We start from the raw sequence: 57,671 nt of genomic DNA on the forward strand, positions 1-57,671 counted from the left end.
CATGAAAAAAGTGGAAGAATATATCAAAGAAGTGCAAGACAATGTTTCGGTATTCGCAGTTTCTGCCTATTTTGGGACCCGTAATCCGGAACATGAACTTAAAGTAAAGGATAAAATCCTTGAACTTACCGGCAAACCTGTTGTATGCGGCCATGAGCTTTCCCAGGAACTTGGAGCCTATGAACGAGCTGTCACTGCCCTTCTCAATGCCCAGCTTATTCCTGTTACTACAAAATTCATCCGGTCAGTCATCCATGAAACCGAAAAACTCGGAATACAGGAAAAAATGCTGATGTTGCGTTGTGATGGATCTGTGGTCAACATAGAAGATGCACTGAATCGACCCATCGAAACTATTTTTTCAGGACCTGCAGCAAGTCTGGTGGGTGCTTCTTACCTGGCAGACCTGAACACCTGTGCCGTCATGGACGTTGGAGGCACAAGCACCGATGTTTCTGCTATCTACAAAGGATTACCGGAATTAAAAGCAGAGGGAGCAACAGTTGGGGGCTGGAAGACAAGGGTCAAAGCAATCGATATGGAAACTTCTGCTATGGGGGGAGACAGTCATATATGGGTTACTAAAAAGAGAATAAATATCGGACCCAGAAGAGTAATACCCCTCTGTGTAGCTGCTACACATTACCCACCCCTTATGGAGATTCTTAACGAACAGGCACCCACATTCCGTGTAATGGAAAATGAAAATTTCCAGCCAACCCGCTTTTTTATGAAAAGTAAACCGGACCACCAGTATATTAGCCCACAAGAGAAGGAAATCCTGGACTTACTGAATGAACAGCCAGTTTCCATACAAACTATTTCTCATCAACTAAATGGGATGCCTTCTGCAAATGTACTGGATTCCCTGATACAGAAAAGACTTGTTCAGGCAATAGGATTCACTCCGACAGATGCCCTGCATGTACTGGGAGATTATACGGAGTGGAATGTGGAAGCTTCTGAAAAAGGGGCTGAGATGCTTTCAAAGCTTCTCAGGGTGAATAAGGTAGAGTTTTGTCAAAATATCAAGGAAATGTTTGCAACAAATATGTCAAGAGAACTGGTTCACTTCCTGCTACCAGATGTTGATGAAAAAGTAATCAGGGACATACTTAACGGCAAATATCCGGCACGATTGAACCTGGATATTCCCGTAGTCCTGGTTGGGGGACCGGTTAAGGCTTACGTGGATGAAATACAAAAAATATTGATTGCAGACATAAAGGTACCTGAAAGTTTCGAAGTTGGTAATGCGGTAGGAGCACTTATGGGAAAAGGTATCAAACGTGTGGAAATTATGATCAGGCCACATTCCCTGCAAAGACCTGAAGAGGATTTTCTTGTATTTGCACCCGGGCAAAGAAAGCAGTTCAAGAAATATGTGGACGCCCTGGATTTTGCAAGAAAGACCGCAGAGGATATTGTTAAGGGATACATGAACAAATGCCGTATAGATTCTAACAGGGTGAAAATCACATTTGAAAAGAAAACCGTGATCCCCGACGGTTGGCATCACCCCCCAATGGAAACACGCCTGATAGTAATGGGAGTGGGGACCCCAAACATCGGATAAACATAAGAATAAACAACCTCTATACCACCCCAACCAGCTTGCTGTCAGGATATACATATTTATTCAGGGCAGGGAAGAGGACCAAATAATGGGTATCGAGAAAATACTTTCCAAAATAACATCATCCAGAGGCTACGAAGATCAAATCGTACACAGTGAATTCATAAAGAGTAGACAGGGAAAGTATGATAATGTTGATATAAAGCCATTGCTCAGGTTTGCCCTGCATGAAAGAGGAATTAAAAGACTATATTCCCATCAGACAGAAGCCATTGAAAATATCAGAAGTGGTAAAGACATCGTACTGGCAACCAGTACGGCCAGCGGGAAATCCCTGGCATATACAATACCTGTTTTTGAAGAAATAATGGACCATCCTGACTCCACTGTCCTTTATATATCGCCCTTAAATGCCCTTGCCAATGATCAGCATTCAAATTTTGTGAAATTGAGAGATGTGCTTGGAGAAAGTATTGACATTGCCCGTTTTGTGGGTTCATCCTCAAAAGAAGAGAGATGGCAAGCAAAAGCCGATGCAAATATAATTTTTACCAATCCCGAAATGCTGCATATGAGTGTACTGGGCTGGAAACAGCAGTGGTACAGAGTGTTATCCAACCTGAAATACATAATCCTCGATGAAAGTCATTATTACACCGGAGTCACCGGAAGCAACATGGCAAATCTTTTGCGCCGGCTGCAGAGAATATGCGACCACTACGGGTCCAATCCCCAATACATATGCTGCAGCGCCACCATTGGGAACCCCGGCAAACATGCGTCCAGCCTGACTGGAAAAAACGTGGAGGTCATTGACAGGGATGGTTCGGGCAGCGGGGCACAGAATTTTGTATTCTGGAACCCACCGGCATACTATAACAAAAAGGGTTATTTCCTGCGCAAAAGCAGCTTTGCAGATTCAAACCGGTTGTTTACCACATTAATACAGGAAGGTTTGCAAACTATTCTTTTTACCCGTTCCCGCCAGAAAATGGAGAGAATGTACCTCCAATCAAAAAAGGAACTGCAAAACAGGGGTTTGAAAGAAAGGATCGCCCCTTATCGCGGTGGATATAGTCCAGAAGACAGGGTTCTCATAGAAAAACAATTGCAGAATGGTACCCTTAAAGGCGTCCTTTCAACAAACGCCCTGGAACTCGGGATTGATATCGGAGGGCTTGATGGTTGCATCCTCGATGGATTTCCCGGCACTATAATGAGTACACGACAGCAGGCCGGAAGAGCAGGCAGAGGAGACAACGAAAGCATGGTGGTACTTGTGGCCGGCCAGGATGCCCTGGACCAGTATTACATGCGCAATCCCGAGAAGTTTTTTGCAAAATCCTGCGAGGATGCTGTCATCAATCCTGAAAATACCTACATCCAAACAGGACATATCCTGTGTGCAGCAAAAGAATTACCCCTTCAACAAGAGGACGAGAAGTATTTCGGCAGCGGAATATGGGATGTCGTTGACGTCCTGAGGGAAGAAAAGTTGCTTGCAGAAAAGGAAAAGGGTACAATATGCCTTGATAATCATCCTCATGGACAGGTGAACATAAGGGGAGCCGGAAGAAACGGCTATTCCCTTATAGATATCACAGGTGGCAAGAGGAAAATTATCGAAAAAGACCTGGAACGTTCAATGGCTTTCAGGGAAGCATTTGAAGGAGCCATCTACATCCATATGGGAAATCCCTATGTTGTGCAAAAAATGAACCACAGCAAAAAAGAGATCCTTGTTGAGAAGGGTAAAGCTGATTATTATACCAAACCAATGGTTGCCTCCGAGATATTCCTGAGGGAAAAATACGAGGAAAAGAAACCCGGAAAACTGGACGATATTACCGTCGGTTTGGGAAGGGTCGAAGTTGTTGAACAGGTGACAGGTTTCCGCAGAATACAGCACGGATCGGATGAAGAGATGGGCAGGAAAGAGATAGAAATGCCCCCTTCATCCCTTGAAACCGAAAGTTTGTGGATAGACCTGTCTGCAGGCTATGAAGATCTGGTGAATAAACAAAAGCGGGATTTTGCCGGTGGGCTGCATGCAATTGAACATGCAATGATAGCAATGTATCCGATACACCTGCTTGCAGATCGCAACGATGTCGGAGGAGTATCCACGCCATCACATGGAGACCTGGGAGGAAGAAGCGGGATATTCATCTATGATGGTCATGAAGGAGGTGTTGGTTTTGCAGAGAACGGTTTTGACAAAATTGAAGAAATGCTTGATGTTACCCTAAAAGCGATCAAGGGATGTCCCTGTGATGAGGGATGTCCTGCATGTATCCAGTCCCCAAAGTGTGGCAATAATAATGAACCACTGGATAAACATGCGGCTATAATGATAATGCATGAAATACTTGGATTGGAGAAATACATCCCGCCTGCAAAGAAGGAAAGAAAAACCGTCCCGACATCACAGGGCAAACCTTCGGCAAATGATACAAGCAACACAGATGCATTAAACCGTGCCCGAAGTAAATTGCGGAATAAGAAAAAAGCAAGTGTGGAAGAACTGATAATACAGGGACAGGAATGCAGGACAGACCACAAAAAGGCCTATGAATTGTTCAGTAAGGCACTGGAAATGGAACCATCCAATAAAAATGCCCTTTTCAATAAGGGAGTGGCATGCATACAGCTGGGCAAGTATTCCCAGGCAAACAGGTGTTTTGATAGCCTTGTGCAACAAGGCATGAACAAACCTATAATCTGGGAAATGAAGGGGCGAGCTTTTCATGGAATGCGCAATTACGGGATGGCCATACAGATGTACAAACAGGCGCTTGGATTGCATCCGGAAAATAAAGATGATGTAAACCGGATTCAAGGATTGCTGGGAAAAGCGCGCAAGAGCATAAATGGCTGATAGTGATGGAGATAGCAAACATTATCTTACTGTGACTTTAAGTGTCATTTCAGGCATATCTGCCACACCGAACGTGTAGGTACCTTTTTCATTAAAAGTGTAGAGATAAACGTCTTTGGAACTCATTTCCTGTTTTTCAAAGAGGTTATCGTCGCTTATAAGTACATAGGTGCCCTGGGGTTTGTAGTTTCTCCATGCTATAGTACCCCCCTTTTCTAATTCGATTTCAGAAGGAGTCATTACACCATAGTATTCCATTCTTACACCATGATGTTTGCCATTATCGACTATTTCACTATCCTCCGATGAAGCATTCCGTGTGGACGTTTCTTCGTCTGATCCTTCCGGCCCGGAGGCATCATCCGAATTGCCAGCACAACCGCTAACAACTACCAAAGAGATTATCATTAATGCAAACAGAATCAACCAATTATATTTCATATCGACACCTTTTTACTATCTGGCCTTTTACGCATATAAAATCTATATTTAACCTTTATATTTTTTATGAGAAGGGTATCATCTGGACATAAATTTTTGTCCTTGTATAAGTGACTTAATAGCAAAATCCTGCTGTACAACTTCAAAGAAACTAAAAGTATACTAAAATGCATTACAGTAGAAAACAAAGTCACATAAAGAATCTTAAAAACAAGATAACAGATAAAAGTAAGAGAAAAAGTAGTTATACATCAGCCGGGATTCGAACCCGGGTTCGAGCGTTGGCAACGCCCGGTGATAACCACTACACTACTGATGTTCATACTGAATTGGTGCCCAGACCCGGACTCGAACCGGGGACAACTGCCTCTTCAGGGCAGCGCTCTCCCAAACTGAGCTACCTGGGCATTGGGAGCACCACATAAATGCGGTTTTTTTATTTAAACATATCGCAATTTCGGAAGTGGGCCCGCTGAGAGTCGAACTCAGGATCCCCGCCATGTCAAGGCGATGTCATAACCTACTAGACCACGGGCCCATTTTGTTTATCAGACATCTACAAAAACGCAGACGCCCTGTACCCCAGGGCCACCCTGAAGCACTCTCCCTATACAGATTTAACCTATATATATTTTGTTGCTCCCCTGAGAGGTACATATAAAGCAGACAACGCCGCCAGGCCATAAAATCTAACAAAGCAAAATGAATAATGATTAAGAACCACAGTCTGACTTAAACAAAAAACAAGCGAAGAAGAACAATATATAAATATGATCAAACAAACTTCACAAAAATGTTTATTGATCATGAACAACAGTTATATATTGGAATTTAATTAAGGAGAGGCATGGACTCCTTTACGGCAATCGTACTGGCTATATTTTTACCCTTTGCCGCGGCGATATTCATACCGCTGCTGGAAAAGTTCCTGAAGCACAGGATCGGTTGGTTTGCAGCAGGAATTGCCTTCCTGAGTTTTGCATTAATAGGTATAGTAGCTCCCGAAATAATTCATGGACATATAATACAACACTCAATTGAGTGGATGCCAAGCATCGGTGCAGAATTCAGCATTTATGCCGATGGACTGGCTATGATGATCGGATTCATAGCATCCGGTATCGGTGTAATTATAATGTCCTATTCCAATGGGTACATGTCCCACAAGGAAGACCTCCCCCGTTATTACCAGTACTTGCTCTTATTCATGGGGTCCATGATCGGTATGGTCTTTGCAGGGAACACACTCCAGCTATTCATATTCTGGGAACTTACCAGTATCACATCATTCATGCTCATTGGTTACTGGAGAGGTAAACCCGCTTCCATCTACGGAGCCACAAAATCCCTGCTGCTCACAGCAGGTGGCGGCCTTTTCATGCTGGCAGGATTTATCCTGCTACATACTATTACAGGTTCCTATGATATAGCTACTATTCTCCAGAACCCTGCCATAATTGAAAACATCAAAGCTCATCCTTTCTTCTTAATAACACTGGTACTTATCCTGATAGGTGCAGCTGCCAAATCAGCACAGGGACCTTTTTACATATGGCTTCCAAATGCAATGGAAGCTCCCACACCCGTCAGTGCTTTTTTGCATTCTGCCACAATGGTTAAGGCAGGAATATACCTGGTAGCCAGGGTACACCCCATATTTTCAGGCACAGAAGCCTGGTTTATCCTGGTAAGTGGGGTCGGTATATTCACAATGCTGCTTGCGGGCTTCCTGGCTTTCCGTCAGACAGACATCAAAGCAATCCTGGCCTATTCAACTATCAGCCAGCTGGCATACATGATGACAATGTATGGTTATACATCCTACCACGAACCCGGTTTAGGAGTGGCAGCAGCAACTTTCCATCTTCTCAATCACGCAACTTTCAAAGCATGTCTTTTCCTGATCGCAGGTATTGTTGCACATGAGGCAGCTACCCGAGACATACGCAAACTCGGTGGTTTGCGAAAGGATATGCCGATTACATTTATCATTGCATCCATAGCAGCCCTTGCAATGGCAGGAATTCCCCCTCTTAATGGATTCCTTAGTAAGGAAATGTTCTATGAAACCTCGGTTGAGATGGGCCACATCATAGGAGGACCTTTCACATTCCTGATACCGGCAGCAGCAGTACTGGGAGGAATATTCACCTTTGCTTATTCCATCAAACTTATCGACGGGATATTCCTGGGAGAAAAACATCACGACCACCTACCTGAACATATACATGAACCACCTTACACAATGCTTGTTCCTGCAGCATTCCTTGCAGGTCTTGTCATCCTGTTTGGCCTTGTCCCTTCGATTCCGGTCCACAACATAATTGAACCCACAACCGCGGGAATCGTGCTCGAGGAAGTCCATCTGCATGTGCAACTCTGGCATGGTTTTACACCGGCCCTTTTCATGACAATAATCACTTTCATCTGCGGGCTGGCAATCTACACACGCTACGATAGTATAGCGGCCTGGCAGGATAGATTCAATGCAAGATATCCCCGGATAAGTGTGAACTATTACTATGACAGGATTGTTGATGGAGCAAAGGGAAGTGCAAAAGGATTTGCCAACTTTACCCAGACTGGTAGCATAAAGCTCTACATTAATGCTATATTATTTTTAATGGTCATACTGTTTGCCATACCAGCATTCATGATGGCAACACAAGTATTCCCTGCCAACCTCAATTTTGACATTCCCCCTTACGAGGCATTGATAATGGCCCTTATGGTCATCGCAGCAATTGCAGCTGCAACCCTGCATAGATATCTTCCTGCCGTAATAGCACTTTCTGCAGTTGGTTATATGGTCAGCTTAGTATTCATATATCTCAAAGCACCCGACCTTGCTCTTACACAGGTACTTGTGGAAACTCTGGCAACAATAATATTTTTGCTTGTAATAGCTAGGGTACCCCAGACATTCAAAGAAAAGATACCAAAAACCACTTTGATAAGAGATATAGGAATTTCATTTACTGTTGCTGCAACTGTATTGATCCTATTACTCAATGCAACACAGGGCATAGCACCACCATTTGAATCCCTGTCCCACTATTTCCTAGAGAACAGTGTAAAGCTTGCAGGAGGGCATAATATTGTAAATGTAATCCTGGTAGATTTCCGTGGCTATGATACCCTGGGAGAAATATCAGTATTATGTCTGGCAGCACTTGGAGTTTATAATCTTATAAAGAGCAGAGGTGAAGGAGAATGACTACATTAATCACAAAGACAATTACAAAAATCTGTATCCCTCTTGTAAGTTTATTTTCTATATCCCTTTTATTGGCAGGGCACAATAATCCCGGAGGAGGATTTATCGGTGGTGTAATGTTTGCCTCTGTAATTTCCCTTACCTATGTAGTATTTGGTTTAAAGTACACCAAATCATTCTTTAATCCTTCCTGGGACAAATTATTCGGGGCAGGATTACTCATTGCTTCATTGACTGCTTTTGGAGCAATCATATACGGAAACAATTTTTTCAGGAGTTCAATCAAATTTGTAGAGATTCCCCTCTACGGTGAAATAGAGTTGGCATCAGCCACCCTCTTTGATATTGGAGTATATTTTGTCGTAATTGGCACTCTGCTACATATATTCAAAAACGTGGGTGAAGACAAATGAACAATACAATATTATCGATTACTATAGCCCTGATCTTTGGTATTGGGACATTTCTTATCCTACGCAGGGACATCATAAAAATCATCATTGGTTTATCCCTAATCTCCCATGCAGTAAACATGCTAATCGTTTCAACTGGAGTATTTGATGGTGAAAAAGCTCCTATAATAACAGATAGCCATCATGGTTCTGGCAGCGAGATTATTTTTACAGATAAATTATCAGAAGGTATACTTGCACCAATAGTACCTTCTGGCATGGAAACCCCTTTCGTAGACCCCCTTGTACAGGCTCTTGTGTTGACAGCTATTGTAATCAGCCTTGCGACTACTGCATTTATACTTATACTGGCCTACCGCATCCATGAAGAATACGGCACCACAGATATCAGGAAACTCAGGAGGCTGCGGGGATGAATATTCAGGAACATTTGCCAATACTCGTAATTGCAATACCCATACTTATGTCGGCATTAATGATAATGCTGCGTTCCAGACCAACTTTCCAGAAAACCCTCAACATAATTGTATCAGCATTAATATTGATTATGAGTGTTATTCTCCTCTTGCAAGTATGGAACAGTGGAATACAGGTTTATGAGGTTGGAGAATGGGGCAAATATGGCATCATGCTCGTTGCCGACCTGCTGGGCTCCGGGATGGTTGTACTGAGTTCAGGAATATCCCTGCTTGCCCTGATATATTCTCTGGATTACATCGAAGGCAAGTCCCTGAACACAACATATCATTCCCTTTTCAACCTGCTTGTTGCAGGCTTAAACGGAACATTCCTCACAGGGGACATCTTCAATATGTTCGTGTTTTTCGAAATACTGCTGCTTTCCTCATGCGGATTGGTAGTAGCTTCGGAAAATGGAGGTGTCACAAAAGTTTCCGATAAGATGGAAGCGACCTTCAAGTATCTCATACTGAACATAATCGGTTCAATGCTAATGCTGGTTGCAGTGGCTTCCCTCTATGCAACGGTGGGCACACTGAACATGGCAGATCTTTCGGTAAAAATATCTGCATTAAGCCAGGCAGGAACTATGCCCTGGCACATCTATTTCATTGCTTTGCTATTTATCATCGTTTTTGGTAACAAGGCAGCCATATTCCCTCTTCATTACTGGCTGCCGGATGTCCACCCGACAGCCCCATCACCCATAAGTGCCATGCTTAGCGGTGTTATGATCAAGGTGGGAGCATACGGAATTCTCCGGATATATTTCCTGGTCTTTAAAGATGCACTGTTTTTACTACAACCAATTATCATCCTGCTTGCATTGATTACCATAGCAATAGGGGCCATTGCTGCTGTCGGCCAGAAAGATGTCAAACGTCTACTTGCCTATTCCAGTGTCAGCCAGATAGGTTATGTTTTCCTGGGGATTGGTATGGGAACAGCTTATGCCCTTGCAGCTTCTTTGGTCTATCTTGTTAATCATGCAATTGCCAAATCCATGCTTTTCCTGACATCCGGAGGGATTATTCACCATGCAGGAACAAGGGATATGCATCAGATGGGAGGAATGGTCAAAAGTGCACCTCTAATGAGTAGCATGTTCCTTATAGGAGCAATGTCCATTGCAGGATTGCCGCCGCTGGGAGGTTTTATAGCAAAATTTGTCCTTTTTGACGCGGCCATTTTGGGGGAATATTATTTGCCAGTGCTTATAGGATTTGCATTCGCAGTTTTTACAATATTCTACATGTTCAGGGCATGGTTACTCATGTTCTGGGGTGAAGTAAGGGATTCTGAAAAGTACGGCCCGTATTCATCACATGGACTTTCACCAATGATAACAGTACCGATAATTATACTTGCAGCCGCTGTACTCGTCCTTGGTGTGTATTCAGAACCATTGATAGCCCTTTCAAGTGAGATTGCAAATCAGCTCCTTGATCCACAACCATATATCAACGCAGTACTCGGAGGGAGCGTAAGATGAAGAGATATGTAATGTATTCAATTGCGCTTGGTTTTGTCTGGTGTTTTGTCCACGGTGCCGTAAACCTGAGCAATTTCCTCATAGGTGCCATGATCGGACCATTCCTGATCAGGCCATTTAAAGAACTCTATAGTTTCGGAGAGGAAATTTCTTACAGGGATAAATTAAACCGCGTACCAAAACAGATACATTATTTCTCTATACTCATAGTTGAGATTGTAAAAGCAAGTATCGTTGTAGCAAAAATCGTACTGCAACCAAAAATCGATATAAAACCTGGCATTATAGCAGTTCCCATCAGGGCAAAAACAGATGTTGGTATTACAGCTATCGCAAACACCATCACCCTGACGCCTGGAACCCTTACAATTGATGTATCTGATGATAAATCTGCATTGTATGTACACTGTATTGACATCGACAATGCTAAAGAAATACGTGATTCCATAAAGGATGATCTGGAAGAATATGTACTGGAGGCATTCGAATGAACACAATCCATTTGCTTGACATCGCGCTTGTATTCATGGTATTATCAATTATTCCCTGTATCCACAGGATTATCAAAGGTCCTACCATCCCCGACAGGGTTATTGCAGTCGATGCCCTGGCAACTGTAATTGTGGTCATGCTGGGTGTTTATTCTTTTGTCCAGGAATCGGTGTTCTTCATGGATGTAGCTCTTGTGATTTCTATTATAGCCTTTGTTGGAACAGTCACAATCGCAAAATATCTGGATGAGGGAGTGGTATTCTGAATAACATAACATTTATACAGGATATTCTTAGTAATTTTTTCTTCTTCGCCGGGATGTTCTTTGTATTCCTGGGAATGCTGGGACTTTATCGGCTGCCTGATGTGTATAACAGGCTGCATGCCACAACAAAAATCGGAACACTGGGAGCCTTTGGCGTTATGATGGGAATCGTCATAAAAATTGGATTTGGACCCATGGGAATAAAAGCTATTACAGTTGGGCTTTTTCTCCTGTTAACAGCTCCCGTAGCAGCTCATATGATAAGCAGGGCTGCTCACAGGCACGGAGTTGGACTTTGCGAAGAATCAACTGTAGATGATTACGGTAAAACCTATTGTTTAATAAATTCCAGCTGCCCGGTAAAACATGAAGAAACTATTGAAAATGACCATGAGAAGATATAAAAGTTAAAGATATAAGATAAGCCTGCCTTGATATAGGGAAGAAATGGAACAAGTATCCCATATGCAAAAAAAAACAGAGATTATGAGGATTGCTGAAAAGACAGCAGACGATATATTCAAAAAGGCAGGAAAACTCTTGCGAGAAGGCAAAACAGTAGCTTTTCCTACAGAAACTGTTTATGGACTGGGAGCCGATGCCCTTAACCCACAAGCTGTAGAGCAAATATTTAAAGCAAAGGGCAGACCTGCTGACAATCCCCTTATAGTCCATGTATCAAATCAGGATCAATGCAACCAACTTGTGAGCACTTTCACCCCCATTGCTAAAAAACTTGCAGAATGCTTCTGGCCAGGACCCCTGGCAATAATTCTCGACAAAACAGATATGGTTCCTTATATAACTACGGGAAGACTTGAAACCGTAGCAATCCGGATGCCTGCAAACCAGATTGCCCAAAATATTATAGAGGCATCCTGCAAACCTATTGCTGCTCCCAGCGCAAACCTTTCCGGTCGGCCCAGCCCTACAAATGCATCCCATGTCGAGGAAGACCTTCAAGGCCGAATCGATGCAATTGTGGATGGAGGGGAAGTAGAAATTGGTGTGGAATCCACAGTCGTTGATGCACGCGGAGAAGTCCCGGTGATATTGCGCCCGGGAAAGATATCTGCCGAAGATATACAGCAATGCACAAACACAGAAGTATGTATTGGATATGCAAAAAAGGACCATATGGAAAAACCTCTTTCACCCGGCATGAAATATACCCATTACTCCCCTTCTGCAAAGGTTATACTGGTGCAGGGAAAAACAAAAGATGTATCTGCAAAAATTGCAGACCTTGTTGGAAACACCAATGAGGAACATGAAAGGGCAGGATTGTTACTTACAGAAGAGATCCAAAACGACTTCCCTTTCAAAGAGAAATTATCTATAGGCCAGGCAACTAAACCCGAGGGAGCAGCAAAGCGTATTTTTGCAGGATTAAGAGAGATGGACTCAAAAGGCATGGATTTGATAATTGTAGACGGATCTTTTACTGAAAAAGGGATTGGAGCTGCAGTCCATGAGAGGCTGCAAAAGGCAGCTGATATAATTATAACTATACCACGGATGTGAACACCTATGAAGGATGAGAAAAAAGAATATCTTGCACATAAGCAGATGTATCAAAGCACCGTTAAAAGAAACAAGAAGATCGGCCTGGCAAACATGTTTGTCCTGGCTACAGGCCTTGCATTAAAATATTTAGGCAGACCGGATGTCGGCGAGCATTTTATCTGGCTGGGTATTATAATCCTTCTGTATACATTCGGCTCCAACATGTTGGCAAAAAAAGAAATGCAAAAGCACCAGCCAAAGTGAGTCAGTCTTCTCTTACTGGACAGGCACACATTTCAAGTAGAGCTTCTTCGCCGGTGCGGGAACCACGTCCTATAAGGATGTCCCCACCCTCTACACGGGTGCGGGCACTTGGACTGTAAAGCCACCTCCCGGCTCTTTTTACAGCCATTATGTGAACTCCTGTCTCCGTGGCAAGCTGTAGATCTCCGAGAGTATCACCGACAATCGGGGAACAGTCTTCCACTACAACCCTCGTGATAACTTCATCCGAACCCCGTACAGCAAGAGTAATTATGGGGTGCAGTTCTATATCCCTGAGCACCGTATCAGCAATACCATAAGCAGCATCGGAGATGGCTTCAGACGCATTGGCAAGATGTAATAGACCCTTGAGCTCGTCAACATCAGAGACGTGTTTTGCGGTTTCAAGTACCCAGTGCTGGAGATCATATTTCATGACATCCATCTCAGACTCAATGGCACGCACCTCTTCTGCTATGTCATTATTGTCGTAGAGTATTGCAAAATAAGCAAGTCCTACAGACATTTCCGCCATGTTTTTCATGTCTACGATAATATCCACGGCTTTTTCCAGGTCTCTTAATAGCCGCTCGTGTGAATTATTTCGTAAAACATACTCTTTGTTGGTGGCTAATTTGATCAGAAGAGGGACCCCTTCATCATGTCCCCTTGCAAAAAGGACATCCCCTGAACGTATGCGTGTTGAATGGTCCGGATCATATATCCAATCATTCTGGCGCCTGATAGCAATAAGCCACATCCCTGTTTCAGTATCCAGTTCAAGATCACCCAGTGTATAGCCACTCATGATGGAATCATCGCTTACTGTTACCCTTAGAATGGTTTCTTCAGCTTCTCTGAGTGCCATTTTTAGTTCTAGCGGAATACCCATTTGCATCAGTACAATTTGGGCGATATCAGCGGCTGCGTTTGCAATTTTTTCAGAGGATGAAGCTACCTGAAGCACACCTGTCATTTCTTCGGCTTCCTCAACACGGCGGGTGCTTAACATTGCAGCCATGTTCATGTGATAGTAGTAAGTATCCATCCTCTCTTCTAAGCGGAGGACTTCCTCTGCAATATCCTCATCGTCATAAACCATAGCAGAGTAAGCAAGATCTACCATCAGTTCTGAGGTGTCTTTCATTTGAATAAGAAGGTCTTTGAGATTAGTAGGGCTGTATTTGATCTCTTTGGGACACATGATTCATTCTACCTTTGTTAACTTAAACTAATTCGCGAATATAAAAACATAATCATTATTAATGTCAGACAAACTCCAACAATGCTATGACTCCAAAGATTGCAGAAATCCCTACAACATCACCGATAGTTGCAATAATAGGAATAACGGTATCATCCGGATCAAGCCCGAATTTGTGAGATGCAACTGCTACAACCAGTGTTACTGCATACACTATTATCAGTTCTACCAGGCAGGCCAGCACACAGATGCTGAAAAGACTTGTAAATGCTATACCATTGTGAATAAGCATACCTACAATCCATACAACTACACTCAGGAAACAGGAAGCGACAATCCCTACAATAAAAGCGGCTATCAGGCTATTGCGTACAACAGGATTCTTATGGATGCGTGTGGTACCAAGACCCATATGAAAAGCCGAGGCCAGCCTTGCTCCAAGCATGCTGCCAGTATCCCCTCCGATTTTGATCAATGCGGGAATCAGGAGTAAAAGGATAGGATATGAGATCAAACTATCCAGATTTGAGTTCATGATCTGACCTGCAAAAAGGCCGACGAATGAAGTCAGGAAAAGGATAGGTGCGCTGCTTTTCACTATACTTCCAATGGTGTAATAGCTCATATTGCTAACACCACCTTTGCAGAAAGGAACAGCATGAACATAGACACGATGTCACCTATAGTTGCTATAGAGGGTGTGACAACATTATCAGGATCAAAGCCAAACTTGAACATACCTATGGCAAAAAAAGTTGCTATTACAGAGAGAATTAAACCTGAAGACAACCCTGCCATCACGGCTATTAATGTAAGGGTTAAGGCACCTGCACTTTCCAGACCCAGAGCAATTGTCATAAAATGACCCAACAGGCCCAGTACAAAAGAGAGCAACAAACTGAGCAAAAGAGAACCCCCAATATTATTGAGCAATTCAGGGTTGCGCTCGATTTTTGTAATCAGACCCATATGTATTGCACTGCCCAGACGGGAACCGAGGGTAGATGAGATGTTACCCCTCATTCCAAGCACTGCCGGAGTTATCACTAACAGGCCGGGAATTACCTGAAGCTCTTCTGTCATACCGGAAAGAATGAGGCCTGCAACAACCCCTCCTACAGTAGCAAGAAGCTCAAAGGGAAGAACTTCCCTGACAATCGAACCGATACTTGCATAATCCCCGAGATAATAGGCTTCTATATCTTCTTCATATTCATAATCTTCAGGGTCTGAATCCATCAAAACCTAATCAAATGTTACTATTATAAAAAGAATGGCATTCCATACATCAAAAATCATATATACAACTTGTAACATCTAGGGGATGCAAACGCAGGCAGGGGCCCGTGGTCTAGCCGGTTATGACATCGCCTTTACACGGCGAGGATCCTGAGTTCGAATCTCAGCGGGCCCACCAGAATTTTTATCTTCTGATTCTAAGTTCTTAGAGATTACCGTTTCATTAAATTCAGACTCGTCTAGATGAGGCGGTGTATTATTGGTAATTATCTCTTTTGATGCTGATTTTTGCAATATGGATAGCTCATTTTCTATTCTTTCAAGCCTTGATTCAAGGTCAAATTCTCTCTTCGGTCGTACAACTATGGAGTCTTCATCTGTGGATACTACAAACAACGTTTTTCCATTAATATCAGTCTCAAAAACATGTGCTTGCTCACCAATTAAATGCGCATGTGACGTGGGCAACTGCACCATAGGGTACGCTATATTCGGCTTTGGAGTGTTCTTTATTATCTTGAATGAGCCAATTAATTTCATTATGCAGCATGCGTTGACCCCAATAACCTAATAGATTGCAGCGATATGGAAATAGAAGGACGCCTGAAGCAGCTAACTATTCCATTATCGTTAACGCTGCAACTACTGCCCGATGGAGAAGAACGGTCCAAGGATTACATAGCCCGCCGGCAAAATGAGGTCAAGGGAGTGCGTTCTCAATCATGGGAAGGAGCGATTTTTAATTACGTATTTGCCCTTGCGAAAGGTGAAGATGAACCGCATCCTGACTTTGCTCAATATTCTACGGATGATGGGATTGCGGCTGTCACGCCTTCAATGGTTGCGAAACATTTTGGGGCGAGCACTAAAGCGATATCACAGGCCTTAGGGAGCATAGGAATGACGACTGAACAAACAACCGTGAGACTGCAAACAGGATCAAAGAAAATCCGCCAGTATGTTGTCCCCGATGAAAACATCTGGCGAGGAATTGTCCAACGGTACTATTACACGGATGAAGAGTTGGAGGATAAAAATCCAGAGTGCCCTGAAGTGTTGAAATCAAGGAGGTACGGAATAGGGATGTGAAATGGAACAGGTGGCACGGAAGGAACACTTCCTAGGAGGATAGAGGTAGAAGGCATAGGACACTTCTACCTTTATATTAATATCATGATTTGATAATAATACATTGTACTACTTACGTCATGCATCACACTGTATAGATATGAAGTGTTCTAACCGTTCTATGTGTTCCTTTTAAACTGAATTTTGCTGATCGAAACCATTTTCAGCTAAACTCTCTTTCATAAATTTATTTTGAAAATGTTTTGATACTTTTTTTCGACGCCGATTAATAATGCTTAATGACTTTGAAGACAAACCACTTCTATCATATTTACGAATTAAATTTAATTCATTTTCTAACCAGATTGGTATGCAATATTCTGCTCTTTTTTCTTTGAACTTATCCCATCCAAAATCATTACACATCAAATTAATATTATGAACTTTTGGAGCTTTTAGCATATTAGGAATAATTGGATCCATACAGTAAAGTAACCAAGACTCAGGCTCATCAGTATGTTTTAAAGATTCAACAGACCTTACATAAGAAAAATAATCAAATAATATAGAAGGCGTTGTAGTTACTTCAAGTAAAAAGATAAAATCTATGATTGATCCAATCCAGATATTTTCGCCGTGCCACGTCTCTTCTTTATTTTCTAATTTTAAATAATTTAGATGCTCAATTGAAGCTCGAATCAATGGACTATAAATTTGATCTGTTATGATAAATCCATAATAATATTTTTTGGGCTTGACTTTGTATTCTATATCGTCGTGTAGAATGATTCCGCCTTTTGACAATAAAACTAAAGGTTGCTTTATTTGTTCAAATGCTTTAGAAATATTTTTCTTAGCAGCACGGTTTAAACTTCGTTCGGATCCACCGTAAGTCGATTTTTTAATCTGAAGCGATTTGCATTCAACACAGAAGCCCATTTCTTTGGATTCAATTAATAAGTCTTTTTCACCATCATTATTTTTGATATAGTAGCTGTGATATAAATCTGAATGAGGTGTGAATTGTTTTAATTTCTGTTCAATAAGCAATTCAATAGAATGACCTTTTATATGACCAAAATCACGAACATTGTCTTTTAACTTTTTGCATAGATATGTATATGCACTTTCTGGAAATTTGCGAAATAGAGGAATAACAAAATCATCTTCCACTTGAACAAACATTTTATCCCATACATCTTCTAAATATTCAATGTCAGAAAGTTTTATTGTTAAATCACTAATTAAAAAACGTAGATTCGCAGGAATAGCTATTTCAGCATAATTCTCATTAACTGTTTCATATTGCAAAGATAAGTATTCAACAAAATGAAATACTTCTTCAATTGTGACTTCAAAAAGTGACTCAAATTCCTCATTAAATGGTTCCAGTATTTCAGCGTATAATGGAATTGAATACCAATAAGGCCTAATACCTTGCACTATACCAAAACGATTGAAGGGGAATGTATTATTAGGTCTTGAATTTAAAATATCAGAACATTCTTTCATTATACTTTGGAACTGTTCAGATGAAATTTCAGAATTATTTCCTGTTTCGCAGATTGAAAACGAGCAAAATAAAACATCATAATCTACTGTTGAATAGGTACCATCAAATGAGCGACTTTTAGCTAGAATTGCTCTTATTGTATAGTTAGAGAGGAATGTTGGCAATTCTGAAGATAATACTGCTTTTTTGAACCAATTTTTCTTCTTTGAACTCATTTCACTTCATCCATATATTACTACATAATACCAACATACATTGAAGAATAAACAAAAGTACACATAAGAAGTTTTCTAGATGTCCCTATTTTAGTTTAAGTGAACTGAAAAAGTATCAGACTTTTGCCTGAATCATACCCTCTAGTTTCAACTGAAGAATCACAAATATAGATTCTACCATGATTTTTTAATTCAAAAATCAAATAATGTCTTCTGCTGAGTATCAAACATCTTTTCAGAAAATTTTGTGCCTGTACTTTTGCTTTCTTTAGAACATATGTGGCAGATTTTTTTATCGCTTTTATCCCAATCCCTAAATAAATCAGCACCACAATTAGGACATTTTCGGTATTTTGAATTTAGGAATTCTTCTATAGATAACTCTGGAAAAATGCATTTTGCAATTGTAATATCGCTTATACAATATTTATTTACAGGCTTTTTTCTCCCTTTTTCTTTACCTATATTCTCAATAATTCCAAGATCAGACCATCTTTTTATTTTAGATCTTACAGTATCTTGTTTACATTTATATACATCATTTGCTAGGTAATTTATAGTGAATTCAACTTGACCAATTTTCCTTAATTCTCTGAGTGTACTAATGTCAACAATTTCACTTGCTTTGGTTTGTGTAAAAATATCAATTCCTTTCATAATTGCAGAAGAAGAAATTTTTCGAGCATATGGATTGATTTCTCTTTGTTCTGCTATGATATCTTGAATTATTCTAATCACATCACGCGGTGATTTCTGGGCGAATAAAATGATAATAGAATTAATATCAATATTAAAATCATAATTTACGATATCTGAAAAGTCATTAATTCTATTGTTACTATATGCTTCAAGTCTTTTAGAAACCATCTTTTTTAAAGAGAAATTATCCCAACTAAGACTATGATGTTTTATGCGATCTTTTCGACCATACTTATCATAATATCGCATTAATTTATCCCATAGGAAAAATTTAAAACTGTAGCCATTCATTTCAAGTAAATCTAAATCTTTTAACAATGGCTCGACTAGTTTTGATGATAAATTAGCATCATTTCCAGTTATATCAGCTTCATCAACTTTGTCAATTAATATATATATGCCGGAAAAATCTATTTTGGAAATTATATTTTGCATTTTTTCTAACTGGTACTTATACGATCCATCAAGTGCTTCAGAAATTGGATCTTGATTTGTGTTTTCAGTGTTTACTCCTAACTTTAAAACTGCTAGATTAATCCCAACACTAATTTTTCCGAGATATTTATTCCAGTATTCTTTTGCTTTATCAGAATAATTAGATAAAGAATCAATTGCATCCTTAAAATCATACTCAGATATCTGACCTAAATGAACATCTATTGAATTTTTCAGGAACTGCCTGTCATTTGAATCTAAATGTCCAATGAGTTGCGGTTCTTCGTTTAATCTTGTCAATATACCAATAATGATGATTTGAATAAGTTTTCTCAGGTGGTCAGAAACAGTGATTGACTGAATATCTTTCGAAAATTCAAACCTAGAGTAATTAACACAAAGAACATTCTTACTTCTTTGACTTTCAAATTCAATCATCTTTCTTTGAGCTGTTTTCCCCCCGCCTCTTGGAGCAAAAACAATTACACTTTTAGGTCTTTCTGGATTTCCCCATACAGAGTCAAAATATTTAGGCCGGATGAAATATTGATTTAATCTATCTTCATCATCTGCATTTGTAGATGCAAAAGGATTTGAGTCAAAACCTAAACCATTAAAAAAATCTATTTCGTCCATTTAACTACCTGATATTATTTCGAAGTGCTAATGTAAATGCCAGTCAATTATATTTAAATCTTCCAATACAGGCCTCAGTAGAAAATTCTAAATCAAAGATTTGCTATTTTCAAAAATAGCCCATAAATACTTTGTCTGCTCTACTTTAGCTATATAGTTTGCGTATTCGAATGAAATCAGCTAATCTTTAAACAATAGATAATCAAATACAATGGAACAGATGATACACATGGAACAGTTGCTAAGAATACAGAGGTAGAATGCATGGTACACTTTTACCTTTATATTAATATCATGATTAGATTATAATACATCACTGCTCACATCATGCATCACACTGTACAGATATGATCTGCTCCAACCGTTCTATGTGTTCCAATTCTCTCCTAGCTTAAAGTTGAATTATCCACTTTGAATTCTAATACAAAACTATCCATAATCCTCCGATACTCTTTTTTTGATTGCTGTACTTTATTCAGATAATGAGCACTTCCAACAGTTGCAGATGCTCTTCCCTGTATAAAATCAGCCAAACTTTTAGTAACTCCTTCTCTTATCATTACATTGAGGTGCCACTTACGAATTGTTTTTGCTGTGACACGGTCATGTTTTATTTTCTTTAACAACGATTCATATGGTTTCAGATTGCTAATACTTTTGAGTTCAAGTATGAAAGATGCAGGGAAGAATATCTGAAATGTTCGCTTAGTACCACTTGAAAACGAAGATGTAGGATAATGTGCGATATCGTTATCAATTACTATATTTTTCTCATCGAAATTCCCTAACATAGCATGTATGTGGCTGAGTCGATTACCTGAATATATGAGCAATTTCAAGATGGATTTAAGGTCATCTGTGCAAGCATTATATGCTTCCTGTATTTCCTCATCTGTGACATAAATTTCAACTACACCAGATTTCTTTATTTTGATGTAGCGGCTCCATTTTTCAATGCTATATCCTGCGATATCATCTACATCCTCATCTTCAAAGTAGTTCAATAAATTGCGCAATCCACGCCCTTCATTATCTTTTAACTTGAGGCCTCTGAAATCTTGAGGTCTTTGAATATTTGTATCATTAGGAACCTTGACAATGAATTATAATAATCTCTTTTCGTTGCCTTCGAAATGTCTTTGGCCTGCAACCAAACATAAAATGGTTCACTATATTTAGTCCACACATCATTTAGTGATTCCGATGTAGTCTTATGACACTGATTATCTGTGAGAATCGCCATCTGACGAGCCTTTACACGGCGAGGATCCTGAGTTCGAATCTCAGCGGGCCCACCAGACTTTTTATCGTCTTCTGATATTGATTTTTCAAGATTGTTAAGCTTATTTTCCAGATATTCCACTCTTGTTTCAAGATCAGATTTGGTAGTTGGTTGTATAACTTCTATTTCACTACCAAAATCTTCGTCCAGCGAGATTATGAATAATGGAGTGCCTTTATCTTTTTGGAGAATAAACATGTACAAAATTATTGTCACACTTTCAATGTTGCTGATTCTTTTTACTAATATGGGGTCTGCAAATTTTGATGATATTGAATATGTAGATTATTATACAGATGAAAGGGCATTATCAGTTTATCTTGAATTAAAAAATGAGAAGATCTCAAGTTTCACAAATCCTGCTAGTAACATCTATGATCCAAATTTCATCAAAGTATACGGTGAACTCCCAGAGATTGAAAATACTGGCCAGTTAGTTTCATATATCTATACTTTGAGAGATATAAGAGCTAATTCATATGATAAAATTGGTCCCGATTTCTATCCTGAAGGAGATGTTGTGCTTTATGGATACAATACAGCAACCGGTTATTTTGCAATTGATCTTTACAGGAATGATAATAATACAACGTATTCTGATGAAGAAATAGAGAAGATATACAATATTGTAAAAGAAGAAGCAGACAAGAATGGGATAGAAAACATACCAGTTGTTTTTAGGCTTACAAACAATATTGATGTGGTTGGTTACTATGATGTGAATTTTGGACCCCTGGATGAGACTTTAGAAGATAATAAAGAAGCTAACATCAGCGATTCTAAGGACACTGGAGAAGATCGATCCACTCCTGGATTTGGAGCATTTTTATGTCTAATGATGTTAGCGTTTGTATTCTATAAAGATCGTTTATTGTAATACTATAAATGAAATAACGAATCGCTGTTGATGCTGGGAGGTGAAACCCCACTTTGGGAAGTGGAAATTCACATACTTCTAGGAGGAAGCAGCATATACTTGATCAAATAAAAACGGGCAGGTTCAAGCTTGTTGGAATCAGCCCGGTTTAAACTAAATAGTAAATTTGGGCTCTGTAGAAATCTTCGACCAGACAAAACATACAATCTTGACACATCTGTCAAGATTGTGCAATACCACTTTTAATTTCACTTCTTTTACTTGGTTTCTATATTTCCTGGCTGTGCAGGATTTGTTGTATCGCTTTTTGTGTAATTTTGAGACGGATTATTTTTACGGCGACTTAGTGTACACTCTTCGACTGCAGTGAGGATGTAGGATAACTTTCCCTTCTGGAGAAATATTAAAACCGGAATTCTTTGAATGATAGAAAGATAATATTGTACACTTAAAGAATATCAGGTAATCAATTATCAGATGCTGAAGATAAAAGATAACAAGCGCTTAAATTATTATCTCAAAAAGAGGAAAAATTGAAATTATAGTTGGAGCTTTTTATCCAGCAGTATTTGATTTGAATAGGCACCTATAATCTGCAAACGCCATTGACCCGAAGGATCGAAATATTCTACACCTCCTTCTGTCACTCTTACCTTATCATTTGTTATCCAAAAATTCCCGTCATAATGATTAAAATAGAAGATATAAAATTTTTCGGCTGTTTCGACTTCTTTCCCTGTCATGTATATCGAATTTATAACTTCATGCCTTTCACCAGCGGGGTCGAACAGATATATTTCAGTGCCTTTTATCCCACTATGCGTTCCCTCCTCATATTCCTGGGATAACTGGTCTCCTGCGGTTTTTTGTAAAATGACAATAGGAATCTCTGGTTCTTCATTATTGATTCCCGTTTCAGTTGTTGCTTCAAATGCAGCGAAAGATGGTTTTTGGAGGTCTGTTACATCGGAACTCAAAAATTGAGATCCAACGATTGCTGCCAGTATTATTGTAATTATCAACATGAGAATAATACCAACGGCAGGTGCAATTCCATCATCCTATTGTGAAGGAAACAAACTGGTAGGCTTTATCATATGAAAAGAAATACAATTATAATTTATATATTTATTGATATTAGTAAACTGCAGTATACTGTTATTTCTTGTTTTTTACTTTAAAGATATATTGATTATTTTTATATCTTAGAATCCAGAAAAAAATCCTTATCCTGTATTCCTTCCTATGCAAAACCACACCATACTTTTGCACAACATGTAAACAGCGTTATATGTTACAATGTACATTTATTATGTAAGGGAGATGCATGACATCAGAAGAAGAAATTCTCGGGCAATTATACAAATCCTTTATAGAAAACAATGAAAAAGGAGTATACAGGGCCATTGATAAGTGGTTTGAAAGGGACTATGGGGAAAAACAACTCCTATTCAAACTTATTGAAGCTCAGGAGGAGATTGCCAGAAGATTTGAAGAAAATGAATGTTTCCTTGCCGATTTAATGAAGTCAACAACCATTCTTCAAAAATCCAACAAGCTCATTACTGAAAAAATGGCCAACGAAGGTATTGTTTCTAAAAACAAGCCAACTGTAGTCATAGGAACTGTAAAAAATGACACGCATGATCTGGGAAAAAATATTGCTGCATGCAGGCTTCAAATTGCAGGGTTCAAGGTAATTGATCTGGGCAGGGATCTGCATACATCAGAAATTGTTGATGCTACAATTAAGAATAAAGCCGCCATACTTGCAGTGTCATCAATGACAAGCATCACAATGGGCCACCTCAGGGAAATAGTTGAGCTGCTAAAAGAAAAAGGATACAGAGAAAATGTAAAAATAATGGTCAGCGGTGCTCCGGTAACACAGGAATACGCTGATAGGATAGGGGCAGATGCGTATGTAAGGACTGCATCAGAAGCCGTGGAAACTGCTGAAAATTTTATAAATCAGAAAAACTGAAAAGGAGACGAAATCATGCCATCACTATACATTGTTTCCTGTCGCATGTTTGAGGATGAACTGGTACACATATTTGAGGAAGAAAAAAATATTGACCTTCTAATTGTTGAAAATGAAAATACAGAAGGTATCGAAAATAAACTAAATGAACATTCCATAAAATACAAAAAAATATCACCGGAAAATATTGATAGAAATCCAGGCAAAAAGGAAGATTTCATTGTTGTATTGCATCTTCTGGAATTTGCACTGGATGCCGAACCTTCACTTCTCAAAGATAAAGTCTACAGGACTATTGAGGAAAACGGAAAATACTTTGATGGCATCCTTGTTTTTTACGGCCTGTGTGGCAATGTTCTTGGTTCACTCGAAGAAGATTTTGCCTACCTCAATATTCCAGTACGAATTCTCAAGGATGCTTACGGAAATGTAGTAGACGACTGTATATGTGCTGCATTCGGCAACAGGGAATCCTACATGGAAGCAATGCAGGGAGATGAAAGAGGAGAAGGGACATACTTCCTTACACCAATGCAGGCAGCTAACTGGAGAGAAATGCTTGTCCTCGCAAAACTTACACCTGATCCCAACGATATTGAAATGACTAAAACTGTTTTTGATTATTCCGGCTATAAAAATGTAGGGAAAGTCGACACAGGTTTGCACTATGAGAAGGATTTCGAAAACACAGTTGAAGAATTTGCTACACTCTTTGGTTTCAAAAAACGTATATTTACCGGTTCCACGAAAATTACTGATCAGAATTATCATTCAATAAAGAATGATATACTTAAAAAAAGTGGACAGTTCGAAATCTAAATACCAAATATATCTCTGAATTTCAAATTGGACTGGTTCGTTGCCGGAGAAATAATCTATCAGCTGAAAAATTCGTTATCTTTGCCAGTCATTTCACCTCTTATAGGATGATTGCTTAATTAAAAGGAATCGTGAATGTAAAGGTACTTCCTTTTCCGACTTCACTCTCCACCCATATATTCCCTTCATGCATCTCCACGTATTTATTCACAAGTGCAAGACCCAGGCCAGTACCACCAAAGTTTCTGTTAGCAGATGAATCGACTTGTTTGAAGGGATCAAATATACTTTTTTGTTTATCCTCGGGGATGCCAATTCCAGTATCTGAAACTGATATTTGGGCAGTGTTATCAACAGTGTTCAAATAAACCTTTACTTCTCCTTTTTCATGTGTGAATTTGATTGCATTACTGAGTAAATTATGCAGGATTTGTTTGAATTTTCCCCTATCAGCACACATTTCAGAAATTTTAGAATTATTGATAAATCGGATGTCAATAGATTTTTTCATTGCCAGAGGTTTGATCAATCCTATAACATTCTCTATATTTTCTGGTAAATTAACCCTTTCAGGTTCATAATCCATCTTACCGGCTTCAACTTTTGAAATATCAAGAATGTCATTTATTAGTTCTAGTAAATGCTCCCCACTGTTGAGAATGTTATGCGAATATATTAACTCCTTTTCATCCAGATTACCAGAAGGATTTTGATCCAGGATTTGTGAAAAACCAATTATGGAATTAAGAGGTGTTCTTAATTCGTGACTCATATTTGCAAGGAATTCTGATTTGGTACGATTTGTTTCTTCTGCAAGTATTTTTGACTTTATAAGTGCATTTTCAGCCATTTTGCGATCCGTAATGTCAATATGAGTGCCTGTCATCCTTATGGGTTTTTGGCCGTCTTTACTCCATTCAACAACACGCCCACGGTCTTCTACCCACATCCAATAGTCATTCTTATGTTTCATACGCAATTGGCACTCATAGAATTCGGTTTCACCTGCAAAATGTTTATTTAACAATTCTTCAGCCCGCTTGTAATCGCTGGGATGAGTCAGATCAATCCATGTCTGGATATTGACAGGTGCAAGTTCGTCAAGTGCGTATCCAACGATTTCAGCCCATCTTTCATCAAAATATGCCTCGCCTGTCTGCACATACCAATCCCAAATCCCTGCCTGGGTACCCTTTAATGCAAGATCCAGTCTATCTTCACTTTGCTTAACTTTTGCTTGCGCTAATTTACGGTTGGTTATATCCTGAACGTGGACGAGATAACCATCTATACAATCCATACATAATGCAGATATTTTCACATTTACATGGATGATACCTGAACGACTTGTATTATACAAACCTAGATTTTTGACCAGTTCAAAATCAAAGATGGTCTCATACTCAACCGTTTCACCTGCAAGCAACTGTTCTCTTGTGTAAGCAGGTAAATTTGGGTCATCAAAAAGATTGAATCCTTGTACCTCTGCAATATCAGATATACCAAAAAGTTTCAAACAGGAAGTATTCACATCGACTAAATGTCCTTCAGAATTGTAAATTTCAATGGGAATCGGAGATTCTGAATAAATTTCCCTGAATCTTTTTTCACTTTTGGTTAATGCTATTTCCATAGATTTACGTTCAGTAATATCCAAAATACTGATTAGTACACGGGGTTCCTCTTCATCTATATGCAGAAGGGAGGTCGAAATAAGAAATGTCAATTCTTTTTCTTTCCCCCCTACAGAAAATGGAAGCGTGGCTTCCACCATATCATGGGGATTACCTGTTTCAAAAGTGTCCAACACTGTATTTTTAACAGTACATTCGTCACAGAAAGGACCATATCCACAACCCTTTGGGTCATCAAGATGATGGACACATCTTAAGGTTTCACCAGCCCTTACACCTATCAGATTGCTTGCAGAGGAGTTGGCGAATTTTGATCCATAGTCGTTTATTTTTCTAATTCTCCCCTCTTTATCCACTAACAACATAATTAGAGGAGCATTTTTGTATATCGCTGCAAGTTCATCTTCACTTTTTATTAGTTTTTCTTCCGCAAGTTTACGCTCAGTTATATCATATGATATGCCAATTATACCCGTCATATCTCCATTATCATCTATAATTGGAGTATTGGTCACGTGAGCAAGAAATTCCGTTCCGTCGGTTCTATATACTTCAAACTCTCCCTTCCAGCTTTTACCTTGCGACAGGTTAGTCATTATTTCTCTGGCTTGTTCCCTTGTGGCTGTTGCAGGAGTGACGTTTACAATATTTGATCCTTTAACTTCTTCAAGGCTGCACCCATACAAATACTCAGCTGCTTTATTCATATACTCGATATAACCTGCAGAATCGGTGGCAATAACAGCTTCCCCCACAGAATTCAACATATGAGTCTGTTTTTTTACCTCTTCTTCGGCAAGTTTGCGCTCGGTTATATCTATGTGTTGCAATAGGACACTTGTGGGAATAGCTTTTGAAAGAGGCGTGGCTTTCATCAAAAACCAGCGCTTTTTTTCAGGGCTGTGGCACGGGTATTCGAGATTGAAAGTTCTTTTTCTCCCATAGATAACGTCCTTTATGCCTTCTAATGCAATTTTAGCTTCATCCGAGTGTTCACCGGTTGCTTTTTCGCATACATTCAGATAATTGATACCTTCACTGCACTTTTCCGGGCTTAAACCATTATCTTTTGCAAATTGCTTCCAGCTCTTATTGGCATAGGATATTATTCCATCTGGAGAAATTATTGCTATATTATCTTCCCATAAATCAAATAATTCCTTATTCAAAGAATCCCCATTGGTTGTTTTAGTAAGAATAAAATGTACTTTTATGTTAAAGAAGCAAATATTCAGTGAAATGAGTTGTCAAATTATATAGTATTTCTGCATATATTATAAAAAATTACATATCCAAATACTTTGATAATTTATTTTATGTACATTGTAAATATAATAATGCTTATTCAAAAGTATCTGTGAATACATCAGTATTTTCATTACCCTTCGGTTCAAAGTATATTTCTGGAAATTGCATCTGATAGAACTGGCTCTGTCTTTTCCTTGTGAAAATTTGTAAAAATGCATGATTGCAATATCAGAGTGAAGTGAAATAGAAAAAGGAAGTACTTTACATTTACAATGCCTTTTGATAAATCCATGAACTAACCCTTACTAAACCCCCAAATAAACCGTCTGCTTTCCTACATTTGCAAGTGATATTGCAGGTTTGATAGTTCTGGATTCCAGTAACCTGAAATCCAGCCACTTTTCCCTGTCAATATCAAGAGGAGAAATTATCCACATATGATTTTGTTTGTTTTATATAAGGGGTTATGTACCGTAACAAAAATGGAATTAAAACAATTGCTACTACAATATTACCCAAAAACCAGCCTTCAAAAGCTGTAAAGAATTCAGCCCATGTGATCATCCCATCCAGAAACAGCGTATAGGAACCCCATAGAGCACCGACAAAATTGTTGATAAAGACACCAAAAACAAGGAATACAAGGAAATCTCTTTTCGTTTTTAAGCCGATGTCAGCCTTGAAGTAAGCAAAAGCAGCCAGTGGGATCAATACCTGCCATAAATCAGCAAAAGACCATATTATGTTAAGCTTCAGAGGCATACTCGCCAGGATTCCGGCACCAACCATACAGCCCAGATATGCAGAAAGAGCTCCCCATATTCCATACCACAGGGCAAAAACAATCATAAAAGAAACTGCAAAGTAAAGTCCAGAAACCCCCGGTGCAAGTTCCACAGGAGATTTTACCACTGCAAATCTTGACAAAAGGGCATTGACCAGAGTAAGGAAGAGAAAAATATTAACATAGGTTGATAGCGAATCAATGCTGTATTGTACAGCTTTTCTTTCTTCACCAAAAACAACAGGTATAACTTCACATCCTGACAACTAACTATTTATGATGCAAATGTATAAAAGATGCTTAATATATTACATAATAACTTCACACATATAAAAACCCTGCCTTGATTTTAGGTAAATACACAATCCCTAGCTTCCCGGAAAGAAAAAGATGGATGATAAAAATTACATTGATAATCCAGATCCCCTTCGATTAAAAGAATGGTTCAAAAAGCCATATTCTGTAACTGTTACTACTATCTTAATATTTATTCTCGTTCTCTACCCCACTTGGGTTTATGTTGCAAACTGGTTTGAAAACGTCTCTGCAAACGGGCTTGCATCAGGTGATGTGTCTTTTATCAAAGCCCTTTCTTTCATAATGATGCTCCTGGCCACAAATATAACTCATATGGTACTCAGCAAGCATTTGAGTCTTTCGAAGACTGTAAAAGAACAGGAACACAAAATCGATCTTAGTGAAAGGAAATTCCAGACATTTATCGAAAATGTACCTAATGTAGCGGTCCAGGGATTTAATCCCCATTACAAAGTGCACTACTGGAACTCTGCAAGTGAAAAGATGTATGGGTACCAAAAAGAAGAGGCAATTGGTAAAGATATGACCGAACTTGTAATTCCTGCTGAAAACAGGAATGTTTTCATTAATATTATTAATACCACACAAGAAGGCGGAAACCGTGCAAAATCATGGGAAACTACATTCCTGAACAAAAAACGAGACGAGATTCCAGTATTTTCAAGTTATTCAACTGTGCAGGTGCCTGAAAACAATCTTGAGATATTTTCCATGGAAATTGATCTGACCGAAAGGAAAAGAATGGAAAGGGAACTCATAAACGCAAAAAAGAAGGCAGAGGCTTCAAATGATGCAAAAAGTAACTTTCTGGCCAATATGAGCCATGAGCTGCGGACCCCTTTGAATTCAATAATAGGTTTTTCTGATTTGTTATCCAGTAATCATGCTGGTTCTTTAAATGAAAAACAAATCAAATATGCTCAGAATATATCTGTAAGTGGCAATCATCTTCTCGGAATCATCAATGACATATTGGATATATCAAAAGCAGAAGCCGGTAAATTGGACCTGCAATATGAGAATATTCAGGTACTCCGGATGCTTCAGGAAATTGTAGAGATAATGAAACCTACAGCAGCTGAGCGAAGAATTACAATCCACACCGAAATAGACCCAAATGTTGAGACTATTGAAGCAGATAGTGGAAAATTGAAACAGATAATCTATAATCTTGCAGGCAATGCAATAAAGTTCTGTTATGACAACGGAAACGTCACAATAAAAGTCAAGCGAAGGGAAAATTCAATCACATTTGAAATTGAAGATGATGGTATCGGTATAAAAGAAGAAGATTTAGATAAATTGTTCAAGCCTTTCAGCCAGCTCGATGAAACCACTAAAAAAGAATATGAAGGCACAGGATTAGGTTTATCCCTTGTAAAAAAACTGGTTGAGTTACATGGTGGAAAGGTGTGGGTAAAAAGTCAATACGGCAAATACTGTATATTCGGATTCAACCTTCCCCTAATCCCCGATGATAAAAATCTACAATAAGGAGTGAAATCCCAAGGGCTGGAACCTAAAAATATCAAAAGGATTTCTTAAGGGAATAATTTCTAAAACCCTACACTACGTTAATACTACAAATCGCAACAAAGAGTATACTTTTACCCGATTATACTAAATACAATCATAGCCATATTTTCTATAGAGATTAACGTGGGGGTATTAGTTGATCAAAATTATAGTTGTAACACTAACTTTGTTATTATCAGTAGGTATGGCAGGTGCCTGGCAACCGGAAACTTGTAAAGGTTGCCACATTGAGCAATATGAGATATGGAACTCTTCTGCCCATGCAGAATCCTTAAAATCTGCAGGTGGATCGGTTGTTGATATTGAAAGTTGCACGGAATGCCACGTTGAGTCTTCAATAAAAAAAGCTTGGGGAAGGGAAGATGTGGAAGCCACAATTGAACCAATCACCTGTGAAGTTTGCCATCTTCCCCCGGATGAAGGTTATGATGCCCATCTGGACACTCCATCTGCTCATATCCCGGAAGTTACCCTTTCTGCTGAAATGTGTGGGAATTGCCATAAAGATTCCCACCATCCGATCATCGAGGAATGGGATGAATATAACACTGAAAGCTTTGACATGGAGTCCATGGCAAGTCATTCCGAACCCACTGATGTGGCGGAACCCTTCATCCTGAACAGGGATAACTCTTGTGTCTCATGTAAGAGCACCGATGGGGCCATTCCCTCCTTAGAAGATGAAAGTATCTATGGATTGAACCTGAACGATGTTCCACAGCCTGAATATGTAGAAGAGTGGCGCATAACCTGTGTTGCCTGTCATGAACCGCATTCCGCTGAGTACCGTATAGAAGGGTCTTTACTCTGTGGTAACTGCCATAACGGTATGGGTGCCACGGCAGATGGAATGACTACGGAAATCCGGCATCCCAACTGGGAAATGTATAACGATTCCATCTATAACACAGGCAACCATCCTGAGACCGGGTGTGTGGATTGCCATATGGCTTCAAAGGAATACAATGACACCACACATGAAACAGCCGTGACCGGGCATACCTTCGATTACGAACCCGAGCTGCTATTCAGTTCCGAATCATCCAGTGAATGTTATGATTGCCATGATGAAGAGTTTGCAAAAGTTATTGAAACAAAACAGGACTTGATTGCCGAAAGGATTGAAGAACTTAAAACTGTACAGAACAACTCCAGTGTTGCTCTGGAAAATCTCAATGGTACGGCTTCCTATGAATCAAACCTTGAGGACTACAACAATGCAGTCTTTTACATGCATTTTGTTGAAGAGGACGGAAGTCTTGGCATTCACAACATGGAAAAGGCCAATGAATACCTGGACAAATCAGACAAATTATTCAATTCTGTAATCGAAACTGAAGAGCCGGTTGAGCAACCCGGTTTTGAAGCAATCGTTGCAGTCTTTGGTCTGATGTTTATGTTCTGGATAGCAAGGAAAAGGGATTGAATTATCCCTTCACTTTTAATTTTCTTTATTCTTTTCGATTTCCTCTCTGAGCGCCTTAATTCCCAGTGTAGGTGGAACTTTTTTCGGGCAGACTGCCACACATTTATAGACAAGGTCACAACCCCAAACACCGGATTCTGAATCAACAAAATTCAGTCTCTCCTGTCGGCTGGCATTATCCTCCCGTGGATCGAGATGCATACGCCAGGCTTTGGCAAGAGTTGCCGGGCTGAGGTATGTATCATCTCTCGCAGCCACCGGACATGCACCGTGACAACAGGCACACAGGATACAGTTGGTATACTTCTCAATCTGTTCCCGCAGATCCGGATCCATCAGGTTACCACCTTCGGGATGTTCTTCAGGAGAACTTATCCAGGGCTTGATAGAATCCACCAGATTATAGAAGGAATCCATGTCCACAATAAGGTCACGAATTACATCCAGGTTGGCCAGGGGTTCAATTAAGATAACTTCATTTTCTTCTTCTGATTTCTGACCTGCTACAAATATGTCGCCTGAACCTTCTCTGGTATTTTCTTTTTTAGCAATACCCACCTGTGTCCTGCAGGCAAGCCGGGGAACCCTGTTGATAAGCATTCCACAACTTCCACATACTGCACCCCGGCAGGCATATCTGAAGCACAGACTGCCATCCATATGTTCCTGCACATAGAAGAGGGCCTCCAGTACCGTCATCCCGGGAGTTTCTTTCGTCTCGAAAGTATCATACCACTCCCTGCTTTCATCCTGGCGCTTGATTTTCAGGTAAACCATCAGTATTCCCTCCTCATTGGCTTAAACTGTGTTATCGTCACATCTTTGTATTCCAGTTTCGGACCGCCGTCCTTCATATAAGCAAGAGTGTGTTTGAGCCAGTTCTCATCATCCCTTTCTAGGAAATCAGTCCTGTAATGGGCACCCCTGCTTTCCTCTCGAACCAGTGCACCTTCAGTGATAACCCGGGCAATATCCAGCATTCCTTTTACTTCAAGTACATTCATCAATTCCATATTGAATGTCTTGACCCTGCTTTTCACATGGATATTTTCACCCCGTTTTTCCAGGGCCTTCACATTTGCAAGCCCGGTTTCAAGATCTTCACGATTACGATAAACACCCACATACTTCTGCATGGTCTGTCTTAATTCATCCTTTACATCGGCAAAACTTTCCCCGCCGTCACCCATCATAGAATCAATATTGGATCTTTCTTCCGCAAGACTTTCATTGAGGCTATCTTCAGAAGGCATAGCAATGTTTTTCACAGCATTGGCCGCATGTTCCCCTGCCCTTTTTCCAAATACAATTGTATCAAGTAATGAATTACCTCCCAATCGGTTTGCCCCATGCACACTGATACAGGCACATTCCCCAATTGCGTACAATCCATTTAGCGGCGTCAATCCATCTTTGCCAGAAGAGATGCCTCCCATGGAATAATGATGGCCCGGCTGTACGGGTATAGGTTCCGTGATCGGATCAACTCCGGCAAAATCAATACATATCTGACGAATACCACCCAGTCGCTCATTGATCAGTTCCTTACCCAGATGGGTAATATCAAGCTGTACATATCCTCCGGTAAAGCCCCGCCCTTCATCGATCTCGGTCTGGATGGAACGTGCAACGATATCCCTGGGAGCCAGTTCCATGGATTCAGGTGCATATTTATCCATGAATCTTTCATGATCTTTGTTGTAGAGGTAGCCTCCTTCCCCCCTTACACCCTCGGTTATCAGTATATTGGTACCCCACAGAGTAGTTGGATGGAATTGTACAAATTCCATGTCCTGAATGGGAACTCCGGCGCGATAGCCCAGACTTATTCCAAAACCTGTATTGATTATGGAGTTCGTGGAACGCTGGTATATACGCCCGTAACCGCCTGTTGCAAGTATAACTGCTTTGGCCCTGAAAGTTTCCAGTTCAGAATCAAGCAAATTGAGTGCCACAAAGCCGGTGCACCTATTGCTATCTGTGGCCAGGCGGGTTACCATCCACTCATTGTAGACCCTAACCCCGGCCCTTAATACCTGTTCATACAGGGTATGCAGCAGGTTATGGCCCGTCCTGTCCCCTGCATAACATGTCCTGGGAAAGCCGGCACCTCCGAAAGGGCGCTGGGCTATTTTCCCATCTCCAGTGCGTGAAAACAGTGTCCCCCAATTTTCCATTTCATAAACTCTTTCGGGGGCTTCCTTGCAAAGGATTTCTACTGTATCCTGGTCTGCAAGGTAATCACTCCCTTTTACTGTATCATAGGCATGACTGTCCCAGCTGTCATCGGTACCTATGGATGCATTTATCCCACCCTGTGCAGCTACGGAATGACTGCGAATAGGTGGAACCTTGGAGATAACTGCCACGTCAGCCCCTTGTCTTTTGGCCTCAAGGCCAGCCCGGAGACCGGATAAACCTCCTCCTATCACTATAATGTCATGTTCTCTCATTTCCTTGCCCCGTCATATTAAGTGGATTCAACAATTTATCAATTTCATCTTTTGAAAGGTTCAAATCCTTTCTTTCTACTACTTCACGTATGGTACTGTTTGTCCTGTATGCTTCATATGTGATTTCCGCAGCCCTTTCATAACCGATCATAGGTGCCAGTGAAGTTCCCAGTGCAAGGCTGGATTCTGCCATTCTTGAACAATGCTCCACATTGACAGTTAATCCTTTGAGACAACGGTTGTTAAAAGAGTCAACCCCTCCTGCCAGAATTGTTATCGAATTAAGAATATTATGGGCAAGCACAGGTGTAAATACGTTCAATTCACATTGTCCCCCCTGTGCTGCCATCATTATGGAGGTATCATTTCCAACTATCTGGAAACACACCATGTTAAGCATCTCTGCCATCACAGGGTTTACCTTACCTGGCATGATCGATGAGCCTGGCTGTACTGCCGGCAGCATGATTTCCCCGAAACCGGTGCGTGGACCGCTGGATAATAACCTGAGATCATTTGCAAGTTTGATGAGATCCACTGCAATACCCTTTAGAGCCGCCGATGTGCCCAGAATAGCCCCTGCACCCTGTGTGGCTTCAAAGGGATTTTGCGATAACATGAAATCAATCCCTGTGATGTGGTTCATTTCCTGAATCGCTATGTCACCAAACCCTTCAGGAGTATTGAGGCCTGTGCCTGTAGCCGTACCCCCCATATTGAGCTCCTTCAAATCCTTCAATGTATTTTCCAGTCGTAGTATTCCCAGCTCCAGCATTTTTGAATAGCCGCTGAATTCCTGTCCCAGAGTCACTGGGACTGCATCCTGCAGATGGGTTCTGCCGGGTTTTACCACCCTGATATGCTCTTTGGCCTTTGCATCAAGTTCATACTGCAGGGTTTCCAGCACAGGCAGAAGTTCATTTATTATCATTTCAGTGGCAGCGATATGGATTGCCGTATGAGTTGTATCATTGGAGGACTGGGACATATTAACATGATCATTGGGATGGATCACATCATAGCGACCCTTATGGTAACCCAGGATCTCAAGAGCCCGGTTGGCAATGACTTCGTTGGCATTCATATTCTGGGACGTACCAGCACCTGATTGGAAAGCATCCAGCACGAAATGGTCATCAAATCTTCCACTTCGCACCTCCTGAGCGGCTTTGTAGATTGCATCACCCAGATTACGGTCAAGTTTGCCGGCTTTCATATTGGCTTTTGCAGCCGCCATTTTGATCGCAGCCTGTGCCCTGATAAAAGCAGGAGGCAGTCTCTGTTCACTTACCCTGAAATTTATCACAGCACGGGCGGTTTGGGGACCATAATAAACATCATCTGGAACCTCCACCTCCCCCATTGTGTCTTTTTCAACCCTAACCATTGTATCACCTGTAAAGGACATTTTATACACCGGCTTTACGTCATTTCAAACCGGCAATTCCAAAACCCCCTAATAAAAATAAAATATCTTCAGTAATAAGTGTATTTAACTATCTGGAAATGCCCAGAGGGATAAAGATTAATAATTATATTCCAGAGGGTGGAAGATCACATGTCTTATGTGAGATTTTGCCAGACCAAGAATCTGTTCTTCCAGATAAGATTTTGAGGGAAATTCGGGGTTGGATGTAGAAAAAAACGCTTCCTTTATTTTTTCTCCTACTATATCGTCACAACCGCTTTCAACCTGTATTATCGTAGAACCTTCGCAATATTCATTTTCAGCAAGCACATTATCCCTGTCACCATCAGTAATTCCTATCAAGGGTATTTCCAGACGTTTCAGGATGCTTCCTGCAATCACCGTGGTATCATCCCCAACTGAGATTATCAGATCCGCTTTCCTTGCCAGTTCGAATGTCCTTTCCGCTTCATGATTAATCAGTACAGCCCGACAGGACTGGGGCTTATGAACATCAATTCTTTCCCGGTTCATTGATTCCAGAACAGGTGTGCGGCGTAGATTTCCACTTTTTATCCACGCAGTTTCAGGGTCAATCCTACCGATGTATGAAGTAAGTTTTTCCACACCATGTTTTTTCAATTGCCCGCCTTTGATTGCAGTAATAATTCCCTCCTCAAATATTAATTCCACATCCTCATTATTGGCGTAACCGATTACAAGACCGTTGACCATAATTGATTCTCCGGGCAGGACCCCGGAAATATTGCGTATCGTTCTATGGCCGTTTTTTTTGATAGATGGCTGTCTTGCAGTTTCTGGGTACACCAGTGGCATACCCAATTTCCTGCATAGCCAGTATACATCGGGAGTTACATCTTTTCCCCTGTGAATAACTTTCCCGTCCGAATTACCGGGTCTTTCAACCTGTACAAGTGGGACTTCAATATCCACCCTATCCGCTACCAGATTTCCAAAAACAGTCCCGCTTTCAATTGTTTTTCCATGGTTTAGTAGGAATACGCAGTCACACTCTTTTCCAAGTTCAGTAATCGCCTCACTGGGTTTGCTCAAACTCCAGATGTCGATCACCTCTTCAAGAAAGGAATCCAGCACGGCCAGTTTACACATCGTCCCGGCGGCTACAGCATACACATCTGCTCTTGCTGAAAGAAGTTGTATTATGTTTCCGGCCCAGCCACTGTCTATTATTTCCGGGCCGTGTATTATTATTCCATATTTCATCCTGTCATCCTTGTACTTAATGTCTCATAGTTGAAGATAAATTTATATCTTATCGATTCAAACCCTCATTCTGACAAAAGTCGGTCTATTCTGAGTAATATCCATCACCTCCATTTTACCGTCATATGCGACTTTTGTCTTCATTGCAAATAGATGAGGACCGACAAAATGCCCGTGATCACTGTGCCCTATGGTAACGAAAGTATTGATATCAACATTCCGGATTCCAATATGGGTGATATCCTTATGCCCTGTGAAATGGAAGTAGAATCCACTCCGGAGGTACTTGTAAAAAATGCCCTTGCAAATCCGGTAAACAGCAAGAAACTTTCCGAAATAGCGACTGCAGAATCCAGTGTAGTTATCATTGTCAGTGATATAACCCGCCCATCCCCTTCTTCAACAATGCTCCCACTCCTTTTTGAAGAATTAAAATCCGGAGGATGCACCGAAGAAAATGTAACGGTGGTCTGTGCCCTGGGACTTCATCGCCAACAGACTGAAGAAGAGATTAAAAAAATACTTGGACCACTTTATGGAAAAGTCAGGTTTGTTGAACATGATAAAGAGAATTGTGTAAAGGTGGGAACAACTTCCAGAGGGACTCCGGTAGAAATATTCAAAGAAGTTTATGAGTCCGATATAATAGTGTGTACCGGTAATATTGAATTCCACTATTATGCAGGTTACAGTGGAGGGGCAAAAGCGATCCTTCCCGGAGTGAGTTCAAATAATTCTGTTATTACAAACCATAAGATGATGACTCTTGAAGAGGCAACCACCGGCAATATCGACAGTCCTGTAAGACAGGATATGGAGGAAGCGGCCCAAATATTCGGCCCGGATTTTTTACTCAATGTGGTCCTCAACAGCAAAAAGGAAATAGTCCAGGCAGTAGCCGGTGATATTATAGATGCCCACCGAAAAGGAGTTGACTGTGTGGATAAAATGTACAAGGTGGAAGTGGAACCTGCAGATGTTGTCATTACAGCAACCGATGTCTCAAAAGGGATGAACCTCTATCAGGCTTACAAACCGCTGGATAATGCAAAAAACGCTGTTATTGATGGAGGCACCATCCTGCTTGCAGCCCCCTGCAGGGAAGGGTTTGGTCATGAAATATTTGAGCGCTGGAGTCGACAATGCAGTTGTCCTCTGGAAACAATTGAAAAATTCGACTCAGATTTTGAGTTTGGGGCTCATAAAGCGGCATTTATCGCACAGCTTGCAATGAAACATGATCTGCTCATGTATTCAGAAATGCCTGAAAAAGATGTACAGGATGTATTTTTCAGACCTGTAACAGATATCCAGCAGGCAATTGATTCAATCATTACAAAAAATCCGGCCGTGAGAATCCATTTCATGCCTCATGGCCAGAGTACCTTACCTATTGAAAAATAAAAAAATTAAATCCGGCTGACTCAAGCGTGATCATGTACCCAGAAATCACCTTCCATGGTGACTTCTTTTTTCCATATGGGCACCTCTGACTTTATTCTTTCAATCGCATCACTCAAGGCTTTAAACAACTCCTGCCTGTGGGCCGATGCTACAACAATGTACACAATATCCTCTCCCCTCATGAGCCGGCCACTTTTGTGATGGATTAGTACTTCAATAATTCCTTCTTTTTGTTTGAGGTCGTTACATATCTTTTCTATACGCTCATCAGCAACTGTCTCATATTTCTCAAATTCAAGCATTTTTGTGCTGATATCATCTGTCTCCCCTCTTACCACACCTGTAAAAGTACCGATACTTCCAGTCAGAGGAAATTCAGGTATATTACGTATTTTGTTAATCATACTGTCCAGGGTTACGATTTCGGATGTTTGTTGTACAATTCCTGCAACTTCGTCCATATCCCAGTCCGAACAAGGAGCAAGCCTGAGTACAACGTTCCCTGCTTTCTCTTTCATTTCTCCCAGCATTATTTTGGGCAAATCACTATTTGTAGCGCCTTCCACGATTGCGTACTCCATCCCCCTGCCAGCAAGGACTTCAAGAGCTTCATCCAGGCCTCCCCCGCGTTGAATAGAAATCAAACCCTCCTCGGAGACCGCAGTCACGTTTTCAGCGCCAGAATCGAAATGTTTACCCGTATCTTTTTCGGGGGAATCAAAGCGATGGTCATGCATGATCTTTACAGTACCAACTTTGCCCTTCAAAGCAAGTTTTTCAACCAGCCTGCAAACAAACGTTGTCTTGCCGGTATTTTTGTAACCAATAACAGCTACGGCTTTCATAATTATGGCATGGAATTATAAGTATAAGTAGGCATTGGATTGGCTGACATAATTTGATAATTAAGAAATATTACGAATTATTTATATATAAGATGATTATTTATCTAATGTATGGATGAGCAGAAATTAAGGGTACAGGATATGCCCCAGGAGGACAGGCCAAGGGAGAGAATTGCAAAATATGGGCCCTCAAGCCTTTCCAATACGGAATTGCTTGCAATAATCCTGCGAACCGGAACGGCAAAGGAAAATGTGATCAATCTGTGCAGCCGTATTTTTGCAAATTATTCTATCAAAAATTTGAGTCAGGCCAATATCACAAAACTGACCGAAATCCATGGAGTCGGGATTGCAAAGGCTTCCCAGATCTCTGCTATATTCGAACTGGCTCGCAGACTTGAAAAACATTCAGATGAGCCGCTGCCACGCATCCGTTCCCCGGATGATGTGTACAAACTCCTGTATCCCCAGTTGAGGTGCCAGAAAAAGGAACATCTTACAACCCTTCACCTTGATACCAAAAACCAGGTCCTGCGTGAAGAAGTGGTATCAATAGGCAGTCTCAATGCCAATATTGTTCATCCAAGGGAAGTATTCAAATCAGCCCTTCTGGAATCAGCAGCCTCTGTAATTCTTACACACAATCATCCATCGGGAGATCCCACACCAAGCAGGGAAGATATAAACGTTACCCGTAAACTCGTTGATGGCGGGAAAATACTCGGAATTGATGTACTGGATCATGTGATAATCGGGGAAGGAAAATTTGTGAGTTTGAAGGATGAAGGATATATTTCCTGACAAAAGATTTAAAGCATTTTCCGACAATTATCCAGCCGAATGAAAGAGATAGAACTTGATGAACCGTACTCGATTCCCTACAGGGCAATCTATGCCATATGTGATGAAACGGATGAATGTGCGGAAATAATTGAACATAGTAACTGTTATGGCGGTGCTGCATGGGCCAGGCACCATTATTCCCACTCACCTATTGTCCGGCAGGTAAGGACACTGGGAAATATGACTCGCTATCTTGTAAAAACCGGTAATGTACCCCTTGAACTAAAGCCATCGTCTGCAGCTGCAGGTATTGAAGCAGTGGAAGTCAAAGATAATGAGGTTGCAATTACCTATGCCGGACTGGGTGGCGGTGGTGTAGGTGCCACGCGTTGTCGCGCACAGGCAGCCGGGGTTGTGCGTTCTGAAACCACTCCCTCAGGAGGAGGAAAAGCGGCAAAAGGTACCATCGTTGTCCCCAGACGCAAGCGTGTACTGGTAGGAATTGATGATACTGACACCAAAGAAACAGGTGCTACCTGGTGTCTGACCCACAACATCGCAAAAGAACTGGATTGTGCGGAATGTGTGTACCTCTCCCACTCCCTTGTGCAACTTTTCCCTGTATCCGCAAGAACCCAGAACTGTGTTTCAACAGTACTGGAATTTGGATGTGTGGATGAAAAGGCACAGAATGCACTACTTGAAAATATTCGCAGTGCACTGGAAAAGTACAGTGTATCCCGGGATACGGGAATGGTTTTCCTTGACTCTTTTAATGCTTCCAGTATTAAAGAATACAGCAAATTGTGCAGGTCTGCTGAGCTGACCTATGAGTTTGCAATGGAGTATGCTGAAAATCATGGTGTGGATGTCTGGATGGATGGTAAAGGTGTAATAGGTGCCCTTGCTGCCCTACCCTGGTTTGCAAGACCTGATGATTCGGTAATAATGGATGCTGAACTTCCATGAATGAACGTCAAATAAGCGGCAAAGATGTGATATTAAAGGCTGCCAGCCTGCTGGAAGTTAAACTGGTCAGTGCGGTTGCCGGCTATCCTGTTACTTCCATTGTAGACCTTTTCAGGAATGACGATTTTTGGGCAGACAATACTTTCTGGATGATTAATGAAAAGGTGGCTCTTGAAACTGCCCTGGGAGCCTCGATTGACGGACGCAGGTCTTTTGTCCTGACAAAACATGTGGGCATGAATGTACTATGTGACCCTCTGGTTACATCCGCCACCCATACAATCGGTGCAGGTTTAGTGATAATCGCAGGGGACGACCCCGGTGCCAAAGCTTCCCAGAATGAACAGGACTCACGCTATTTCGGACCTCTTGCCGAAGTACCTGTCTTTGATCCTGCAACTCCTGAAAAGCTGTTTGCTACATTGGCAGAAGCGATCGAACTTTCGGAAAAGGCAAGTGTTCCCATAATAGTCAGAGTGACTGCCCGTCTTCTGGATTCATTTTGTGGAAATGCTGCTGCATTCCAGCCAAAAAAGACTGTAATGCCACCTGAATTTGACAGGTCTGTATGGGAATATACTATGAAAGGCAAGCATCAGCGTTTCCACTCAATGACATACCCTTTAATGGAAGATTATTCCCAATCACAGGATTGCCTGTGTCATACCAATACAAAAAAAACAGGCATTATTTCCTCAGGTTATTCTACCTCCCTTGTGGAAAATATCATTGAAGAAAGTAGCTCCAATATTTCACATCTGGCTCTGGACATGGTTTATCCACTGCCGATTAAAAAATTGAAAGAATTCATTGATCACCATGAATATGTGCTTGTGGCTGAGGAAACAGAAGATTATATAGAATCTCATATTTCAGTCGAAGACACCATAAAGGGCAAATCCACAGGACATATACCCCATGGTAAAATAGAAAAAGAACATATACTGCATGCTCTTGAAAATATCGAAAAAACACATATGGATAAAGTGACCAAACCCGAGACTATTAAAGAGAGAGGGGCGCGATCTATCTGTGATACATGCCCTTACCTACCTCTCTACAGGGTGCTTGGTACAATAGATAAACCAATTGCAGGGGACATGGGTTGTTCCATATTAAGCACTTCTGCACCCCTACAGGCCGTGGATGCAGGTTTTGCACTTGGTTCTGCCATATCGGTTGCCTGTGGTTTCAAAGGAAAAGGTATTGCAGTCATCGGGGATTTCGGCCTGGCACATACAGGAATACAGGGATTGATCAATGCAAAATCCAACAGTTTTGACCTTCTGGTTATTATACTGCAAAATGATGTTGCAGCTATGACGGGAGGACAGGATGTACCGGACCTTACAAATATTCTTGAAGCACTTCATGATGACATTGAAGTGGTGGATTTTGCAGAAAAAATCAAAGAAAACGAATTACAGGCCCTTCTGATGGAAAAAATGGAAAAAAAGGGAATATCCATAATACTTGCAAAGGGTACCTGTCCCAAATACTGAGGAGATACTTTATGGTAAAAGTTGCCTGTATCCAGATGGACGTTGAGCATTGTAATAAGAAAACAAACATTGAAAGAGCCATTGCTATGGGAAATCGGGCCCTTGCTATGGGCGCAGAAATAATTGTGTTCCCGGAAGTGTTTTCCACAGGTTTCTGTTATGAACAGATGGATAAACTAGCCGAAAAGCCACCCTACCCCACAATAGGACAACTTGCGGATTTTTCAAAAAAAAATAAATGCATCCTTATCGGTTCAATCGTGGAAGAGCTGGATACTGAAACCAAACCCTATGCCAATCTTGGGTTCTGTATTGAAAACGGTATAATTCGGAGAACTTATCACAAAATTCACCCCTTCGGGGAAGAAAAAGGCCACTTCACGCCGGGTGATTCCATTCATCCTATAAAGCTTGAAAATATATGTATCGGATTGGAAATATGTTATGAGATAAGGTTTCCTGAAGTTGCACGCAAACTTGTGCTTGAAGGAGCCGACTTACTGGTGACTATTGCACAATTTCCCGACCCCCGGGGTAATCACTGGAGAATCCTGGGTCCTGCCAGGGCAGTGGAAAACCAGATTCCTCATGTGATGTGTAACCGCACAGGAGAAGACCCGACCAAATCGTTCCCGGGAAGTTCCATGATAATTGATGCCCTGGGAAATACCCTTGCAGATTCCGGCCGCGATGAATGCATAATCATGGCAGACATCGACCTCTCACTTGCCAAAGAACTATCCAATAAAATACCTGTACTGGATGACCGTAGGGAAGACCTGTATTCCAATTGAGATTCAGATCCTGACTTCGATACCCAGGATTTGCTTTTTACCTTTTGCAATATCCCTGGCCATACGGGCACATCCAGTAGCTGCACTCCATTTACCCAGAATCCAGGGTTTCATATCCAGATGGTGGTATATTTTTTCCACAAGAGAATCCACTTCTGCCATAGAGCCTGCAAGAAAAAGACAATCACATGTTGAATAATCCTTTAGCAGGACTTTCATGGCTTCAATTTCCATGGATGCAAAAAGAGCAAGAGTATCAATTGCAAATTTTGCCTGATCTTCGTTATCTTTTAATCCATCAAGCAAATATGCAGTGTTTTTATAAGATGTATTTTTCAGCACACCGCTGTTCATGAACGCCTCATTTGCACCACATATTCCGGCATCAACCTGCCTTATTGCTTCAAGATCAAGAGGCCCGTGTACGGTCCCAGGTGCAAAAATACAGGCATCAAGGGCACCTACGACCTCCCCGTTTGCAACAGCCAGAGTTACAGTGTTTGAACTGATATCTGATACAATGAAATTATTAATGCCCCTGGATAATGCATCATAGGCAATTCCAAGTTTTTCAGGGCTTGTGGAATGAGAAAATACGTTCATTCGAGGATCCGTATGACTGTGTGAATGTATCCCCGGTATTACAACTGCGGGGATTTTAGCATTCTTGATAGTATCAAATACCAAAGTCCCTGCACCTGTTTTTTTACCGACTCCTTCAATACTTCTTACCCCACGATTCTGGACATCCTGTATATCCATAATATTGACAATTCCATCTCCCATAGAATAAGTCAGGGCAATCATCTCAATCTGTTCGGTCTTTATATTGAATTCCTTTTCAATCAAATCAAGAATTTCACTGCCGTTCATTTCCTTCATGTCTGTTCGGGGAACTTCAAAATAGAAGAAATTTCCATGTTTATCAAGAGCTGCGAAACGCATTGCATTTGTGCCGTGATCAATACCCAGATACATACACGGGATCACTCCATAAACATTGCATTTAATTCCTGCATTATTCTTTCCCCCTCTTCTTCTTTCCCAACGCTTGTAACGATTCTTACTTCCTGGGAAGAAGTACCATGTGTCAGGAGAGCCCTCAAATTGCCTCTACTATCCGGACGAAGAATTTTCACATCTATCTTCCCCCCGGGTGCACTCTTACCTTTAACAGTAATTACTGAAGGGATTATTCTTTTGACATCTGGATGATCACTGATTATTTTGAGCAGTTTCTTGCCATGTCTGCCACCTATGATAGTGGAATGCGAACCTCCCAGCTTGCTCTGTAAGGTCGAATTAGGAGTCATATATAGGAGCCGTGTTTTTACTTTCAAAAAAAGAAAGATCAAATGCTTTGCACATCACTCATATCCAGCAATGGAATTCCTTCTTCATAAAGCGTTTCAACAGCGGTTTTCAAATCATTAACCCGTATTATGAGGAACGCTTTTTCTGTTTTTGTTACAAAAGCGTAAGCATAATCAATGTTGACACCTTTTTTGCCAAGTACCTCTGCTATTGTTGCAAGCTGGCCGGGTACATCTTCCATTTGTATACCCAGGACATCTGTTTCGGAGACTGTAAAACCTGCATCATGCAAGACACGATGTGCTTTTTCCGGCTTGTCTACTACCATCCTTATAATTCCGAAATCGCCTGCTTCAGCGATAGTAAATGCTCTTATATTGACGGATGCCTCTTTGAAACTGGATGCAATATTTGCAAGGCGGCCTGGCTTATTCTCTGCAAAGAGTGATATCTGTTTGATAAATTTCTCATCCATGGAATCATCAACCTGTGGTGTTATAATCTATAAATTACCCTGAAATTCTTTATAGCTTTCTATTATCGATTACCTTTTTGGATTTACCAATAGACCGCGGAATTGTCCCATGTTCTACCAGTTCGACACCAACAGAAAGATTGAGCACACTCTTTAGAGCAGAGGCAACTTTTTTCTCCAGGGAGATTATGTCGTTGACCTTATCACTAAAGGCTTCATCATTCATTTCAATCTGTATTTTCATTGTATCCATTTCATTGATACGATCTACATGTATCATGAAATGCTCTCCAACTTCGGGTATCTTCATAAGCACGGATTCTACCTGTCCTGGGAATACATTGATTCCACGGATAATCAGCATATCATCCACACGTCCGGTAACCCTCATTATTCTGGGATGTGTACGTCCGCATTCACAGGGTTGCTTGTTCAGGATTGTATAATCTCCTATCCTGTATCGTATAAGAGGCAGGGCTTCTTTTGTAAGAGTGGTTATTACAAGTTCTCCCCTTTGGCCTTCAGGCAGGGCATCTCCAGTTTCAGGATCAATTATTTCCACAATAAACTGGTCGCCCCAGATATGAATTCCGTCCTGGCAAGTACATTCAGTAAAAAGTGGCCCACTGAGTTCAGAGGTGCCAAACACATCATAAGCCTTGATACCTGTAGCGTCTTCCATACGCTTGCGCATTTCCTCAGTCCAGGGTTCGGCTCCGAATATACCGGTTTTCAGACCGGTATCCTCCTGGAAGTCAATACCCTTATCCTTTGCTTCTTCTGCCATGTAAAGGAAATAAGAAGGAGTACATGCAAGCGTTGTGGTACCGAGATCCTGCATCAATTCAAGCTGTTTATCGGTGTTACCAACACTAATAGGCAGGACGGTGGAACCCACTTCTTCAGCACCATAATGCAGTCCGAGCCCGCCTGTAAAAAGGCCGTATCCGTAACTTACCTGAAGGACATCCCCCCGGCCTACACCAATTGAGGTTAATGCTCTTCCCAGGGATTTAGCCCACTCATGAATGTCATTTTTGGTATAACCCACAACCGTAGGTTTTCCAGTAGTACCTGAAGAAACATGATAGCGTACAAGCTGAGTATCAGGTACACAAAACATTCCTTTAGGATAATTGTCCCTGAGGTCCTGTTTATAGGTAAACGGAAGTTTTTGCAGATCATCCAGGGTCTTGATATCTTCCGGTTTCACTCCGGCTTCATCAAAACGTTTTTTGTAAAAAGGAGAGTGAGTATAGACATAGTCTACAAGATGGCGCAGCCGCTCCTCCTGAATCTGTTCCAGCTCATCAAGGGGCATTCTTTCAATCTGTGGGTTCCAGTATTCGATCATGTTATCACATAACAGCCATTTTGTCATGTACAAAGTACATCATTATCTATGGTATTTGAAATTAAGATTTATAAACTAGACGGATTCTTCTTGTTCCGGAGAACTTCAATAACCTTTTGTTTGCAGGCCCAAAGTATCTCTTCCATATCGGCAACTACATCGATACCCGCAGCACCTGCATGCCCTCCACCTGTGCCATTGTAATCAGCACTCACATCTTCCATAATCTGACCCAGGTTTACTCCGGCATTTACAGCATCTCGCTTTGCCCTTCCGCTAACCCGAATAGAGTTTTCTTTCACCGTACCTACAAATGCAACATCAGCACCTATATTGATCAGCATTGAAGAGGCAGAACCTCCAAAGGAGCTTACATGTGAAGTAGCCACAAGCCAGCTTTCCACTCTTTCAATTTCCGCACGATTGGCCGTCTTCAGCATGGCAATACGCATAGAAACATCCTGTGGAGTGGAAGCCATCAGCTCCAGTACTTCCGCATATTCAACACCACTACTTTCAATGATATTAGAAAATGTACGGAACGTATCACTAGTTGCATGTTTGAAATGTCCGGTATCGGTCACAATCCCTGTCATGAGCCCCACAGCGGTACGGTTCATAATAGGGGCACCCATGCATTTCAGTACATCATAAACTATTTCTGCAACAGATGTTTTATTGCGGTGCAGATAAAATGCTGCATTTTCTGTAAGAGCGGTTGTTGCGTGGTGATCAATCACGCCATAGTGACATAATTCAATATCATTTAACTGTGCAATTGTTGAAGTATCTACTACAACCGTAAGATCGTAGGCTTCGGGGTTTGGGTCTTCCACAACATCAATCTCAAGTTTGTCAACCAGCAAAGAAGCAACACGATTACAACCATCAACCAGCCCTACTTTGCCCCCAATAGCTTCAGATAGAGCAAAGGCACTGCTTATGGCATCGGGATCAGCATTGCGATGACATAGATACAGGATATTATGGTAGTCAAGAAGTTTGTTGTAGAATCCCTCTTCATCTACTTTCATTTCAACCTCTACCTATCACTACCCGCAATTGTGCCGGCAAATGATAGTTGGCAGGCAGGTCAGGCTCACTGTGCCTGATAACCGCCCTGGGTACCCATAGCCTGTTTGACCTGTTCCTGAAGCTGGTTGAAACGTTTGGAGATGCGTTCTTCCTGACGAGAAATAGACTGCAATCTCAGGGAAAGAGTTTCATTTCTCTCTTTGAGTTTTTCAATAGCATCATCCTTGGTAGTACGTATCTGCATATCCCCAACAGTCCTGTAGACAACTGCATCGCCGGATAACTGTTCAAGTTCTTCAAGAGCGTTTTCCGTTTCTTTCAGTGTACTTTCGATCTGGTTTTTTTGCATAGCAAGTGTCTGGGCCTGTTGTTGAACCTGCTGCAACTGTGCCAGCTGGTTCTGGACCTGTGGGGGTAGTTCTGAACTCATTTTAGTTTCACCTGAGCATCCAATAAACCTAAAATGATTTTAATGTTTCTATGGTTCATCTATCTTGAAAAGATGTCTGCAGTTGTTTGTTAGAAGAGATTCAAGCAACCTGAGATTCAATAGTACATCACAAGATAGATGTGTACCCCCAGCAGATAAGAAAGGAACCATAATGCAGCTATGAGTTTCATTGCAATGAACCTATTGAGAATATCCTTGACCCTGCCCATAACAAGTAATTCTACGTAAAGGCCCAAAAGAAGGACAAAAAGGCCCAATCCATGATGGAAAAGCAGTTCAATATTGAAAAACGTGTTAAAATAATAAGTAGACCTTACACCAGACATAGCAGGATACATAAAAAATATTGTCAACAAAAGCTGTGCAAACAAAGCAAACCCCATTATGCGACAATGGAGTTTAGTTTTATTATTACGAACAAGATATATTGAAACAAGTATAATAATGATCAGAATTGTTTGAATAATAAGGTTCAACATAAAGTACCCCCACTTCCAAAGTGCCTTACTGAATATTGGGACAGAATGGTATAAAAAACTGCCTTACAATAGAAATACAAAAAAGAGGTATATAACACATGGCGATGCTATCAAGGAACGAATTAAGCAAACTCCTGGAGGGAGAGCAGCCTCTTGTTGAAGGGTTTGTGGATAAAGAACTTCAGGTGCAACCCAATGGTATCGAACTTACACTTGAGAGTGTGCACAGAATAAATGGAAAAGGTACAATAGATTTTGATAATTCAAAAAGGCAAATTCCTGAAAGCATACCTCTTGATTTCGAGGAAGAATGGATTGATCTTGAAAAGGGTATATATAAAATTGTCTTTAATGAAATCGTTAATATCCCCAAAACGCTTGCAGCACTTGCAACACCAAGGTCAAGCCTGATACGTGCCGGAGCGACTCTGGAAACCGCTGTATGGGATGCCGGGTACCGGGGAAGAAGCGAATGTTTACTTGTTGTGTATAGCCCCAATGGCCTGAAACTGCAGAAAAATGCGCGTCTGATACAACTTGTATTTTATACTCTGCACACAGAAGTTAATGAAGGATACAATGGCAAATACCAAAATGAGAATACCTGCTTACAATAATTTTTTATAAAACACACGTACATATATGTACAGGAGAGTACACATGAGTGAAATCGGCAAATCCGTAAGGATCGAACGCATATTCGATCGTAATACACAAAACGCAATAATAATACCAATGGACCACGGAGTCGGGGCCGGGCCTCTAAGAGGACTGACAGATATGCCTGATACTGTAAATAAAGTCGCTGAAGGTGGTGCAAACGCAGTATTGGGCCATATGGGTCTTCCCAAATACGGCCACAGGGGATATGGAAAGGATGTGGGATTGATAATTCATCTTTCCGGCTCAACATCCCTTGGCCCGGACCCAAATCACAAGGTACTGGTTACAACCATTGAAGAAGCCATAAAAGTGGGCGCTGATGCAGTATCAGTCCACATAAATATAGGTGCAGATGATGAAGCAAAGATGTTGCAGGATCTTGGAAGAATCGCAAAAGGTTGTGATGAATGGGGAATTCCACTTCTGGCAATGATGTACCCCCGGGGACCTCGCGTAGCATCAGAACATGATGCAGATTATGTGAAACATGCTGCAAGAGTTGGTGCCGAGCTGGGAGCAGATATCGTAAAAACAAATTACACAGGAGATATTGATTCATTCAAAGAAGTCGTGGAAGGCTGCCCGGTACCAGTTGTTATAGCAGGCGGCCCCCAGATGGAAACCGAAGAAGATCTTCTTCAAATGATACATGATTCACTGGAGGCTGGAGGCAGAGGTGTTGCAATCGGCAGAAATGTATTCCAGTCGGAAAACCCGGTTGTTACTGTATCTAAAATATCCCGCATTGTACATGGGGGAGAAACTGTAGAAGAAGTCCTTAATCGATAAAATTTGAAAAGAAGAGAGCAAGACCATGTAAGTGGTATGGCCAAATGAAGATATGTTAGGTGGTGGTGGTACGATATGAAAATGGTCTTGCCTAATAAAGTGTATATACAGTCCCCTATAAATACTTTTTTGATAATATCATCATAATGATGAGAAATTATAAACTATATATATAAATGGCTCTGATCTAAAAATATTGACAGATCACACACATTCCCCATAATGAGCAAATGTTATTGGATTTTAATTGTTCATAATTATCGTGCAATTTTGAAATAGTTCGATAGAATTAAATGTCATGGAAATATGGAGAATGAGATCACTTTCATTGATATTATACCATTTATCGAGGATTAAATTATGGACAAATATGAGCAGGTTATCGAACTGGCAAAAAGACGTGGATTCCTGTGGAACTCTTTTGAATTATATGGAGGTACTGCCGGATTCTATGACTACGGACCTCTGGGAAGTACCCTGAAACGCAGAATAGAGAACATATGGAGGCAATTCTATGTTGTCCGGGAAGGCTTCATGGAAATCGAAACTCCTACCATAGGTATTGAGGACATATTCGTAGCTTCGGGTCATGTAGGAGGGTTCTCCGACCCTCTGTGTGAATGTGAACAATGCAAAGAGGCATTCCGGGCAGATCACCTGATTGAAGACTATGTAGCAGTTGCGGATGCGTTGACCAATGAAGAAGTAGATGAAATGATCAGCAAATATGATATTTGCTGCCCGGAATGTGAGGGAAAACTCGGAAAGGCCAGGGAGTTTAACCTAATGTTTGAGACGAGCATAGGACCCGGTAATGGCAGACCCGGATACCTGCGTCCGGAAACAGCCCAGGGAATCTTTATTGATTTCCAGAGGCTGGCACGTTATTACAGGGAAAAACTGCCCTTCGGTGTAACCCAGATCGGTAAATCATACCGTAATGAGATATCCCCGCGACAGGGTGTCATAAGACTCAGGGAATTTACCCAGGCTGAGGCTGAAATATTCACCCATCCGGAAGAAAAAACCCATCCTGAAATTGCTGCAGTTGAAAATGACCTGATAATACTTTACTCCGATGAAGCCCAAAAAAGAGGGGAACTGGAAGAAATGACAATTCGGGAAGCAATTGACAACAATATCATTGCCCACGAATTCCTTGCCTATCATATTGCTCTTACCAACCGTTTCCTCAAACGTATTGGTATATCTCCCGACAAACTGAGATTCCGCCAGCATAAGAAAGATGAGATGGCACATTATGCAATCGATTGCTGGGATGGCGAAATCAAAACAGCTCGTTTTGGATGGATAGAAACAGTAGGTATTGCCGATCGGACTGACTATGACCTGAATGCCCATACAAAAATGAGCAAAAACGAGCTGGCGGTCTATATAGAATATGATGAACCTAAAATGGTGAAAAAATTTGCTGTAAAACCGGACATGGGAAAACTAGGGCCTTTATTCCGGAAAAAAGCAAAGGATGTTGCAGAAGCCCTCAAACAACTCGGGCCTGAAGAACTTGAAAAAGATGGCGATATAAATGTAGTAGTCAACGGTGAGGAAGTTTCAGTACCAAAAGACGTTGTTTCAGCTGAAGAAGTGGAAGAAAAAATAAGCGGTGAAACTGTAGTACCCCACGTGATCGAACCTTCCTACGGAATCGACAGGATATTCTACACATTACTGGAACATGCTTATGAAACCGAAATGGCCCCTACAGCTGAAGAAGAAAAGGAAGAAGAGCGTATTCTTCTCAAATTTAAGAGCGAAATAGCTCCAATTCAGGTAGCAGTCCTGCCACTGATGAAAAACAGTGATGAACTGGTCAGTAAAGGCAGGCAGATCGTAAGTAACCTCAAGGACATGGGATTGATGGTGGCTTATGATGATTCGGGAACCATCGGAAGAAGATACCGCAGGAATGACGAAATAGGTACTCCATATTCGGTAACTATTGACTACGACACCCTTGAAGATAATACCGTTACAATTCGTCAGAGAGATACCATGAACCAGGTTCGCACCCCTGTGAGCAATCTTGAAGAAAACCTGAAGAAATTAATCAATGGACAGATGGCGTTTGAGGAGGCCGGAAGGCCCCTCTAATACTTTCAATCCGCAGTGCTAAGCTATTAATAAAAATTATTTGTTATTTCCCTTTAAAGATAAGTAAAGGGTAATATGGTAAAATACATACAACATCCCCTGATTAAACCCGATTCTGTCGAACAACGTCTCTACCAGCTTGACCTGGCAGGCAAAGCACTATCTTCCTCTACACTGGTAGTCCTTCCCACAGGACTGGGCAAAACAATAGTAGCTCTGCTTGTCATGGCGTCAAGACTGGAGGCTACGGGAAAAAAGGTGGTGATGTTATCACCCACAAAACCACTGGTCGAACAACACGCAGCTTTTTTTAGCCAGATGTTAAACCTGGAACCTGAAGAAGTGATGACATTTACGGGAAATCTTCCTCCTGCAAAGAGAGAAAATATGTGGGAAAGAGGTAGGGTAATAGTATCCACGCCCCAGGTTATCGAGAACGACCTGCTCACAAAAAGGATCAGTCTTCGGGACGTGGCCCACATAACATTCGATGAAGCACACCGTGCTGTTGGAAACTATTCATATACCTACATTGCAGAGGAATACTTCAACCAGGCAAAAGAACCCCTGTGTCTGGCAATTACCGCAAGCCCGGGAAGCTCAGATGAAAAGATAGCAGAGGTCTGCGAAAGTCTGCATATCGAAAAAGTGGCAGTCAAAACAGAAGATGATTCTGATGTTGCCCCTTATATCCACCATAAGCAAGTTGAATGGGTTCACTTAAAATTGCCCGATGAAATGCAAAGTCTCAAGAATTTGCTCGATAAAGTCCTGGAAGACAGGATACAAAAAATGGATGAAGTTGGATACAGACTTCCCTACGGTAAAAAAACCTCAAAAAAGGAACTACTGGGACTTCAGAAAAAAATGCAGGGCCAACTCAGAAGTGGAAACCCTGACCCTTCCGTATACAGTTCCATATCCCTCATGGCAGAAATCCTCAAAGCCGGCCATGCAATCGAAGTCATCGAAACCCAGGGAGTAGGAGCTCTTGCCAAATATGTGGACCGCCTGGAGAGGGAAGCCTGTACAAAGGGAGCAAGTAAAGCTTCTAAAAGACTCATGGAAGACCTGTTCATGAGGCAATTATCCCATCGTCTTAAAGAGTGCGGTGCAGAGCATCCCAAATTTGAGACAGTGTGTAACATTGTAAAAGAAGAATTAATCTCCAATCCAGATTCAAGAGTTATCGTTTTTACCAATTTCAGGGATACAGCAGAAATGGTAACAGATGCACTATCGGAGATTGAAGATATAAATCCAGTGAAATTTGTAGGCCAGAGTTCAAAATACAAAGACAAAGGCCTAACCCAGAAACAACAGGTCGAAATTATCGATCATTTCAAACAGGGAAACTTCAATGTACTTGTTGCAACTTCCGTTGCTGAAGAGGGACTGGATATACCTGCAACAGACCTGGTTGTTTTTTATGAACCAATCCCCTCGGAAATACGCAGTATCCAGAGAAAGGGGAGAACCGGGCGCAAACATGCAGGCAGGGTTGTGGTTCTGGTAACAAAGGGAACCCGGGATGAAGGCTACTACTGGAGCAGTGCAAACCGGGAAAAGAAGATGCAGGGGAATATCAAACAACTCCAAGAAACACTATCCACAGATGAACAAGAAAATCCTTTCATAAAAGAAAAGCAGCGCAGTCTTGAAGATTTCGACAACAGTGAGGAACCTGCAGATAAAAACGGACCGGAAGTCGTGGCGGATCAAAGAGAGATACGCAGTACTGTAACACGCAATCTACAAAAAGCAGGTGCATCCCTTAGTGTAAAAACCCTCGAAGTGGGAGATTACGTTGTCAGTGAGAATGTCGCTATAGAGAGGAAGGAAACCGGGGATTTCGTGAATTCACTTATTGAGGGCAAGCTCTTCGAGCAGATATCAAACCTGACACGCACTTATGAAAAAACCATCCTGATTATCGAAGGAGAAGGACTATTCAACGCCCGGCGTATCAATCCATCTTCCATTTACGGTGCAATGTTATCAATATCAATGGATTTTGAAACAACTATCCTCCATACCAGAGACACAGAGGAAACAGCAGCCCTCATACTCCAGATCGCTAAAAAGCAGCAAGGAAAGGATAAAAAACCTATCAATCCCCACGGGAAAAAAGCTGCTCCAATCCTTTCAAAGCAGCAGGAATATATTGTATCCGCAATACCCCAGCTTGGACCACAGGCAGCACGCAACCTGCTAGAACATTTTGGATCAGTGGAAGCCGTAATGCAGGCTTGCGAAGAAGAACTCAGGGAAGTGAAACTCATTGGCCCTAAAACCGCTGCACGTATAAGAGAAGTAGTTTGTAGCGAATATAAAGGATAAGATCAGGATTTGTGTCTTATCCTTTCCAAAATATTCATTCCTCTCTCGATAAGATCAAAAGCATCTTCTACACGCCGGGGATCTGATTCTGATTGAATATTTTTTGCTATTTCAACAAGTTTAGATTCAATCAATTGCTCAAGGGAGCCTGCTTCTTTTTTTTCAGCATGCAATGCATCGGACACCGGTTCCTGAAGGTTGGTGCTGGGTTGCGATGAAGCAACTGTTGGTTTGCTTTCAACAGGTTCTGTTTCAAACTCCTCTTTTTTCCCTGTGGATACTTCTGTTTCAACCGAAGGGATAATTTCCTCTACATTTTCATCCTGGGCCTCTTCCCCCTCTTCTGCAACGTTACATAGAGGACATAGAACCTGGCCCTGATAACGGAATAAAGGAGAGCCACAAGTATCACAATGTTGTGCAAGCATTGTGCCACCAAGCTCAAGCAATTTGGAAATTCTTCTTACTTTAGCATCGTCATCATTTCTTCCCATTATTATCACATCACAACTAAAAGAATAATATGTAACCTGAATACAACATTCAGTACAAAGAGGTAATAGTCCACCCAGCAATTTAAATCTGACTGAATCGAACCAACTACTTCCATAAGGTAATATTCAAGCAAACGGGTAAGTTTTTATATGAGATTATTAGTTAGACATACAGAACTAACCCTTATTTTATGTCCCTAATTAATTCAAGGTGATCAAAATGCTGTCTGTTAATACTAAAGATGTTATAGAGCAATGCACACAGGTACTGGAGCACATAGCAAACGATAATTCAGTCCCAAGAAATATCAGGCGCTCCGCAACCGAAGTTGTGGAAAAATTAAACGATGACAGTGAAGCCCTTTTCCTGAGGGCTTCTTCAAGTATATCCATTCTTGAAGACATCAGCAATGACCCAAACATTCCCCTCCATACCCGTACATTAATCTGGAATGTAGCAAGTCAGCTTGAAACAATACCTGTGGATGAATAATTCACCAGGTATCTTTTTTAATATCTGGATCATTTCCAAGAAACATGGATACTATTACCGGCATCCTTATTGGAAATTTTGAAGAAAAGGATGCTGCACGGGAAAAGGGTCTGGCCCTGTCACGTAAACTTGTAAGAGCGTGCCGCACAACTACTATCGCCATTCATCGCAAAGACAGGGATACTGTCGAAAAGAATCTCCTGACTGCTCATAATTATCTCCGGGAAATGAATGAAACCCTGGGAAAATACCCTGAAATCTATTACAAAGGACCTGTGGGCCAGGCACAGCAGGAATATGCGGAATGTATTATCACCTATTCTTTACTATGTGAAAATAAGACACTCGAAGAATTGCCAACTCCTCAACATATGGAAGTCGAAGATTCAGCCTACCTTAATGGCCTGGCAGAGGCAGGTGGCGAATTGAGAAGGCATGTACTTGATCTGATAAGAGAAGACAAGCCTGCAGAGGGGGAAAAATATTTACAGATAATGGATAACATTTATTCACTTTTGATCATGTTTGATTACCCCGATGTAATTACCGCAAATCTCAGGCGGCACACGGATGTACTCAGATCCCTGAATGAAAAAACCAGGGGAGATCTGACACATGCATTACAGCAATATAAATTCCAGAAATTAATGACAAGTTCGCAGGAAATAAAGCAAATTTAAAAGGGAACTCATATGAAATTCAATCCTGATAAAATAAGAGAAGATGCCAGCGAAGATTTTGACAGGGCCTGGAAAGATAGCGCAAAATATGTAAAAAAGCCCCTGTTCAATGAACGCTACCCCATAACATCAATCAACTATGGTAAACCTCATCCTGTTTATGATACTATTGCAAAACTAAGGGAAGCCTATCTTCGCATGGGTTTTGAGGAAATGATGAATCCCATCATTGTTGATGAACAGGAAGTGCACAAACAATTCGGAAATGAAGCGCTGGCCGTACTTGACAGATGTTTCTACCTGGCAGGACTTCCCCGACCAAATGCCGGTATATCCGATGAGCGCATATCTAAAATAAAAGAAATGCTGGGAGACCTTTCCACAGAAGACATTGATATGATACGGAAGGTCCTGCACTCCTATAAGAAAGGGGAGATTGAAGGAGATGATCTTGTCCCTGAAATGGCCGCAAAACTGGACGTGTCAGATTCCCTCATAGTCGAAGTCATAGATCAGGTGTTCCCGGAATTTAAAGAATTAACACCCAAAGCAGGCAAACGCACCCTGCGCAGCCATATGACCTCCGGCTGGTTCATCAGCCTCTCAGAGATTCTAAAGCGCCGTGAACCACCATTCAATTTGTTCTCCATCGACAGGTGTTTCCGCCGGGAACAACAGGAAGATGCGGCCAGGCTTATGACCTATTATTCAGCATCCTGTGTAATCATGGACGAGGATGTGACCGTAGATCACGGAAAAGCTGTTGCCCAGGCCCTGTTGTCACAGTTTGGTTTTGAGAAATTCCAGTTCAGGCCCGATGAAAAACGCAGTAAATATTACAGTCCAGATACCCAGATCGAGGTATTTGCATACCACCCAAAACTTGTAGATTCCAATACCAAATATTCGGATGGATGGGTAGAAATTGCTACTTTTGGAATATATTCCCCGATACCTCTTTCAAAATATGATATTCCCTATCCAGTGATGAATCTGGGCCTTGGAGTTGAAAGGCTTGCCATGATCATCCATGAGGCCACTGATCTGCGGGGCATGAGCTATCCACAGATGGAATTGTACTCTGAATGGGAGATGTCCGACAGCGAACTTGCCAGACATGTCGAAATTGACATGATACCCGAAACATCCCAGGGCAGGGAAATATTCGAAGCCGTTGTTAAGCAGTGTGAGGCCCATGCATCCAAACCCAGCCCCTGCGAGTTCCCTGCATGGGAAGGAGAAATTGAAGGGCACAATGTAAAGGTTTCAGTCATTGAACCAGAAGAAGACACTAAACTCTGTGGCCCGGCTGCTTTTAATGAAATTGTGATTTACAATAATGATATCCTGGGATTGCCAAATAATAAAAAATGGAAAAAAGCATTTTCCAACCATTCAGCAAGGACAGGTGTCAGGTTTATCGAAGCACTGGCAGCAAAGGCAGCAAGCGAGGTCGAAGATGCTGTTGCAAAAGGCGATACTGAAATCCAGACACGTGCACGAATAATAAAGACACCTGCAGAAATCAACATTAAACTCTCCCCCATTGCCCAGCGTTACGTGACCGGAAAAAACAAGAAAATAGACATACGGGGACCTGTGTTTACCACGATAAAAACAGAAATTTCATGAAAAAGTTGCCAGATCCCGCTCTATAGTGGTTCAGAAG

The 57,671-nt window shown here is 41.2% G+C and carries 53 protein-coding genes, 4 tRNA genes and 1 pseudogene (1 of these 58 running past the window's edge); 30 read left to right on the forward strand and 28 right to left on the reverse strand.

Annotated features, from left to right (window positions below; all coding sequences use genetic code 11):
• Window positions 1-1,576 carry the 3' portion of a hydantoinase/oxoprolinase family protein gene (locus BHR79_RS10005; RefSeq protein ID WP_072562175.1) on the forward strand. Its footprint begins 350 nt before the window's first position, so 1,576 of the gene's 1,926 nt are visible here — the last part of the coding sequence; its start codon lies beyond the left edge, outside the window; the stop codon is at window positions 1,574-1,576.
• An 88-nt stretch (window positions 1,577-1,664) separates the two neighbouring features.
• Window positions 1,665-4,454 carry a DEAD/DEAH box helicase gene (locus BHR79_RS10010; protein ID WP_072562176.1) on the forward strand — a complete coding sequence of 930 codons (2,790 nt, stop codon included), beginning with the start codon at window positions 1,665-1,667 and terminating at the stop codon, window positions 4,452-4,454.
• A gap of 21 nt (window positions 4,455-4,475) precedes the next feature.
• On the opposite strand, the gene BHR79_RS10015 is transcribed toward BHR79_RS10010, so the two are convergent.
• The 4 genes from BHR79_RS10015 to BHR79_RS10030 form a co-directional block, all read right to left on the reverse strand.
• The gene (locus tag BHR79_RS10015) at window positions 4,476-4,895 is read right to left on the reverse strand and encodes a cupredoxin domain-containing protein (protein WP_072562177.1); all 420 of its coding nucleotides are present in this window, start codon (window positions 4,893-4,895) and stop codon (window positions 4,476-4,478) included.
• Between the two features lie 247 nt (window positions 4,896-5,142).
• Window positions 5,143-5,214, reverse strand: a tRNA-Gly gene (locus tag BHR79_RS10020).
• Between the two features lie 11 nt (window positions 5,215-5,225).
• Window positions 5,226-5,302 (reverse strand) — tRNA-Phe (locus BHR79_RS10025).
• Between the two features lie 57 nt (window positions 5,303-5,359).
• Window positions 5,360-5,433: transfer RNA gene (locus BHR79_RS10030), tRNA-Val, on the reverse strand.
• A 309-nt stretch (window positions 5,434-5,742) separates the two neighbouring features.
• Between BHR79_RS10030 and mbhE the strand changes: the two genes are divergently transcribed.
• The 9 genes from mbhE (at window position 5,743) to BHR79_RS10075 (ending at window position 13,003) form a co-directional block, all read left to right on the forward strand.
• A complete protein-coding gene (mbhE, locus tag BHR79_RS10035) occupies window positions 5,743-8,112 on the forward strand; it encodes a hydrogen gas-evolving membrane-bound hydrogenase subunit E (protein WP_072562178.1) in 2,370 nt (789 codons plus the stop codon).
• Window positions 8,109-8,525 carry a monovalent cation/H+ antiporter subunit B gene (locus BHR79_RS10040; protein WP_072562179.1) on the forward strand — a complete coding sequence of 139 codons (417 nt, stop codon included), beginning with the start codon at window positions 8,109-8,111 and terminating at the stop codon, window positions 8,523-8,525. The genes mbhE and BHR79_RS10040 overlap by 4 nt, the downstream gene beginning before the upstream one ends.
• On the forward strand, window positions 8,522-8,941 hold the full coding sequence (locus BHR79_RS10045) for an NADH-quinone oxidoreductase subunit K (protein ID WP_072562180.1): 420 nt from the start codon (window positions 8,522-8,524) through the stop codon (window positions 8,939-8,941). The genes BHR79_RS10040 and BHR79_RS10045 overlap by 4 nt, the downstream gene beginning before the upstream one ends.
• Window positions 8,938-10,476, forward strand: coding sequence for a proton-conducting transporter transmembrane domain-containing protein (locus BHR79_RS10050; RefSeq protein ID WP_072562181.1), 1,539 nt, complete (start codon window positions 8,938-8,940; stop codon window positions 10,474-10,476). Before BHR79_RS10045 ends, BHR79_RS10050 begins: the two co-directional genes overlap by 4 nt.
• Window positions 10,473-10,967, forward strand: coding sequence for a Na+/H+ antiporter subunit E (locus BHR79_RS10055; protein WP_072562182.1), 495 nt, complete (start codon window positions 10,473-10,475; stop codon window positions 10,965-10,967). The genes BHR79_RS10050 and BHR79_RS10055 overlap by 4 nt, the downstream gene beginning before the upstream one ends.
• Window positions 10,964-11,233 (forward strand): cation:proton antiporter, encoded by a 270-nt coding sequence (locus BHR79_RS10060; protein ID WP_072358223.1) that lies wholly within the window; start codon window positions 10,964-10,966, stop codon window positions 11,231-11,233. The genes BHR79_RS10055 and BHR79_RS10060 overlap by 4 nt, the downstream gene beginning before the upstream one ends.
• 23 nt (window positions 11,234-11,256) lie before the next feature.
• Window positions 11,257-11,637: a monovalent cation/H(+) antiporter subunit G gene (mnhG, locus tag BHR79_RS10065; RefSeq protein WP_268765995.1), complete on the forward strand. Its 381-nt coding sequence runs from the start codon at window positions 11,257-11,259 to the stop codon at window positions 11,635-11,637.
• Window positions 11,638-11,698: 61 nt separating this feature from the next.
• Window positions 11,699-12,757 (forward strand): L-threonylcarbamoyladenylate synthase, encoded by a 1,059-nt coding sequence (locus tag BHR79_RS10070; RefSeq protein ID WP_072562391.1) that lies wholly within the window; start codon window positions 11,699-11,701, stop codon window positions 12,755-12,757.
• A gap of 6 nt (window positions 12,758-12,763) precedes the next feature.
• Complete coding sequence (locus BHR79_RS10075) at window positions 12,764-13,003, forward strand: hypothetical protein (RefSeq protein WP_072562184.1); 240 nt, start codon at window positions 12,764-12,766, stop codon at window positions 13,001-13,003.
• Window position 13,004: 1 nt separating this feature from the next.
• On the opposite strand, the gene BHR79_RS10080 is transcribed toward BHR79_RS10075, so the two are convergent.
• The 3 genes from BHR79_RS10080 to BHR79_RS10090 all read right to left on the reverse strand — a co-directional run bounded on the left by BHR79_RS10080 (window position 13,005) and on the right by BHR79_RS10090 (window position 15,446).
• Window positions 13,005-14,207: a potassium channel family protein gene (locus BHR79_RS10080; protein WP_072562185.1), complete on the reverse strand. Its 1,203-nt coding sequence runs from the start codon at window positions 14,205-14,207 to the stop codon at window positions 13,005-13,007.
• Window positions 14,208-14,271: 64 nt separating this feature from the next.
• The gene (locus tag BHR79_RS10085; protein WP_083433097.1) at window positions 14,272-14,832 is read right to left on the reverse strand and encodes a magnesium transporter; all 561 of its coding nucleotides are present in this window, start codon (window positions 14,830-14,832) and stop codon (window positions 14,272-14,274) included.
• Window positions 14,829-15,446 (reverse strand): magnesium transporter, encoded by a 618-nt coding sequence (locus BHR79_RS10090; protein WP_072562186.1) that lies wholly within the window; start codon window positions 15,444-15,446, stop codon window positions 14,829-14,831. Before BHR79_RS10090 ends, BHR79_RS10085 begins: the two co-directional genes overlap by 4 nt.
• Window positions 15,447-15,547: 101 nt before the next feature.
• Between BHR79_RS10090 and BHR79_RS10095 the strand changes: the two genes are divergently transcribed.
• Both BHR79_RS10095 and BHR79_RS10100 read left to right on the forward strand, forming a co-directional pair.
• A tRNA-Val gene (locus BHR79_RS10095) sits at window positions 15,548-15,624 on the forward strand.
• A 407-nt stretch (window positions 15,625-16,031) separates the two neighbouring features.
• Window positions 16,032-16,535 (forward strand): hypothetical protein, encoded by a 504-nt coding sequence (locus BHR79_RS10100; protein ID WP_072562187.1) that lies wholly within the window; start codon window positions 16,032-16,034, stop codon window positions 16,533-16,535.
• A gap of 171 nt (window positions 16,536-16,706) precedes the next feature.
• Here BHR79_RS10100 and BHR79_RS10105 read toward each other — a convergent pair whose 3' ends face one another.
• The 4 genes from BHR79_RS10105 to BHR79_RS10120 all read right to left on the reverse strand — a co-directional run bounded on the left by BHR79_RS10105 (window position 16,707) and on the right by BHR79_RS10120 (window position 21,492).
• On the reverse strand, window positions 16,707-18,242 hold the full coding sequence (locus tag BHR79_RS10105) for a hypothetical protein (protein ID WP_072562188.1): 1,536 nt from the start codon (window positions 18,240-18,242) through the stop codon (window positions 16,707-16,709).
• 192 nt (window positions 18,243-18,434) lie between these two features.
• Window positions 18,435-20,012: a P-loop ATPase, Sll1717 family gene (locus BHR79_RS10110; protein ID WP_072562189.1), complete on the reverse strand. Its 1,578-nt coding sequence runs from the start codon at window positions 20,010-20,012 to the stop codon at window positions 18,435-18,437.
• A 386-nt stretch (window positions 20,013-20,398) separates the two neighbouring features.
• Window positions 20,399-21,028 carry an integrase gene (locus BHR79_RS10115; RefSeq protein WP_072562190.1) on the reverse strand — a complete coding sequence of 210 codons (630 nt, stop codon included), beginning with the start codon at window positions 21,026-21,028 and terminating at the stop codon, window positions 20,399-20,401.
• A gap of 20 nt (window positions 21,029-21,048) precedes the next feature.
• Window positions 21,049-21,492, reverse strand: a complete 444-nt coding sequence (locus BHR79_RS10120; protein ID WP_072562191.1) for a hypothetical protein — start codon at window positions 21,490-21,492, stop codon at window positions 21,049-21,051.
• On the opposite strand from BHR79_RS10120, the gene BHR79_RS10125 reads away from it, so the two are divergent.
• The gene (locus BHR79_RS10125) at window positions 21,491-22,171 is read left to right on the forward strand and encodes a hypothetical protein (RefSeq protein ID WP_072562192.1); all 681 of its coding nucleotides are present in this window, start codon (window positions 21,491-21,493) and stop codon (window positions 22,169-22,171) included. The two genes, BHR79_RS10120 and BHR79_RS10125, sit on opposite strands and share 2 nt — an antisense overlap.
• 153 nt (window positions 22,172-22,324) lie before the next feature.
• Here BHR79_RS10125 and BHR79_RS10910 read toward each other — a convergent pair.
• Window positions 22,325-22,456, reverse strand: a pseudogene (locus BHR79_RS10910) (IS5 family transposase); the annotation flags it as partial.
• A gap of 254 nt (window positions 22,457-22,710) precedes the next feature.
• Complete coding sequence (locus BHR79_RS10130) at window positions 22,711-23,223, reverse strand: type IV pilin (RefSeq protein ID WP_268765996.1); 513 nt, start codon at window positions 23,221-23,223, stop codon at window positions 22,711-22,713.
• A gap of 275 nt (window positions 23,224-23,498) precedes the next feature.
• On the opposite strand from BHR79_RS10130, the gene BHR79_RS10135 reads away from it, so the two are divergent.
• Entirely contained in the window at window positions 23,499-24,155 is a 657-nt protein-coding gene (locus BHR79_RS10135; protein ID WP_072562194.1) for a cobalamin B12-binding domain-containing protein, read from the forward strand.
• A 15-nt stretch (window positions 24,156-24,170) separates the two neighbouring features.
• Window positions 24,171-24,974, forward strand: coding sequence for a DUF1638 domain-containing protein (locus BHR79_RS10140; protein ID WP_072562195.1), 804 nt, complete (start codon window positions 24,171-24,173; stop codon window positions 24,972-24,974).
• A 115-nt stretch (window positions 24,975-25,089) separates the two neighbouring features.
• On the opposite strand, the gene BHR79_RS10145 is transcribed toward BHR79_RS10140, so the two are convergent.
• A complete protein-coding gene (locus BHR79_RS10145; RefSeq protein WP_072562196.1) occupies window positions 25,090-27,777 on the reverse strand; it encodes a PAS domain-containing sensor histidine kinase in 2,688 nt (895 codons plus the stop codon).
• Window positions 27,778-28,270: 493 nt separating this feature from the next.
• The gene (locus tag BHR79_RS10150; RefSeq protein WP_083433099.1) at window positions 28,271-28,906 is read right to left on the reverse strand and encodes a hypothetical protein; all 636 of its coding nucleotides are present in this window, start codon (window positions 28,904-28,906) and stop codon (window positions 28,271-28,273) included.
• Between the two features lie 124 nt (window positions 28,907-29,030).
• Here BHR79_RS10150 and BHR79_RS10155 point away from each other — a divergent pair, with 124 nt between their 5' ends.
• Window positions 29,031-30,452: a PAS domain-containing sensor histidine kinase gene (locus BHR79_RS10155; protein ID WP_072562197.1), complete on the forward strand. Its 1,422-nt coding sequence runs from the start codon at window positions 29,031-29,033 to the stop codon at window positions 30,450-30,452.
• A 178-nt stretch (window positions 30,453-30,630) separates the two neighbouring features.
• A complete protein-coding gene (locus tag BHR79_RS10160; RefSeq protein WP_091828974.1) occupies window positions 30,631-31,920 on the forward strand; it encodes an ammonia-forming cytochrome c nitrite reductase subunit c552 in 1,290 nt (429 codons plus the stop codon).
• Between the two features lie 15 nt (window positions 31,921-31,935).
• Here BHR79_RS10160 and BHR79_RS10165 read toward each other — a convergent pair whose 3' ends face one another.
• The 4 genes from BHR79_RS10165 to BHR79_RS10180 all read right to left on the reverse strand — a co-directional run bounded on the left by BHR79_RS10165 (window position 31,936) and on the right by BHR79_RS10180 (window position 37,026).
• Entirely contained in the window at window positions 31,936-32,697 is a 762-nt protein-coding gene (locus BHR79_RS10165; RefSeq protein ID WP_072562199.1) for a succinate dehydrogenase/fumarate reductase iron-sulfur subunit, read from the reverse strand.
• Window positions 32,697-34,373: an FAD-dependent oxidoreductase gene (locus BHR79_RS10170; RefSeq protein ID WP_072562200.1), complete on the reverse strand. Its 1,677-nt coding sequence runs from the start codon at window positions 34,371-34,373 to the stop codon at window positions 32,697-32,699. Before BHR79_RS10170 ends, BHR79_RS10165 begins: the two co-directional genes overlap by 1 nt.
• A complete protein-coding gene (locus tag BHR79_RS10175) occupies window positions 34,360-35,760 on the reverse strand; it encodes a class II fumarate hydratase (protein ID WP_072562394.1) in 1,401 nt (466 codons plus the stop codon). The genes BHR79_RS10170 and BHR79_RS10175 overlap by 14 nt, the downstream gene beginning before the upstream one ends.
• Window positions 35,761-35,898: 138 nt before the next feature.
• Complete coding sequence (locus BHR79_RS10180) at window positions 35,899-37,026, reverse strand: DUF2117 family protein (RefSeq protein ID WP_083433101.1); 1,128 nt, start codon at window positions 37,024-37,026, stop codon at window positions 35,899-35,901.
• Window positions 37,027-37,194: 168 nt separating this feature from the next.
• Between BHR79_RS10180 and larA the strand changes: the two genes are divergently transcribed.
• Window positions 37,195-38,430 carry a nickel-dependent lactate racemase gene (gene larA / locus BHR79_RS10185; RefSeq protein ID WP_072562202.1) on the forward strand — a complete coding sequence of 412 codons (1,236 nt, stop codon included), beginning with the start codon at window positions 37,195-37,197 and terminating at the stop codon, window positions 38,428-38,430.
• 20 nt (window positions 38,431-38,450) lie between these two features.
• Here the strand turns inward: larA and BHR79_RS10190 are convergent, their stop codons facing one another.
• A complete protein-coding gene (locus BHR79_RS10190) occupies window positions 38,451-39,275 on the reverse strand; it encodes a molybdopterin synthase (protein ID WP_072562203.1) in 825 nt (274 codons plus the stop codon).
• Between the two features lie 111 nt (window positions 39,276-39,386).
• Between BHR79_RS10190 and radC the strand changes: the two genes are divergently transcribed.
• From radC to BHR79_RS10210, 4 genes are read left to right on the forward strand one after another with little or no spacing between them, the layout of a single operon-like run.
• Complete coding sequence (gene radC, locus BHR79_RS10195) at window positions 39,387-40,076, forward strand: RadC family protein (protein WP_072562204.1); 690 nt, start codon at window positions 39,387-39,389, stop codon at window positions 40,074-40,076.
• Between the two features lie 39 nt (window positions 40,077-40,115).
• Window positions 40,116-41,027, forward strand: a complete 912-nt coding sequence (gene mmp11, locus BHR79_RS10200; protein WP_072562205.1) for a methanogenesis marker protein 11 — start codon at window positions 40,116-40,118, stop codon at window positions 41,025-41,027.
• A complete protein-coding gene (locus BHR79_RS10205) occupies window positions 41,024-42,529 on the forward strand; it encodes a thiamine pyrophosphate-dependent enzyme (RefSeq protein ID WP_072562206.1) in 1,506 nt (501 codons plus the stop codon). The genes mmp11 and BHR79_RS10205 overlap by 4 nt, the downstream gene beginning before the upstream one ends.
• Before the next feature lie 11 nt (window positions 42,530-42,540).
• The gene (locus tag BHR79_RS10210) at window positions 42,541-43,323 is read left to right on the forward strand and encodes a nitrilase-related carbon-nitrogen hydrolase (protein WP_072562207.1); all 783 of its coding nucleotides are present in this window, start codon (window positions 42,541-42,543) and stop codon (window positions 43,321-43,323) included.
• A 3-nt stretch (window positions 43,324-43,326) separates the two neighbouring features.
• On the opposite strand, the gene BHR79_RS10215 is transcribed toward BHR79_RS10210, so the two are convergent.
• The 7 genes from BHR79_RS10215 to BHR79_RS10600 form a co-directional block, all read right to left on the reverse strand.
• Window positions 43,327-44,301, reverse strand: a complete 975-nt coding sequence (locus BHR79_RS10215; protein ID WP_072562208.1) for a methanogenesis marker 12 protein — start codon at window positions 44,299-44,301, stop codon at window positions 43,327-43,329.
• A gap of 8 nt (window positions 44,302-44,309) precedes the next feature.
• The gene (locus BHR79_RS10220; RefSeq protein ID WP_072562395.1) at window positions 44,310-44,636 is read right to left on the reverse strand and encodes a DUF2103 domain-containing protein; all 327 of its coding nucleotides are present in this window, start codon (window positions 44,634-44,636) and stop codon (window positions 44,310-44,312) included.
• A 38-nt stretch (window positions 44,637-44,674) separates the two neighbouring features.
• A complete protein-coding gene (locus BHR79_RS10225; protein WP_072562209.1) occupies window positions 44,675-45,112 on the reverse strand; it encodes an ACT domain-containing protein in 438 nt (145 codons plus the stop codon).
• A 49-nt stretch (window positions 45,113-45,161) separates the two neighbouring features.
• Window positions 45,162-46,466 (reverse strand): phenylacetate--CoA ligase family protein, encoded by a 1,305-nt coding sequence (locus tag BHR79_RS10230; protein WP_072562396.1) that lies wholly within the window; start codon window positions 46,464-46,466, stop codon window positions 45,162-45,164.
• A 68-nt stretch (window positions 46,467-46,534) separates the two neighbouring features.
• Complete coding sequence (locus BHR79_RS10235) at window positions 46,535-47,500, reverse strand: DHH family phosphoesterase (protein WP_072562210.1); 966 nt, start codon at window positions 47,498-47,500, stop codon at window positions 46,535-46,537.
• A gap of 65 nt (window positions 47,501-47,565) precedes the next feature.
• Window positions 47,566-47,931 carry a prefoldin subunit beta gene (locus BHR79_RS10240; protein WP_072562211.1) on the reverse strand — a complete coding sequence of 122 codons (366 nt, stop codon included), beginning with the start codon at window positions 47,929-47,931 and terminating at the stop codon, window positions 47,566-47,568.
• A 116-nt stretch (window positions 47,932-48,047) separates the two neighbouring features.
• Window positions 48,048-48,278 (reverse strand): hypothetical protein, encoded by a 231-nt coding sequence (locus tag BHR79_RS10600; RefSeq protein WP_143743557.1) that lies wholly within the window; start codon window positions 48,276-48,278, stop codon window positions 48,048-48,050.
• A gap of 251 nt (window positions 48,279-48,529) precedes the next feature.
• On the opposite strand from BHR79_RS10600, the gene BHR79_RS10250 reads away from it, so the two are divergent.
• The 4 genes from BHR79_RS10250 (at window position 48,530) to BHR79_RS10265 (ending at window position 54,335) form a co-directional block, all read left to right on the forward strand.
• Complete coding sequence (locus BHR79_RS10250) at window positions 48,530-49,048, forward strand: deoxyuridine 5'-triphosphate nucleotidohydrolase (RefSeq protein ID WP_072562213.1); 519 nt, start codon at window positions 48,530-48,532, stop codon at window positions 49,046-49,048.
• 43 nt (window positions 49,049-49,091) lie between these two features.
• Window positions 49,092-49,883, forward strand: coding sequence for a 2-amino-3,7-dideoxy-D-threo-hept-6-ulosonate synthase (locus BHR79_RS10255; RefSeq protein WP_072562214.1), 792 nt, complete (start codon window positions 49,092-49,094; stop codon window positions 49,881-49,883).
• 360 nt (window positions 49,884-50,243) lie between these two features.
• Window positions 50,244-51,995, forward strand: coding sequence for a glycine--tRNA ligase (glyS, locus tag BHR79_RS10260; RefSeq protein WP_072562215.1), 1,752 nt, complete (start codon window positions 50,244-50,246; stop codon window positions 51,993-51,995).
• Window positions 51,996-52,070: 75 nt separating this feature from the next.
• A complete protein-coding gene (locus BHR79_RS10265; RefSeq protein WP_072562216.1) occupies window positions 52,071-54,335 on the forward strand; it encodes a DEAD/DEAH box helicase in 2,265 nt (754 codons plus the stop codon).
• A gap of 2 nt (window positions 54,336-54,337) precedes the next feature.
• Here BHR79_RS10265 and BHR79_RS10270 read toward each other — a convergent pair whose 3' ends face one another.
• Window positions 54,338-54,829: an Sjogren's syndrome/scleroderma autoantigen 1 family protein gene (locus tag BHR79_RS10270; protein ID WP_072562217.1), complete on the reverse strand. Its 492-nt coding sequence runs from the start codon at window positions 54,827-54,829 to the stop codon at window positions 54,338-54,340.
• Between the two features lie 220 nt (window positions 54,830-55,049).
• Here BHR79_RS10270 and BHR79_RS10275 point away from each other — a divergent pair, with 220 nt between their 5' ends.
• Genes BHR79_RS10275 through sepS form a run of 3 tightly spaced genes read left to right on the forward strand, consistent with a single transcriptional unit; the run spans window position 55,050 to window position 57,634 of the window.
• Window positions 55,050-55,322 (forward strand): UPF0147 family protein, encoded by a 273-nt coding sequence (locus BHR79_RS10275; RefSeq protein ID WP_013037155.1) that lies wholly within the window; start codon window positions 55,050-55,052, stop codon window positions 55,320-55,322.
• A 44-nt stretch (window positions 55,323-55,366) separates the two neighbouring features.
• The gene (locus BHR79_RS10280; protein WP_072562218.1) at window positions 55,367-56,002 is read left to right on the forward strand and encodes a translin family protein; all 636 of its coding nucleotides are present in this window, start codon (window positions 55,367-55,369) and stop codon (window positions 56,000-56,002) included.
• A 12-nt stretch (window positions 56,003-56,014) separates the two neighbouring features.
• A complete protein-coding gene (gene sepS / locus BHR79_RS10285) occupies window positions 56,015-57,634 on the forward strand; it encodes an O-phosphoserine--tRNA ligase (RefSeq protein ID WP_072562219.1) in 1,620 nt (539 codons plus the stop codon).
• Window positions 57,635-57,671: the final 37 nt, after the last annotated feature.

Origin of the sequence: Methanohalophilus halophilus (genome assembly GCF_001889405.1) — an archaeon.
In the GTDB taxonomy this organism is placed as follows: Archaea; Halobacteriota; Methanosarcinia; order Methanosarcinales; family Methanosarcinaceae; genus Methanohalophilus; species Methanohalophilus halophilus.

Coding starts and splice junctions, on each gene's coding strand:
- BHR79_RS10010 (WP_072562176.1), top strand. CDS start 1,665: ATGGGTATCGAGAAAATACTTTCCAAAATAACATCATCCAGAGGCTAC.
- BHR79_RS10015 (WP_072562177.1), bottom strand. CDS start 4,895: ATGAAATATAATTGGTTGATTCTGTTTGCATTAATGATAATCTCTTTG.
- mbhE (WP_072562178.1), top strand. CDS start 5,743: ATGGACTCCTTTACGGCAATCGTACTGGCTATATTTTTACCCTTTGCC.
- BHR79_RS10040 (WP_072562179.1), top strand. CDS start 8,109: ATGACTACATTAATCACAAAGACAATTACAAAAATCTGTATCCCTCTT.
- BHR79_RS10045 (WP_072562180.1), top strand. CDS start 8,522: ATGAACAATACAATATTATCGATTACTATAGCCCTGATCTTTGGTATT.
- BHR79_RS10050 (WP_072562181.1), top strand. CDS start 8,938: ATGAATATTCAGGAACATTTGCCAATACTCGTAATTGCAATACCCATA.
- BHR79_RS10055 (WP_072562182.1), top strand. CDS start 10,473: ATGAAGAGATATGTAATGTATTCAATTGCGCTTGGTTTTGTCTGGTGT.
- BHR79_RS10060 (WP_072358223.1), top strand. CDS start 10,964: ATGAACACAATCCATTTGCTTGACATCGCGCTTGTATTCATGGTATTA.
- BHR79_RS10070 (WP_072562391.1), top strand. CDS start 11,699: ATGCAAAAAAAAACAGAGATTATGAGGATTGCTGAAAAGACAGCAGAC.
- BHR79_RS10075 (WP_072562184.1), top strand. CDS start 12,764: ATGAAGGATGAGAAAAAAGAATATCTTGCACATAAGCAGATGTATCAA.
- BHR79_RS10080 (WP_072562185.1), bottom strand. CDS start 14,207: ATGTGTCCCAAAGAGATCAAATACAGCCCTACTAATCTCAAAGACCTT.
- BHR79_RS10085 (WP_083433097.1), bottom strand. CDS start 14,832: ATGAGCTATTACACCATTGGAAGTATAGTGAAAAGCAGCGCACCTATC.
- BHR79_RS10090 (WP_072562186.1), bottom strand. CDS start 15,446: ATGGATTCAGACCCTGAAGATTATGAATATGAAGAAGATATAGAAGCC.
- BHR79_RS10100 (WP_072562187.1), top strand. CDS start 16,032: ATGGAAATAGAAGGACGCCTGAAGCAGCTAACTATTCCATTATCGTTA.
- BHR79_RS10105 (WP_072562188.1), bottom strand. CDS start 18,242: ATGAGTTCAAAGAAGAAAAATTGGTTCAAAAAAGCAGTATTATCTTCA.
- BHR79_RS10110 (WP_072562189.1), bottom strand. CDS start 20,012: ATGGACGAAATAGATTTTTTTAATGGTTTAGGTTTTGACTCAAATCCT.
- BHR79_RS10125 (WP_072562192.1), top strand. CDS start 21,491: ATGTACAAAATTATTGTCACACTTTCAATGTTGCTGATTCTTTTTACT.
- BHR79_RS10120 (WP_072562191.1), bottom strand. CDS start 21,492: ATGTTTATTCTCCAAAAAGATAAAGGCACTCCATTATTCATAATCTCG.
- BHR79_RS10135 (WP_072562194.1), top strand. CDS start 23,499: ATGACATCAGAAGAAGAAATTCTCGGGCAATTATACAAATCCTTTATA.
- BHR79_RS10140 (WP_072562195.1), top strand. CDS start 24,171: ATGCCATCACTATACATTGTTTCCTGTCGCATGTTTGAGGATGAACTG.
- BHR79_RS10155 (WP_072562197.1), top strand. CDS start 29,031: ATGGATGATAAAAATTACATTGATAATCCAGATCCCCTTCGATTAAAA.
- BHR79_RS10165 (WP_072562199.1), bottom strand. CDS start 32,697: ATGGTTTACCTGAAAATCAAGCGCCAGGATGAAAGCAGGGAGTGGTAT.
- BHR79_RS10170 (WP_072562200.1), bottom strand. CDS start 34,373: ATGAGAGAACATGACATTATAGTGATAGGAGGAGGTTTATCCGGTCTC.
- BHR79_RS10175 (WP_072562394.1), bottom strand. CDS start 35,760: ATGGTTAGGGTTGAAAAAGACACAATGGGGGAGGTGGAGGTTCCAGAT.
- BHR79_RS10180 (WP_083433101.1), bottom strand. CDS start 37,026: ATGAAATATGGAATAATAATACACGGCCCGGAAATAATAGACAGTGGC.
- larA (WP_072562202.1), top strand. CDS start 37,195: ATGCCCGTGATCACTGTGCCCTATGGTAACGAAAGTATTGATATCAAC.
- BHR79_RS10190 (WP_072562203.1), bottom strand. CDS start 39,275: ATGAAAGCCGTAGCTGTTATTGGTTACAAAAATACCGGCAAGACAACG.
- radC (WP_072562204.1), top strand. CDS start 39,387: ATGGATGAGCAGAAATTAAGGGTACAGGATATGCCCCAGGAGGACAGG.
- mmp11 (WP_072562205.1), top strand. CDS start 40,116: ATGAAAGAGATAGAACTTGATGAACCGTACTCGATTCCCTACAGGGCA.
- BHR79_RS10205 (WP_072562206.1), top strand. CDS start 41,024: ATGAATGAACGTCAAATAAGCGGCAAAGATGTGATATTAAAGGCTGCC.
- BHR79_RS10210 (WP_072562207.1), top strand. CDS start 42,541: ATGGTAAAAGTTGCCTGTATCCAGATGGACGTTGAGCATTGTAATAAG.
- BHR79_RS10215 (WP_072562208.1), bottom strand. CDS start 44,301: ATGTATCTGGGTATTGATCACGGCACAAATGCAATGCGTTTCGCAGCT.
- BHR79_RS10220 (WP_072562395.1), bottom strand. CDS start 44,636: ATGACTCCTAATTCGACCTTACAGAGCAAGCTGGGAGGTTCGCATTCC.
- BHR79_RS10225 (WP_072562209.1), bottom strand. CDS start 45,112: ATGGATGAGAAATTTATCAAACAGATATCACTCTTTGCAGAGAATAAG.
- BHR79_RS10230 (WP_072562396.1), bottom strand. CDS start 46,466: ATGATCGAATACTGGAACCCACAGATTGAAAGAATGCCCCTTGATGAG.
- BHR79_RS10235 (WP_072562210.1), bottom strand. CDS start 47,500: ATGAAAGTAGATGAAGAGGGATTCTACAACAAACTTCTTGACTACCAT.
- BHR79_RS10240 (WP_072562211.1), bottom strand. CDS start 47,931: ATGAGTTCAGAACTACCCCCACAGGTCCAGAACCAGCTGGCACAGTTG.
- BHR79_RS10600 (WP_143743557.1), bottom strand. CDS start 48,278: ATGTCTGGTGTAAGGTCTACTTATTATTTTAACACGTTTTTCAATATT.
- BHR79_RS10250 (WP_072562213.1), top strand. CDS start 48,530: ATGGCGATGCTATCAAGGAACGAATTAAGCAAACTCCTGGAGGGAGAG.
- BHR79_RS10255 (WP_072562214.1), top strand. CDS start 49,092: ATGAGTGAAATCGGCAAATCCGTAAGGATCGAACGCATATTCGATCGT.
- glyS (WP_072562215.1), top strand. CDS start 50,244: ATGGACAAATATGAGCAGGTTATCGAACTGGCAAAAAGACGTGGATTC.
- BHR79_RS10265 (WP_072562216.1), top strand. CDS start 52,071: ATGGTAAAATACATACAACATCCCCTGATTAAACCCGATTCTGTCGAA.
- BHR79_RS10270 (WP_072562217.1), bottom strand. CDS start 54,829: ATGGGAAGAAATGATGACGATGCTAAAGTAAGAAGAATTTCCAAATTG.
- BHR79_RS10275 (WP_013037155.1), top strand. CDS start 55,050: ATGCTGTCTGTTAATACTAAAGATGTTATAGAGCAATGCACACAGGTA.
- BHR79_RS10280 (WP_072562218.1), top strand. CDS start 55,367: ATGGATACTATTACCGGCATCCTTATTGGAAATTTTGAAGAAAAGGAT.
- sepS (WP_072562219.1), top strand. CDS start 56,015: ATGAAATTCAATCCTGATAAAATAAGAGAAGATGCCAGCGAAGATTTT.